The following is a 57,671-nucleotide window of genomic DNA, read 5'->3' as shown; positions in this document are numbered from 1 at the left end:
CGGCGGACGCTTGGCGCCCGGGCCGCGTCGGGTAGGAAGTGCCGGAAGAACGACCGGTGTTCGGCAGGAGGAGACCTCTGTGACGCGTACGACGACGACCCTCAGCACCGCCGCGAAGGCCGCGCGGGAGCGCGTGTTCGCCATGATGGACGCCGACGGCGACCGGGTCATCACGCGGCAGGACTACCTCTCCCGCATCGACCGGACCGTGCGTGCCACGGGACGTACGGAGGACGACCCGCTCGTCGTCGCCGCCCGCGCGGAGGGCGCCCGGGCGTGGGGCGCGATGGACGCCGACGGCGATGGACGGCTGACGTTCGAGGAGTACGCCGCGTGGGTGGACGCCGAGAAGTTCGACACCGTCTGCCGGTTCGCCCTCGGGGCGCTCTTCGACCTCGCCGACGCGGACGCGGACGGCGCTCTGGACGCGGGGGAGTTCACGGCCCTGCGCACCGCGCTGAACAACCGCTCCGAGAACGCCGCCGCCGCGTTCGAGGCGCTGGACACCGACCGCGACGGCCGCGTCTCCCGAGCGGCGTACCTGGCCGCGATCCGCGCCTACGTGGTCGGCGAGAGTTCCCCGATGGGCGAGGTTCTGTACTAGGAGCCGGGACGGTCCGACGGCCTACGGCCGGACGCCGCCGAACGCCCGCCGGTTGAAGTGGGTCAGGGCGTGCCGGTCGCGGAGCTCCGCGAGCCGCCGCAGGGCCGGGGCGCCGTAGAAGGCGTGGAGGAGGTCCGCGTCGAAGGCGTGGGCGCCGTAGAGGTACGGCCGCCCGCCCGCGCTCGCGCAGGTCTCCAGGAGCCGCCGCTGGACCCGTCGCGTCCCGGAGACCGCGCGGTCGTCGGACCGGGGCGCCGACGCGAAGACGCCGACCCCGTAGTGGACGGGCGTGTCCAGCACCGGGGCGAAGACGAACGGCGTGGCCGGCCGGGGGCGTTCGATCACCAGGAAGTAGAGGCTGATCAGGGTCTCGGTCAGCGGGTACGCGTCCAGCAGCTCTTCCAGCGCCGCCGCGAACACGTGGAGGCCCGCCTCGTCGAGGACGTAGTCCGCCCACAGGTTGGCGTGGACGTCGCCGTGGAGCAGCGGGGAGAGGTGCCGGCCGACCTCCCGGTGCAGCAGCACGGGGTAGTCGGGTACGGGCTGTTCCCCGGGCCGGGGGGCGGCGTCGGCCGCCCAGGACACCTGTGAGTACCAGTCGCTCCGGTCGTACATGCCGAAGTAGCCGGAGACGCCCGGCTCCCGGGCGATGTCCGGCATGAAGGCCACGAGGTCGGCGAGACCGCTGTGCGCGACCCGGGAGACACGGCTGGTGGCCCGGTACGGGACGGTGCGCAGCACCGCCTTCCGGAGGAAGCCCACCTGGCCCAGCCCGCCGAGCGCGTACCGGAACAGCTCGGCGTTCCCGCCGGCGGAGCAGCGCAGCGCGCGCCCGGTCCCGTCGACGAGCTCGATCTCCCGCACCTGGTCGATCTGCAGGCCGGAGCGGACCGACCCGAGGCCGAAACCGCCGATCGACAGCGTGCCCCCCACCGTGAGGTCGAGGAAGCTGGGCAGCACCGGGTTGGCGCGGCCGTGCCCGTTCAGCCAGGTCTCCAGCTCGTACCAGGTGATGCCGCTCGGGACCTCGACCAGATCCTCCGTGCCCGTGAACCGGGGGGCGGCGTCGCCGCCGAGGGTGTGCAGGACGGTTCCCCGGGTGAGCGTCTGCGTGTTGCACGACCGGCCCGCGCCGCGTACGGCCATGTCCCGGCCGGAGGCGGCGGCCCGCCGCAGGAGGTCCTCGGCGGTGCCGTCCGGACCCTCCCGGACGACCTCGGCGGGTGGAATGAAGTGGGAGCGCCCGAAGTCGCTGCCGAATTCCCGTGTCACAGCCACACCTTCCTTGTCGCATGGGGCCAGGCCGGATGGGCCACGGCGGATGGAGCCGTGCCGCATGAGGTCACGGCGGATGGGGTTACGCCGGATGGAGTCAGGCCGCATGGGGTCACGGCGTCGTACGGGGTCACGGCCGGAATCCGCCGAACGCCCGCCTGTTGAAGTGCGTCAGCGAGAGCCGCCCGCGCAACTCCTCCAGGCGCCGCAGCGCCGGGGCGCCGTAGAAGCGTTCCAGCAGTTCCGCGTCGAAGTCGTGGGTTCCGTAGAGGTACGGCCGGCCCCCGGCGTCCGCGCAGGCTTCGAGCAGCTCCCGCAGGACCCGCCGCGTTCCGGATATCGCGCGGGAATCCGACCGGTCGGCCGCCGTGAAGATGCCGATCAGATACTGGACGGGCGCGTCCACCACGGGCGCGAGGACGAAGCGGGTGGCCGCCGGGGGCCGCCGGATCACCAGGAAGTAGAGGGCGACCAGGGTGTCGGACAGCGGATACTCATGGGTCAGTTCCTCCACCCGCGCACAGAATCCGGGGAATCCCGACGGGGCGAGGATGTGGTCCACCCACAGGTTGGCGTAGGTGTCCTCCTCCAGCAGATGGTGGAGTTTCTTCGTGGTTTCGCCGTGGCTGTACAGCATGTAGTCGGGAACCGGCTGTGTTTCCGCCGGTCCGGCGGGATCGGGGATGTCGGCGTCATAGGACACGTACGAGTACCAGTCGGTCCTGTCGTACATGCCGAAGTAACTGGCCACCGCGGGATCCTGTGCGCCGTTCCGCATGAAGTCCACGAGATCGGCGAGGCCGGTGTGCGGAATCCGGGCCGCACGGGTGACGGGCCGGTACGGAACGGTCCGCAGCACCACCTCGCTGATGAAGCCGACCTGGCCCAGCCCGCCGAGGGCGAAGCGGAACAGTTCGCCGTTCTCCCGCTCGGAGCACCGCCGGGCGCGCCCGGTTCCGTCGATGAGCTCGATCTCCCGCACCTGGTCGCTCTGGATGCCGGAGCGGACGGACGCGAGGCCGAAGCCGCCGACCGACAGGTTGCCGCCCACCGTGATGTCGAGGTAGCTGGGGAGCACGGGGTTGGAACGGCCGTGCCGGTTCAGCCATTTCTCCAGTTCCAGCCAGGTGATGCCGCTCGGGACGGCGACGGAGTGGTCGTCCCCGGTGAACCGCGGCAGGGCGTCGGGGCGGTAGTTGTCGAGGACGGTCCCGGGGGAGAGCGTCTGGGTGTTGCACGAGCGGCCGGCCCCGCGGACGGCCGTCTCGCGGCCCGTCGCCCCCGCCTGCCGCATGAGGTGCCCGATCGTCCCGTCCTCGCCCTCCCTGACCACCCGCTCGGGAGGGACGGCGGAGGTCCGCCCGAAATCCCGGCTGAATTCACGCACTTCGGTCTCACCTTTCTCGCGGGGAAATCCTTCTCAAAAAATCGTGATGCGGCAGTGAAAGGGGTGGCGCGTCGTGCCGGTGGGGATACGGGTGTTGCCTGGAGGTGAGTTGACGGATGTGCCCGTCACCGTAGACCACGGACCGGATCGCGCGCAGCAGGGGGTGGAGCGGTGAACCGGCCACCTGATCCAAAAGTAGCGTGTATACACCAAGTAATTTGCCCGGGCGATTTCCGCCAGCCCGCCGGGGGTTTGCCGGCGGGTCCTGGCAATCTCCTGTCAGTTTCCGTTTCCTTTGTTGTGCCGCGGGGTCCCCCTGCCTAAGGTGGTCCGACATTCCCCGTGCCGCGGCCCGGCGGAGGTCTTCCGCGGCTGGTGCGGCACGGGTGACTTCCACGATTCCGACACCGGACCCACCCCTCTCGTGTGGCGAGCCGGGGCCGCCCGCATGCGTGCCCGCCGGCCAGGCCGTCGCCCCAAGGGTGGAAGAAGGGGGCAGACCGAATTGCGTACACACAACGGCGGGATACCGGGGATCAGGAAGGACTTCATCTCCGACTACGACGGGCTGGCCGGCCAGTGGTGGGACCCCCGGGGATCGCTCGCCCCGCTGGGCTGGATCGCCCGCGCCCGCGCCGGCTTCGTCCCCGACGCCCGGCGCGAGGGGGCCCGGCTGCTCGACATCGCCTGCGGCGGTGGCCTGTTCGGCCCGCACGCGGTCGCCAAGGGCTACCGCGCGGTCGGCGTCGACCTGTCCGAGCTGTCGCTCCGTGAGGCCCGCCGGCACGGCTACGCCGACGTCGTCCGGGCCGACGCCGCCGATCTGCCGTTCGACGACGGGCACTTCGACGTCGTCACCGCCGGCCAGTGCCTCGAACACGTCCCGGACCCCTTCGCGGTGGTGGCGGAGGCGTGCCGGGTGCTGCGCCCCGGCGGCACCCTCGTCGTCGACACCATCGCCGACACCCGGACGGCCCGCTTCGCCTCGATCACGCTCGCCGAGAACGTCCCGATCCCCGGCCACCCGCCGCGCGGCACCCACGACCACCGCCTCTTCGTCAACCGCCGGCGGCTGGTACGCGTCGCCCGGCTGCACGGTGTGGAGCTGACGCTGCACGGACTGCGCCCGCGCCTGCGCGACATGGCCCGCTACGCGGCCGGACGGCTCGACGCGGTGCGCATCGTGCGCACCCGGTCCACCTCGGTCCTCTACCTGGGCGCGGGAACCAAGAAGTGACTCTGCCACAGCACCTCCCGACCGGCGCCGTCCACAACTGGGTGATCGGCGCCCGGCTCAAGACCCTGCCCGTCAGCTACGCGCCGCTGGCGGTCGGCACCGCGATCGCCCACGCGTCCGGGCCCCTCGACCCGTCCCGCACCGCCCTGACGGTGGTCCTCGTGCTCGGCTTCGTCCTGGGCACCAACTTCTTCAACGACTACAGCGACGGCATCCGGGGCGTGGACGACCACCGGGCCGGACCCACCCGCGTCGTCGGCTCGGGCCGGGCCACGCCCCGGCAGGTCTTCCGGCACGGCGCGATCCTTTACGCCATCGGCGCCCTGGCCGGCCTGTACCTCGCCGTGACGGTCTCCTGGTGGCTGCTCGCCGTCACCGTGTTCATCGCCCTCGGCGGCTGGTTCTACACCGGCGGCCCCCGCCCGTACGGCTACCACGGCCTCGGCGAGATCAGCATCTTCGTTTACCACGGCGTCGTCTTCGTCTGCACTCCCGTCTACGTCCAGACCGGCGGCCTGCCCTGGGAGGCCCTGGCCGGTTCCGTACCCGTCGGCCTGCTCTCCTGCGCGCTGCTGACCACCAACAACCTGCGCGACATCCCGACCGACGCCGCCACCGGCAAGATCACCCTCGCGGTGCGGCTGGGCGCCGCGCGGACGCGTGCCTTCTACGTCGGCTGCGTCGCCGGCGCCTTCGCCACCGCCCTGGCGCCGGCCCTCGCCCACCCCTGGGCGCTGCTCGTCCTCGGCGCCGTCCCGTTCGCCGTCGTCCCGGTGCGCACGGTGCTGAGCGGGGCGGGCGGCCGGGCGCTGATCCCGGCGCTGGAACACACCTGCCTGCTGCTGCTGGCGTTCGGCACCCTGCAGGCGATCGGCCTGGCCCTGTGACACCGAGGAGCGGAGCGATGCACCCCGACCACGACACCCCCGACGACCGCACGGGCACGCCCCCCGACGACCGCACGGACACGACCCCCGACCACGAAGTCCTCGTCATCGGCGCCGGGTTCTCCGGCATAGGCACCGCCATCGGTCTCCGCAGGGCCGGCATCGACGACTTCCTGCTCCTGGAGGAGCGGGACGACGTCGGAGGCAGCTGGCACGCCAACAACTACCCCGGCATCTCCGTCGACATCTCGGCGTTCTCCTACTCCTTCGCCTCCGACCCCTACCCGTCGTGGTCCCGGGTGTTCCCGCCGGGGGAGGAGCTGAAGGCGTACGCCGACCACTGCGTCGACACCTACGGCCTCCGGCCGCGCATCCGCTGCCACTCCCGGGTCGTCCGCGCCGAGTACCATGAAACCGCGCACTTCTGGCGGGTGTTCCTGGCCGACGGCACCTCCCTGGCGGCGCGTTTCGTCGTCTGCGCCACCGGCTGGCTCACCAAGCCCAAGACGCCGGACCTCCCCGGCCTGGACCGCTTCAAGGGCGACGTGGTGCACACCGCCGAGTGGGATCCCGGCCTCGCGGTGGACGGCCGGCGCGTGGGCGTCATCGGCACCGGCGCGTCGGGTGTGCAGGTGGTGCCCGAGATCGCGCCCCGCGTGGAGCGGCTGCACGTCTACCAGCGCACGCCCATCTGGCTGCTGCCCAAGCCCGACGTCGCGATCCCCGAGGCCCTCCGCCGCACCTTCGCGAAGGTCCCCGCCACCCAGCGGGCGCTCCGGCTGCTCACGGACGCGGCGACGGAGGTCGGCTTCGTCATCGCCATGGTCCACTACCGCCGCTTCCCGTTCCTCGTCCGGGCCGGCGAGGCCGCCTGCCGCCTCTACCTGCGGCACCAGGTGAAGGGCGACCGCGAGCTGATGCGCAAGCTCACCCCGTCCTACCGGCTGGGCTGCAAACGCCCCTCCCTGGCCAAGGGCTACTGGCGCGCGTTCACCCGGGAGAACGTCGAGCTCGTCACCGAGCCCATAGCCGAGATCACCGAGACCGGGATCCGCACGGCGGACGGCCAGGAGCGGACGCTCGACCTCCTGGTCCTCGCCACGGGCTTCCACGTGCTCGACAACCTGCCGCCGTTCCCGCTGCACGGCCAGGGCGGCCGCGACCTCGGCGAGTTCTGGCGCACCGAGCGCTTCCAGTCGTACGAGGGGACGTCCGTCAAGGGGTACCCCAACCTGTGGTTCATCGTCGGCCCCTACTCCTTCACCGGCGGATCCTGGTTCGGAATGATCGACTACCAGGTGACCCACGCCCTCCGTGTCATCCGGGAGGCCCGCCGGCTGGGCGCCACCCAGGCGGTCGTCCGCGCCGACCGGCACGACCGCTCCTTCCGGAGGACGCTGCGCCGGCAGCGGAACACCGTGTTCCTCGACGCCAGCTGCCGGGGCACGCACACCTACTACCTCGACGAACGCGGGGACGCGCCGGCCGTCCGCCCGGCCTCCACCTACGAAGCGGCCTGGCGGGCCCGCCACTTCGACCTGGACGACTACCGGTACGAACGATGACCCCGCGGCCCGCCGACCGCTCCACCACCAGCGCCGGGAGGAACAAGGCGATGCGTTTGCGCGAGGTACAGGGGCGGGACCGCGCCCTGTGCGTGCTGTACGGGACGACGGCCCTCGTCGGCTGCTGCGTCATGGGCGCGATGGCCGTCGCCTTCGTCGTCGGCCACGCGGACTCCGGACCCACCGGGGTCGTCACCGACTTCCTGGGGGACGCCACCGCCAACCTGGCGTCCCGGTTCGTCTACGCCGACCTGGTCCTCACCTGGGCGGCCCTCGGCGCCTACATGATCGTCGAGGGGCGGCGGTTCGGCATCCGGCACATCTGGGCGTACATCGTCGGCGCCCCGCTCCTCGCCCTGATCGCCAGCTACGGCCTGTTCATGCTCGTACGCCAGCTGAGGATCGCGGACGCGGGCGGCGGGGACGACGGCGAGCGCCCCGGCCCCGTGCGGGAGACGGCGGAGAAGCGGTAGACCATGGCACACGCAGTCGTATCCGGCGGTGGCATCGGCGGTCTCGCGACCGCGGTCTCCCTGGCCCGCCGGGGCCACCGCGTGACCGTCCTGGAGCGTGCGGCGGCGTTCGCCGAGATCGGCGCCGGGATCCAGCTCGGCCCGAACGCGTTCCACGCCCTCGGGCTGCTGGGCGTGGGCGAAACCGTGCGCGAGCGCGCGGTGTTCGTCGACGCGCTCCGGCTGATGGACGGCGTCACGGGCGAGGCGCTCGCCGCCCTGCCCCTCACCGGCCGGTACCGGGCGCGGTTCGGGAACCCGTACGCCGTGGTCCAGCGTGTCGACCTCTACGAACCGCTGCTCTCCGCGTGCCGCGCGGCCGGCGGCGTCGAGCTGGTGGCCGGTGCCGAGGTCTGGACGTACACGCAGGACGCGGCGGGCGTCACGGTGACGACGGCGGACGGCCGGACGTTCACCGGGGACCTGCTCGTCGGCGCCGACGGCATCCGCTCGGCCGTCCGTGCCCGGCTGGTGGGCGACGGCCCGCCCCGGGTCTCCGGCCACACCATCTACCGCTCGGTCATCCCGGTCGAGCGGGTGCCGGACGACCTGCGGTGGAACGCCGTGACGCTGTGGGCCGGGCCGAAGTGGCACTTCGTCCACTACGTCATCGGCAACGGCCGCTTCCTCAACCTCGCCGCGACCCTGGACGACGGCGCCCGGGAGCCGGTCGCCGGCCGCCGCGCGCCCCGGGAGCTCGTCCTGCGCCGCTTCCGGGAGCTGGGGCACACCCCCCGGCGGCTCCTCGAACTCGGCGCGGACTGGCGCGAATGGGTCCTCTGCGACCGCGACCCGGTGGACGTCTGGACCGACGGCCGGGTGACGCTGATGGGCGACGCCGCCCACGCCATGCTCCAGTACGCCGCCCAGGGCGCGTGCCAGGCCCTGGAGGACGCGGTGGTCCTGGGCGAGGTGCTCGCGGACGCCGCCGACGACGTGCCGGGCCGCCTGGCCCGGTACAACGCCGAACGCCGCGAACGGACCGCGCGCATCCAGCTCCTGGCCCGGCGGATGGGCGAGGAGCTCTACCACCCGGCCGGCGAGGAGGCCCTGGCCCGCAACACGATGCTGCGGTCGCTCGGCGAGGACGACCTGTACGCGCGGGTGACCTGGCTGCACGGCGCCCGCGACTTCACCCTGCCGCGGGCCGGCTGAGCACGCCGGGCCTCAGCCTTCCCCGTCCCGGCCCTCGCCGTCACCGCCGCCGGCCAGGCGCAGGGCCAGGGCGCGGTCGCGGGCGTCGAGGGCGTCGACGAGGGCGGTCCGGCGGTCGAGGCGGGCGCGCAGGGACCCGGAGTCGGCGGCGGCGTCGGCGCGTTCGGCGAGCGGCAGCAGGCCCTCGTACAGCGAACGCAGCAGCGCGCCCGGGGCGAGCGCGGCGAGGCTGGAGCGCAGCCGCCGGTCGGCCTGGGCGAAGGCGGCCGGGTCGGCTGCGCCGGCCGCCTCGGCCAGCGGTGCCAGGAGGCGCCGCAGCCCGGCGACGTCGGCGGGGGAGGCGTGCCACAGGGCGTCCGAGACGAGCAGCGGGTCGAGGGCGTCGCGAACGCGCACGGCCTCGTCGGGCCGCTGCCCGTCCAGGGCCTCGGTCCAGGCGTCCCGCCGGGGCCCGGCCGGGGGCGGCTGGGCGGCGAAGAGCCCGCCGCCGGGCCCCGGCCGCACGGTGACCAGGCCGCGGGTCTGCAGCAGGCGCAGCGCCTCGTTGAAGGTGCCGACGGAGACCCCGCACTCGGCGCGCAGCTCCTCCTTGGTGCCCAGCCGGGCGCCCGGCCGGCTGCGGGCGACGCGGTCGGCGACGCGGTCGGCGGCCGTCTCGGCGCGGGAGGGGGCGGACGCGCGCTCCCAGTCGGCGCGGCACAGGGCCGGGAGGTCGGCGCCGTCCCGCGCGTGGCGCTCGGCGTGCCCGCCCTGCCCGTCCGTGCGGTGGTCGGTGGTTCCCACGTGTCTCCTCGGCGCCGGCTGAAATGATTATGGTGAATAGCCTCGCACCTCTTGACGCCTTTCGTAAACCGCATGCATGATCACCATAATCATCATGATGGTTTCGGGAGGGTTGATGGGAGAGCAGGACTTCCGTGACGCGATGGCCGGTGTCTGCGCGCCGGTGACGATCGTGACGGCCGCCGAGCACGGCACCCCCTACGGGGTCACGGTGAGCGCCTTCGCCTCCCTGTCCCTCCGTCCCGCGATGGTGTCGGTGGCGCTGAACCGGTCCTCCGACGTGCTCCGGCGCATCCTCGCGACCGGACGGTTCGGGGTGAACGTCCTGGGCAGCGACCAGGACGAACCGGCCAGGACCTTCGCCCGCCGGCTGCCCGACCGCTTCGCCGCGTCCGGCGCTCCCTGGACCTACGACCACGGCCTGCCGCGGCTCACCGACGCGCCCGGCTGGCTCGTCTGCGGGCTCCGCTCCGCGGTCGAGGGCGGCGACCACCTGCTGCTCCTCGGCGACGTCACCCACGTCCGCACGTCCCGGGCCGCGCCCCTCGTCTACGGCCACCGCACCTTCGGCACCCACTCCGCGTTCGCGCGCTGAACCCAGCCAGGAGACCCCTATGACCACCACGCCTTCCCGGTCCGTACCGCCCGCAGTCCCCGCCGCCTCCGTCACGCCGACCGGCGCCGAACTCGTCGAGCGGGCGGAGGCGCTGCGGCCCCTGCTGCGGGAGCACGCCCCCCGGATCGACGCGGACCGGCGGCTGACCGACGAAGTGGTCGACGAGCTCACCCGCGCCGGGCTGTTCCGGCTGACCGTGCCGCGGCGCTTCGGCGGACACGAGACCGACGTCCGCACCCTGCTCGACGTGACGGCCGCGCTGGCCGAGGGTGACGGCTCCACGGGCTGGGTGGTCGCCGTCGTCAACACCTGCAACTGGCTCGCCTCCCTCTTCCCCGAGCAGGCGCAGGAGGACGTCTTCGGCGCCGACCCCGACGCCCGGGTCACCGGCGTCTTCAGCCCCACCGCCACCAGCACCAGGGCCGAGGGCGGCTGGCGGGTCTCCGGCCGCTGGTACTACAACTCCGGCGCCCCGCACTCCACCTGGGCCGTCGTCGGCATCCCGCTCACCGACGCGGAGGGGACCGTCACCGACCAGGCGATGGCCCTGATACCGCGGCCCGAACTGCGCTTCGAGGACACCTGGTTCGTCGCCGGGATGCGCGGCACCGCCAGCAACTGCCTGATCGCCGAGGACGTGTTCGTCCCCGAGCACCGGGTGATGTCCGTACCGGGCGCCATCGAGGGCGACGTCCCCGCCGACCATGGGCCGACCGGCCTCTACCGCATCGCGTTCGCCCCCTTCCTGGCCATCGGCCTCGCCGGCCCCCAGCTCGGCCTCGCCCGGGCCGCGCTGAAGCTGGTCACCGAGAAGGCCGTGACCAAGCCGATCGCGTACACCTACTACGGGACCCAGGCCGAGTCGGTCGGCGTGCAGATGCAGGTCGCCGAGGCCGCCCTGCGGATCGACACCGCCGAGCTCCACGTCCACCGGGCCGTCGCCGACCTCGACACCGCCGCGGCCCGGGGCGTGACCCTCGACGACCTGACCAGGGCCCGGGTGCGCGCCGACGCCGGGCACGCCATCGAGAACCTGCTCTCCGCCGTCAACACGCTGCTCGACGTCCACGGCGCCGGCTCCTTCGCCGACGCCAACGCGATGCAGCGGATCTGGCGCGACCTGAGCGTGGCCGGCCGGCACGCGGCCTCCACCCCGGCGGTGGGCAGGGAGATCTACGGCAAGCTGCTGCTCGGCGTCGAGGAGCGGATCACCCCGTTCGTCTGATCCCGTCCCGGATCCCCGCCGGTGGCCGGAGCGCCGCGCGTACGCCACGCGGGTCAACGCGCCGTGCCCGCGCGCCGTTCCGGGGAAGCCGTGACGAGGTGAGAGCACTCGTCGTCAACTGCACCCTCAAGAAATCCCCCGAGCCGTCCAACACCGAGGCGCTGGCCCAGGTCGTCGCCGGCCGGCTCACCGAACTCGGTGTCCGGGTCGACCACGTCCGCGCGGTGGACCTCGACATCCGGCCGGGCGTCACCTCCGACATGGGCGACGGCGACGCCTGGCCCGCCGTCCGGGAGAAGATCCTCGCCGCCGAGATCCTCGTCATGGCCTCCCCGACCTGGCTCGGCCGGCCCTCGTCCGTCGCCCAGCGGGTCCTCGAACGCATGGACGCCATGCTGAGCGAGACCGACGACGAGGGCCGCCCGGTGGCGTACAACCGCGTCGCCGGTGTCGTCGTCACCGGCAACGAGGACGGCGCCCACCACGTCATCAGCGAGATCGCCGGCGCCCTCGGCGACATCGGGTACACCGTCCCGGGGCAGTCCTGGACGTACTGGCACCTGGGCCCCGGGCCGGGGCCGGACTACCTGGACGAGTCCCAGGGGCACGAGTGGTCGCACAAGACCGCGCGCGCCATGGCCGCCAACCTCCAGGGCGTCGCCGCGGCGCTGGCCGCCCGGCCGCTGGGCGCGCCGGGCTGAGCCGGGCCTCGCGCGGACACGCCCGTCAGCCCGTCACCCCTCCCTCGGCGAACAGCAGCGCCACGTCCGCCCCCGCCACCAGCACCGCCGCCGCGAACGGCGCGCCCGGGCGGCGGGCGGCGAGCGCGGACCCGGCGAGGGCGGTCACCGCCGCCCCGGCCAGGGCGGCCGCGCCCGTGAGCGAGGGCGGGCCCGGCGGGCCGAGGGCCAGGACGGCGGTGGCGGCCACGAGGACGGCCGGCAGGATCCGCCGCACGGCGGCCGCGCCCAGCCGGTGCGGCAGCCCGCGCACCCCGGTCGCCAGGTCGCCCTCGATGTCCGGGAGCGTGTCGGCCAGATGGGCGCCCGTCCCCAGCAGTGCCGCCGCCAGGACGGTCCACCAGGCGGGACACGGCCGCCCGGGCAGACCGAGGGCGACGAACGCGGGCAGGGAGGCGAAGCCCAGGGCGTACGGCAGCCAGGACCAGACCGTCGCCTTCCACCGGAGGTCGTACGCCCACGCCGCCGCCACCCCGGCCAGGTGCACGGCTCCGGCGAGCGGGCCGACGGCCAGCGACAGCGGCACGCACAGCGCGAGCGCGGTCCCCGCCGCCGTCCACACCGTGCGGGGGAGGACCGCGCCCGCCGCGACGGGCTTGCCGCGGCGGCCCATGGCGGCGTCCCGGGCGGCGTCGAACGCGTCGTTGCACCAGCCGACGGACAGCTGACCGGTCAGCACCGCGCCCGCCACCAGGGCGGATCCGCCCGGGGAGTACCCGGCGGCCACGGCCAGCGCCGTCATCAGCACCGTGACCGCCGCCGTCGGGCCCGGGTGGCAGGACGCCGCCAGGGCCGCCGCCTGACCGCTCCGGCGCGCCCGGTCCGGGTCCCACGCGTCCGTCGAGTCCACCCCGCGATCGTAGGGCGGGCCGCCCGGCCGGGCGGCGGTCCCGCACTCGTCCGGACGGGCGGTCCGCGCCGCCGGAAGCACACCGGAGGAGGCGCCGGGGAACACACGGGGAAGCGGACGAACGGGCGTTCCCGGGCGCCCGGCTCCCCTCCGCTCGCGACACCCGTGACACCCCCGAGACCCCCGTGACACCCCGAGACCCTTGTGACACCCCGAGACCCCCGTGACACCCCGCGGTACCCGCGACACCCCCGCCCCAGGAGACCCATGACGCCCCGGATCGCCGCCGTCCACGGCCTGCACGCCCCGCACCGCTACCCCCAGCAGGCCATCACCGACATGATCGCCGGAGCGTTCCACCGCAACGGCGGCGACCGGCGGCGGCTCGGGACCCTGCACCGCAGCACCCGTGTACGCACCCGCCACCTGGCGCTCCCCCTGGAGGAGTACGCGGATCTGACGAGCTTTCGGGCGGCCAACGACCTCTTCATCCGGCAGGCCACCGCCCTGGGGGCCCGGGCGGTCGACGGCGCCCTGCGCGCCGCCGGACTGCGGCCCGCCGACGTGGACCTGCTGATGTTCACCTCCGTCACCGGGCTCGCCACCCCCTCCGTCGACGCCCGCCTCGTCCAGCGGCTCGGCCTGCGCCCCGACGTCAAGCGCCTCCCCGTCTTCGGCCTGGGCTGCGTCGCCGGCGCCGCGGGCATCGCCCGCCTCCACGACTACCTGCGCGGCTGGCCCGACCACGTCGCCGTGCTGCTCTCCGTCGAACTCTGCTCGCTCACCTTCCAGGCCACCGACACCTCACCCGCCAACATGATCGCCAGCGGGCTGTTCGGCGACGGCGCCGCCGCCGTCGTCGCCTGCGGGGAACAGCGGGTTCCGGCGGCCGGGGGACAGGCCGCCGGCCCGGCGGTCGTCGCCACCCGCAGCCGGATGTACCCCGACACCGAGCACGCCATGGGCTGGGAGATCGGCGACTCCGGGCTCCGCGTGGTGCTCGACCCCTCCGTCCCCGACATCGTCCGCCACCACCTGGCCGACGACGTCCGTACCTTCCTCGGCGACCACGGGCTCAAGCCGGACGACGTGACGGCCTGGGTCTGCCACCCCGGCGGCCCCAAGATCCTGGACACGGTGACCGAGGTCCTCGGCCTCGCCCCCGACGCCCTCGACCTCACCTGGCGCCACCTCGCCGAGGCCGGCAACCTCTCCTCGTCCTCCGTCCTCCACGTGCTCCGCGACACCCTCGCCGAACGCCGCCCGCCACCCGGCTCGCCCGGCCTGCTGCTGGCCATGGGCCCCGGCTTCTGCTGCGAACTCGTCCTCCTGCGCTGGTAGGCCACCGTGACCGTGCCTTGGTACGCCCTCCTCCTCGCCGCCGTCGCCGCCGAACGCGGCGCCGAACTCGTCCTCGCCCGCCGCAACGCCCGGTGGAGCCGCGAGCGCGGCGGACTGCCCGTCGACGGCGGCCACTACCCGTGGATGGTCGCCCTGCACACCGCGCTGCTGCCGGCCTGCCTCCTCGAAGTGCTCGCCGCGGACCGGCCGTTCCGGCCCGCGCCCGGCTGGGCGATGCTCGGCGTCGTGCTCGCCGCGCAGGGGCTGCGCTGGTGGTGCGTCCGCACTCTGGGACGGCGGTGGAACACCCGTGTGATCGTCGTGCCCGGCCTCCCGGCGGTGACCGCCGGCCCCTACCGGCTGCTGCGCCACCCCAACTACGCGGCCGTCGCCGCCGAGGGCGCGGCGCTGCCGCTGGTGCACGGCGCGTGGGCCACGGCCGTCGGCTTCACGCTGCTGAACGCCTGGCTGCTCACCGTCCGCGTCCGGTGCGAGGAGGCGGCGCTCGCCCCGTCCCGCGCCCCCTCCACCGCGTGATCGACGTCCTGGTGGCGGGCGGCGGACCGGCCGGACTGGCGGCCGCCGTCCACGCGACGCTCGCCGGCCTGGAGACGGTGGTCGTCGAACCGCGCGCGACGCCCGTGGACAAGGCGTGCGGCGAAGGCGTCATGCCCAGCGGCGTGGCCGCGCTCCGGGCGCTCGGCGTCGAGGTGGCCGGACAACCGCTGCGCGGTATCCGGTACGTCGACGGGCCGCGCCGTGTCGAGGCGGACTTCCGCGGCGGCACCGGGCTGGGCGTCCGGCGGACCGTGCTGCACGCCGCCCTGCACCGGCGGGCGGCGGAAGCCGGGGTGCGGTTCGCGCCCGGCCGGGTGGGCGCGGTCGTCCAGGACGCGGACGGGGTGACGGCGGGGGAGTGGCGGGCGCGCTGGCTCGTCGCCGCGGACGGCCTGCACTCCCCGCTCCGCCGCGCCCTGGGTCTCGGCCTGCCCGCGCGTCCCGTCGTCCGCTACGGCCTCCGCCGCCACTTCCACGTCAGCCCGTGGAGCGAGCACGTCGAGGTGCACTGGTCCCGGCACGGCGAGGCGTATGTGACGCCCGTGGGCGAGGAGCTGGTGGGCGTCGCCGTGCTCAGCCGCGAACGGCGCGGCTACGACGCCCACCTGGCGGCGCATCCGGCGCTGGCGTTCCTGTCCCGCGCCGAGCCCGCGAGCGCCGTGCGCGGCGCGGGTCCGCTGCTCCAGCGCACCCGCGCCCGGACGGCCGGGCGCGTCCTGCTCGTCGGCGACGCGGCCGGGTACGTCGACGCCCTGACGGGCGAGGGCGTCGCCCTGGCCCTGGCGACGGCGGAGGCCGCGGTGCGCTGTCTGGCGGCCGGCCGGCCGTCGGCGTACGAGGCGGCCTGGCGCCGGCTGACGCGGCGGCACCGCGTCCTCACCCACGCCCTGCTCCGGGCCCGCCGGTTTCCGGGCGGCAGCGGTCTCGTCGTCCCCGCGGCCCGCGCCCTGCCGGGGGCGTTCGCGGGTGTGGTGCACGCGCTCCAGTAGGGCCTCCGGGGCATCACCGGGCCGGGCTTGGCGTTGTCGATCAAAAGAGGCATGATGATGGATGCCTCAGGCAATTATTGGCCTGGGAACCTACCTCGGAGGAGCAGAAATGTCGCACACCGCGCCGAAGTTACCGATGTACGTGGAGGACATCCTCGACGGCATGGGTGACGACCCCGGGCGCGAGGCGCTGGTCCACGAGGGACGGCGCGTCACCGTGGGGGAGTTCCGCGCACTCGTCCACCGGATGGCGCGGGCGCTGCACGCCGAGGGGCTCGGCCGCGGCCACACCGTCACCCTCCTCAGCGGGAACCTGCCCGAGATCGTCGCCGCCCGGTACGCGGCGAACCTGCTCGGCTGCCGGGTCAACCACCTCTACAACAAGCTCTCGGCCGAGGTGCAGGCCGGCATCGTCGCCGACGTCGAGACGCGCGCGCTCATCGTCGACCCGCGCCTGGCGGAGCGCGCCGAGGAGGTGACGCGGCTCGCCCCCGTCGCGCACGTCCTGGCGCTCGGCCCCGCGAAGACCGGCAAGGACCTGCTGGAACTCGCCGCCGCCCAGCCCGGCGAGCCGTTCCCGAGCCTGGCCGAACCCGAGGACATCGCCTCCATCCGGCACACCGGCGGCACCACGGGCCATCCCAAGGGCATCTGCACCACCTTCGCGCAGGCCGGCCGCGGCTACCGCGAGGACGTGGACCACACCCCCCGGCAACTGGTCTGCACGACCATCGCCCACGCCGCCGGACACCTCGCGGACGGCACCCTCCGCCGGGGCGGCGTCCTCGTCCTGCTGGAGGACTTCGACCCGGCCGCCGTCCTCGCCGCGATCGAACGCGAGCGCGTCACCGACGTGTTCCTCCTCCCGCCGCTGCTCTACGAGCTCCTGGACCACCCGGACCTCGCCCGCACCGACACCTCCGGCCTGCGGTGCGTGCTGTATGGCGGCTGCCCGGCGTCCCCCGTGCGGATCGCCGACGCGATACGCCGCCTCGGGCCCGTCCTCGTCCAGTTCTACGGGCAGAGCGAGGCCGGCGGCATCAGCTTCCTGGAGCCCGAGGACCACGACCCCGCGCGGCCCGAACGGCTGCGCAGCGTCGGCAAGGTGCTGCCCGGCGTCGAGGTCGCCGTCCGCGACCCCGCGACCGGCCGGGACCTGCCGCCCGGCGCGCACGGCGAGATATGCGTGCGCTCCGAACAGGTCATGCGCGGCTACTGGAAGCGGCCGGACCTGACGGCGGAGGTGCTGAAGGACGGCTGGCTGCACACCGGTGACATCGGGTTCCTGGACGACGAGAACTTCCTGACCGTCGTCGACCGCATCAAGGACATGATCATCGTGGTGGGCGGGCACGTCTACACGACCGAGCTGGAGGACGTGCTCAACGCACACCCCGGCGTACGGCAGAGCGCCGTGTTCGGCGTGCGGGACGCCGACGACATGGAGCGGGTGCACGCCGCCGTGGTGCCGGCCCCCGGCGCGGACATCCCGGCGGACACGCTGCGGGCGTTCGTCCGGGAGCGGTGCGGCGCGATGTACGAGCCGCACCGGATCGACTTCCTGACGGAGCTGCCGCTGACGGACGCCGGGAAGCCGGACAAGAAGGCCCTGCGGCGGGCGGCCGAACGGCAGGCCGGCTGACGGGAGCCGGTCCGTCGGCCGGACGTGGCCGTCATCGGACGGGGGAGTCCCCGTGCGGTGACGGCCATGTCGTGCTCGGTGCCGCGGCCGGGCGGAGCCGGGCCGGCCCGCGCGCGGTCGCCGGGAGGGCGTCGCTCTCCGCCCGTCGACCCGTCGGCTCCTCAGCCCGTCAGGGAAGCGACGTACTCCCGGATCACCCCGATGACCTCCGGCGCGCGGGAGTTGAGGTAGAAGTGGCCGCCGGGGAAGGTGCGGAGGGCGAACGCCGCGGACGTGAGACCGGCCCACGCCTCCGTCTCCTCGACCGTCGCCATCGGGTCGCCGTCCCCCAGCAGCGCCAGGACCGGGCAGGGCAGCGGCGGGCCGGGCCGGTGCCGGTAGGTCTCCACCGCCTCGTAGTCGGCGCGGATCACCGGCAGGAACAGCGCCCGCAGCTCGGGGTCGTGGAACATCCGCAGGTCGCTGCCGCCGAGCCGCTCCATCTCGGCCACGATGCCGTCGTCGTCCCGCAGGTGGACGTCCTCCCGCCGGACGGTCGTGGGGGCGCGGCGGCCCGAGACGACGACGGACAGCGGGGCCGCGCCCTTGTCCGTGAGCCGCCGTGCCACCTCGTAGGCGACCATCGCGCCCATGCTGTGGCCGAACAGCGTCACCGGGCGGTCGCACCACGGCAGCAGTTCCTCGGCGGCCCGGTCCGCCAGTTCCTCGACGGAGCGCAGGGGCGGCACCGCCCGGTGGTCCTGGCGGCCCGGGTACTGCACCGCCAGCACGTCGAGCGCGGGGGACAGGGCGGCGGAGACGCCGTGGAAGTAGCTGGCCGAGCCGCCCGCGTAGGGGAAGCACACCAGCCGGTTCGCGGCGTCCGGGGACGGGTGGAAGCGCTGGATCCACTTGCTTCTCTCCCGCACGCCGCCGACGGCCCCGCTCGACTCGCTCACGTCACTCGCTCCTCGCATGTCCGCCTCCGGCGCCCGCCGTGGCCGCCTCGGTCGGTCGGCCTCGGTCAGTCTCGCTCGGTCTGTTTCGGTCAGTCTCGGTCCGTCCCGCGCATGATCCCATCGTGCCCGAGCCGCGGCCAACCCCTAACCGCCCGGCCGCCGTTCGCGATAGGGGTCGCGTCCGACCCCTATCGCGCCCGCCGGGCGGGGAAAGCAAGGGGTCCCACCGCTCGGCAGAGCGGTGGGACCCGGGCCGGAGTACGACGGGGGATGGACTACCGGCCCCTCATGGTGGTTTGGTGCCCCGTCGCGGCCGTCACGCCGGCCGCGGCGGAGTCGTCAGGCGGCCGAAGTGGCCGCCTCCACTGGGCGGAACCGGGTGGCCCGCCAGGTGGGCAGGAGCGTCGCGGCGAAGGTGACGACCACGGCCCCGGCCACGACCGCCCAGTAGATCCACACCGGCACGGACGGCACGACGCGGTCCAGCTTGGCGACGCTGTACGGGAAGAGGGTGACCGCGGCGGCGACGGAGCCGAGGACGACCCCGGTCACCGCGGTCAGCACGCTCTCCGCCGCCATCATCGTCATGACCTGCCGCCGGGTGAAGCCGGTGAGCCGCTGGAGGCCGAACTCCCGGCGGCGCCGCCCGGTGGCGGAGACCAGGGTGTTGATCACCGAGATCACCGTGTAGCCGACGATCATGCCGACCACCAGGTAGTTGATGGTGGCGAGCTGCTGCTGTCCCGCGGTCCGGCCGGCGGTGAGCGCGTCGCTGCCGGCCACCTCGACGCCCGGCTGGTCCTTGACCGCCGCGCCCAGCGCCGCGGCCACCGCGCCCGGGTCGGCCCCGGCGGCCCGCCGCACCACGATCTGCGCGGGCGTCCCGTCCGTGGTGTGCGCCGCCAGCAGCCCGGCGGGCAGCAGCAGCGACGTCGTCAGGCCCTCCGGCCGGTAGGTGGCGACCACCTTCACCTTCACCGGGGCGCCGTCGCCGAGCCGCAGGGTGATCGTGTCACCGACCGCGCGCCCCAGCGACTTCGCGTGCTCCACCGGCAGGGCCACGCTGTCGCCGCGCAGCGCGGCGAGCGAGCCGGCGGCGGCGGTCACCGAGAGGTTCCCGTCGCCGGTGACGCCCTGGAGCGTCCACCCGTCGTCCGTCTGCTTGGAGTCCTTGGGCTCCTGGACGAAGCCGGTGCTCGTGACGTACTCCGAGGCGGCGGCGACGCCCGGGACGCGGCGGACCTTCTCCAGCGTGCCGGGGGCGAGGCCGCCGGTGCGCGAGGTCAGGACGTCGTCCGCCCGCAGGACGCCGGTGTGCGCGGCGCGGTTGGAGGCGTCCTCGATCTGCTGCATGTACAGCGTGCCGGTGGCGATGCCGGTCAGCAGGACGATGGGGGTGATGGTGGCGGCCATCCGCTGCGCGTGCGTCCGGGAGTTGAGGATCGCGAGCAGGCCCGACAGCCCCGACACCGCCCGCAGCGGCACCTTCAGGACCGCCACGACGCCCTTCGCGAAACCGGGGGCCAGCAGGGCCAGCCCGATCGCCCAGAAGATGCAGGCCGGAGCCGCGACGCCGGCCGTGGTGTCGTCCACCGGCATCGTCATCGTCGTCGCCGCCATCGCGACACCGCCGACGAGGAACACGATCGACCAGACGAGACGGGCGCGGGTCAGCCAGCGCCCCTCCATCGCGCTCTCGGCGAGCGCCTCGGTGGCCCGGGTCCTGGCGATCTTCCGGGCGGTGAGGTACGCGGCGCCCACGCCGGCCAGCAGCGAGGCGGCCACCGCCACCGCGGCCGGCAGCACGCCGAGCCGGAACTCGACGGCCCCGGAGACGATCCCGGCGGAGACGAGCTTGTCGAAGAGGAGCCGGCTGAACAGCGCGCCGGGCAGGCAGCCGAGCACGGACGCCACCAGGGAGACGGCCAGCGTCTCGCCCAGGATCATGCGGCGCAGCTGCGCCGGGGTGGTGCCGATCGCCTTCATCAGCGCCATCTCGCGGTGCCGCTGACGGATCGTCAGGCCCAGGGTGGACGACGCCCCGAACATGGCCACCAGGACCGCCCAGCCGCCGAAGATGGAGGCCAGCATCAGCAGGTTGCGCTGGCTCGCCGCGGCCTTGGGGAACTCCGCCAGGCCCCGCTGGTCGCCGGTCAGCGCGACGGCCTTGCCGCCCAGCTGCTTCTCGATCCGGTCGCCGAGCGCGGCCGCGTCGGTGCCGGGCTTGGGCAGGACGCCGATCGCGTCCACCGCCCCCGGGTGCCCGCTGAGCGTGCGGGCCTGCGCGTCGGTGAAGAACACGGCGGGCTGGAACGCGTCCCGGCCGCCGGCCTGCCGGACCACACCGGTGAGCCGGAACTCCCGCGGTGTGCCCTGGACCGTGACGAGGACCCGGTCGCCGAGGGCGGCGCCGGACTCCTCGGCCAGCCCGGCGTCCAGCACCACGTCACCGGCGGCGGCCGGCGCGGCCCCCTTGGCGAGGCGGTAGGGCGCCAGCCGGGAGGACTCCCAGCCGTGGCCCAGCGGACGGTGGTCGGGGCGGGTGACGTCGTCCGACAGGTCGGTCACCGGGCGGCCGTCGCGTACGACGGCGACGGGGAAGGACACGTCGGGCACCGCCTCGCGGACGCCCGGCACGCCGGCGACCTCGCGGACCGTCCCGGCGTCCAGCCGGACCCGCTCCGCCAGGCGCTTGGACTCGTACGCCTGGTCGCCGGTCACCACCACCGGCGCCGCGGCGAACCGCTGGGAGGGGAGGACGTCGCGGACGCCGCTCTCCATCAGGCCGCCGCAGGCCATGATGAGGGCCGCGCCGAAGAACATGGCCACGAACGTGGCGACGAAACCACCCTTGCGGTGGCGCAGGGTGCTCAGGGCGAGGGACAGCATCAGTACGCGCCCCCCGTCGCGGTGCGCGCCTGCGGGTCGTACGCGGACTCCTCGTCCGCCCAGGCACCCAGGCGCGTCATCCGCTCGGCGACCACCTCGGCGGTCGGGTTGTACAGGTCGCCCACGAACCGGCCGTCGGCCAGGAACACCACGCGGTCCGCGTACGAGGCCGCCACCGGGTCGTGCGTGACCATCACGATGGTCTGCCCGAGGGTCCGCACCGACTCGCGCATCAGCCGCAGCACCTCGCGGGCGGTACGGGTGTCCAGCGCGCCGGTCGGCTCGTCGGCGAACACCACGGCCGGACCCGTGACCAGGGCCCGCGCGATCGCCACCCGCTGCTGCTGCCCGCCGGAGAGCTCGGCGGGACGGTGGCCCGTCCGGGAGTCCAGACCCACCCGGTGCACGACCTCGTCGATCTGCGCCCGGTTGGCCTTCCGGCCGGCCAGCTTCAGCGGCAGCGTGATGTTCTGCATCACCGTCAGCGCGGGCAGCAGGTTGAAGGACTGGAAGACGAAGCCGATCCGCTCGCGCCGCATCTTCGTCAGCGCCGTCTCGTCGTACCCGCCGAGATCCTCGCCGTCCAGCAGGACCGTGCCCGAGGTGGGCCGGTCAAGTCCCGCCGCGCAGTGCAGGAAGGTGCTCTTGCCCGAACCCGACGGCCCCATCACGGCGGTGAAGCTGCCGCGCTGGAAGGACAGGCTCACGCCGTCGAGTGCGGTCACCGCGTTGGCGCCCTCGCCGTAGACCTTGCGAACCGCGTTCAGCCGGACTGCGTCGGCGACTGCGATGGTGTCCATTCAAAGCTCCCTGTACCTGTCGCGTGGGGGACGCGATCACACCGTCAACGCTACGGACGGGCCGCCGCGCGGCCGATGGGTCTACGACCACAAAGGGGGTGGAGAAAACTCCACCCCGCCCGAAGGCCCTCCTCCACTGCCCCGGGCCCGGCCGGCGGCGATGCTGGGAGACGCGGGCGGGCGGACCGGCCGACCGGACCGCCCGCGCGTACTGCATGATGAGGCCCGTGGGGCGGAGCGCCCCCGGGTCAGGGGAGGACGGAGCCAGGTGTGCGAGGCGTGGACCTCAAGGCCGGCGGGCGGGTTACGCGGTGCGGCGAGGACCGGGACGAACGGGACGAACGGGACGACCGGAGCGGTCCGGCGGCGGGCGGTGACGGCCCCGTGGTGACCGAAGCCCGACCGGTGCGGCAGGACGGCGGTGCCGGGCGGCTGCGCTGGTGCGCGCGCGGCCTGGTGGTCGCGGTGCTCTCCCAGATAGGCAGCGTCGCCCTGTTCACCGTCACCGTCCTGACCCTGTTCTCCCTGGTCGTCGGCGTGGGCGTGCTCTTCCTGCCGGTCGTCCTGGCCGCGGTCCGCGGGCTGGCCGGCTACCACCGGCGGACGGCCGGCGAATGGACCGGCACCCCCATCGACACCCCCTACCGCCACCCCGTGGAAGCGTCACCCCACGACGTGGCCGCCTCCTTCCGGCAGTGCCGGCGGCTGCTGGCCGACCCGGCCACCTGGCGCGACCTGCTGTGGCTGTTCCTCGACGGGCCCGTCGGCCTGGTCCTCGGCCTGCTGCCCGCGTCCCTCGTCGCCTACGGCCTCAACGGACTCTTCGTCACCCCCTTCCTCTGGGAACACATGGGCCCGCACTGGGGCTTCGGGGTCATCTGGCCCATCGCCGACCAGACCGACGCCTATCTCGCCATGCCCCAGGGAGCCCTGCTCGTGGCCCTCGGACTGCTGAGCGCCCGGCCGCTGGTCCGGGCCCACGGCGGCTTCAGCCGGCTGCTGCTCGCCCCCACCCGAGGCGCCCGCCTCGCCCTGCGCGTCGAGCGGCTGACCGAGACCCGCTCCGAGACCGTCGAGTCCCAGGCGGCCGAACTCCGCCGCATCGAACGGGACCTGCACGACGGCGCCCAGGCCCGCCTGGTCTCCCTCGGCATGAAACTCGGCCTCGCCGACACCATGTTGGACGAGGACCCCGAAATGGTGCGCCGGCTCCTCGCCGACGCCATGGAGTCCAGCAGCCAGGCCCTCACCGAGCTGCGCGACCTGGTCCGCGGCATCCACCCGCCCGTCCTCGCCGAACGCGGACTCGACGGCGCCGTACGGGCGTTGGCCGTCGGGCTGCCGCTCCCCGTGGAGCTGGCGATCGACCTGCCCTCCCGTCCGCAGCCGCCCGTCGAGTCGGCCGCCTACTTCGTGGTCGCCGAGACGCTCGCCAACGTCACCAAGCACAGCGGCGCCACCCGCGTCGACGTCCGCCTCTGGTACGCCGACGGCGCGCTCCGGGCCCGGGTCACCGACGACGGCCGCGGCGGCGCCGACCCCGAGGGCGGCAGCGGCCTGCGCGGGCTGCAACGCCGGCTCGCCGCCTTCGACGGAGTACTGGACGTCCACAGTCCGCAGGGCGGACCGACCGTGGTGACGATGGAGCTGCCGTGCGCGTTGTGATCGCCGAAGACCTGGCCCTGCTGCGGGAGGGCCTGGTACAACTGCTGACTGCACACAAGTTCGATGTGATCGAGGCGGTGGACAACGGGCCCGCCATGCTGCGCGCCCTGCTCACCCACCGCCCGGACGTGGCCATCGTCGACGTGCGCCTGCCCCCGACCTTCACCGACGAGGGCCTCCAGGCCGCGGTCGAGGCCCGCAGGCAGGTCCCGGGACTGCCCATTCTGGTGCTGTCCCAGCACGTGGAGCAGATGTACGCCCGCGAGCTGCTGTCCGATCAGAACGGTGGCGTCGGTTACCTGCTCAAGGACCGCGTCTTCGACGTCCGCCGCTTCGTCGACATGCTCCGGCAGGTCGCGGACGGCGGCACGGTCATGGACCCGAAGGTGGTGTCGGAACTCATGGTCAAACACGAGAAGGCGACCAGCCCCGTGCAGTCCCTCACCGAACGGGAACGCGAGGTGCTCGCCCTGATGGCCGAGGGCCGCTCCAACGCGGCCGTCGCCGCCAAGCTGTTCGTGTCCGAGAAGGCCGTCAGCAAACACACCAACAGCATCTTCACCAAACTGGGACTCGCGGCCTCCGGAGACGACAACCGGCGCGTCCTGGCAGTACTCGCCTACCTCAACGCGTAGGCGCCGACCAGCGGAGCGGGAGCGACGACGTCATGCACGACACCGGAGCGGCACCGATACGAACGTCGAGGGAGACCGGGAAGCCCGGGACACCGGGGAAGCCCGGGACATCAGGGAAGGCCGGGCGGAAGGAGTGGACCGGGCTGGCCGTCCTCATCCTCCCCGTCCTGCTGGTCTCCCTCGACATGCAGGTGCTCTCCTACGCCCTGCCCTTCATCAGCGCCGAGCTGGCGCCCAGCGGCTCCCAGCTCCTCTGGATCGTCGACATCTACCCCTTCGTCCTCGCCGGACTGCTGCTCACCATGGGGTCACTCGGCGACCGCATCGGCCGCCGGCGGCTGCTGATGCTCGGCGCCGTCGTCTTCGGGCTGGCCTCGGTGACCGCCTCCCTCGCCACCGACCCCGTCCTGCTCATCGGCACCCGCGCCCTCCTCGGCGTCGGCGGCGCCACCCTGATGCCGTCCACCCTCTCCCTCATCCGCACCATGTTCACCGACGACGGGCAGCGCCGCGCCGCCATCGCCGTGTGGACCGGCGCGTTCGCCGCCGGCGCCGTCCTCGGACCGCTGCTCGGCGGCATCCTGCTGGAACACTTCTGGTGGGGCTCCGTCTTCCTCGTCAACCTGCCCGTCATGGCGCTGCTGCTGCTCCTCGCCCCGGCGCTGCTCCCGGAGTCCCGGGCCTCCGGGCCCGGCCGGTTCGACCTGCTCAGCGCCGCGCTGTCGCTGGCCGCCGTGCTTCCCGCCGTCTACGGCATCCAGAAGACCGCCGAGGACGGCCTGCGTGTCGTACCGGCCGCCGCCTTCGCCGTCGGCCTGGCCGTCGGCTGGTACTTCCTGCGGCGCCAGCGCCGACTCGACGAACCCATGCTGGACGTCCGGCTGTTCGGCGACCGGGCGTTCAGCGCCTCCGTCGCCACCAGCGTGCTCGCCATCTTCTCCCTCGTCGGCTCCGGACTGTTCACCACCCAGTACCTGCAAATGGTGCTCGGCTACGGCCCGTTGCGGGCGGGCCTGTGGGCCCTGCCCGCGGCCGGCGCCGCCATGGCCAGCTCGGCGCTGGCCCCCCTCCTGGCGCGCGCCGTCCGGCCCGTGGCCGTGGTCGCCGGCGGCCTGGTCGTCGCGGCCGGCGGATACGGGGTGCTCACCCGCCTCGACGCGGACTCCGGCGTCGCGGTGATCGTCACCGGCACCGTCGTCATGGCGGCCGGCATCACCCTGGTCATGACCACCACCTCCGACCTGGTCATCGCCACCGCCCCCGCCGACCGGGCCGGCTCCGTCTCCGGACTCTCCCAGACGGCCACCGAGTTCGGCGGAGCCTTCGGCATCGCCGTCCTCGGCAGCATCGGCACCGCCGTCTACCGGCACGACATGGCCCGCCACCTCCCGGACGACCTCCCGTCCGGCGCGGCGACCGCGGCCCGGGACACCCTCGGCGGCGCCGTCGACACGGCCGGCCGCCTCCCGGCGGAAACCGGCGCCGACGTCCTGGCCGCCGCCCGCGACGCCTTCGCCCACGGCCTGCGGATCGCCTCGTGGACGACGGCGGGGCTGCTGCTGGCGATGGCGGTGCTCTCGGTGTTCCTGCTGCGGCACACGGTGCGGGGCGGGGACGCGGACGGGGGCGGGAGCGGGGGCGGGGCTCCGGGGGAGGGGACCGGAGACGGGACGGCCGAACGGGCGGCCGGGCGGCAGGCGTAGACGGGTGCCGGGGAGCGAGCGGGCCGGACGGCCGTGCGGGAGCGGGCGGTGAGGACGCGGCCGGGCCGGACACGGTTGCCCGGAACGTGCGGGCCGCGTCGGCGCGGGGCGGCCCAGACGGTCGCGGTGGCCTGCCGGCCGGTGGCGCCGCGGACCCGGCGCCAGGCGGCGCCGGCCGGCAGGCGCGGGCCGTTGGGGCCCACGATGACGGTGGAGCCCTCGTGGCCGGCGACGCCGAGCGGCAGGATCCGGGTGTGGCGCCGGGGCACGGCCGCGTCGCCGAGTGCCGGTTGCCTATGACTCCGCGGGACCCTTGCGGAACCGCTGTGGCCCGTTGCCGCCGATGCCGCCGGGTTTCTTGCCGGAACGGCATGATTTCTTGTCCGTCGTGAGGCGCCGGGCGAAGGTGCCGGTATGACGGAGAACGCAGAGAACCTCGAATACGTCGATGTGGTGGTCGTCGGCGGCGGAGCCGCCGGCCTGTCGGGCGCGGTGACGCTCGCCCGGTCCCGGCGGTCCGTGGTGGTCGTCGATTCCGGTGAACCCCGCAACGGCCCCGCCTCCGGTGTGCACGGCCTGCTGTCCCGGGACGGCATCGCCCCCGGCGAACTGCTGCGGGCGGGCCGGGAGGAGGTCGCCGCGTACGGCGGCCGGGTGATCGCCGACCGGGCGGTGTCCGCCGCACGGGACGGCGACGGATTCCTGGTGGCGACGGCGGGCCGGCGCCGCTTCCGGGCCCGGCGGCTGCTGGTGGCCACCGGGCTCGTCGACCGGCTCCCCGACCTCGACGGACTGCGCGAGCGGTGGGGGCGGGACGTGCTGCACTGCCCGTACTGCCACGGGTGGGAGGTGCGGGACCGGCCGGTCGGGGTGCTGGCCACCGGCCCGGTCGCCGTCCACCAGGCGTTGCTCTTCCGGCAGTTGACCGGCCGGGTCACCCTGTTCCGGCACACGGCCGGCGACCTGGGCGAGGAGGAGTGGGAGCGGCTGGCGGCCCGCGGGATCTCCGTGGTGGACGGGGAAGTCGCCGGACTGGAGATCGAGGACGACCGCCTGGTGGGCGTACGGCTGGTGTCGGGAGTGCGGGTTCCGCTCGCCGCGCTGGCCGTGGTTCCCCGGCCGGCGGCCCGGGACGCGGTGCTCGCGGGGCTCGGACTGACGGCGGCGGAGCACCCGTCGGGCCTCGGGGATCAGGTCGGCGCGGACGTCACCGGGCGGACCGCCGTGCCCGGGGTGTGGGTCGCGGGCAATGTGGCGGACGTGACGGACGGGGTGGTGGGGGCAGCCGCCGCGGGCGTACGGGCCGCGGCGGCCATCAACGCCGACCTGGTGGCCGCCGACACCGACGCCGCCCTTGCCCGCCGCCGCGCCGGACACCCCGCGCCGGTCTTCACCCCGGAGGCGGAGGCGGCCCTCTGCGGGCGGGTGATGGGCGGGCGCCGCCATGGCCTCGACGGTCTGCTGCCGTCCCGCGCACCCGGGTGGGGCTGACGCACGCGGGTGCCAGGCCCCTCGGCGCGCGTCAGGTGCCACGCCCCTCGGCACGTCGTCAGGTCGTGCGGGCCCGGAGGTGGGCGCGCTCGCCCTGGCTGCCGAACAGCACCAGCAGTTCGACCGGCCGGTCGTCGGCCGGGCCCATCCAGTGCGGTACGTGGGTGTCGAACTCGGCGGCCTCGCCCGGGGCGAGGACGAGGTCCCGGTCGCCGAGGATCAGACGCAGCCGGCCCTCCAGGACGTACAGCCACTCGTAGCCCTCGTGCGTCCGCGTCTCCGGCTCGGTACCGCGCGGCCGTGGCGGGATGACCAGCTTGTGGGCCTGCATGCCGCCGGCCCGCCGGGTCAGCGGAACGTACGTCAGGCCCGGGCGGTGGACCGGCCGCAGGTGGATGCGGGGGTCACCGGTCTGCGGGGCACCCACCAGTTCGTCGAGCGGGACGCCGTACGCGCGGGCCAGCGGGAGGACCAGTTCGAGCGTCGGCTTGCGCTCACCGCCCTCCAGGCGCGACAGCGTGCTCTCCGAGATCCCCGTCGTCCGCGACAGCGCCGCCAGAGTGACCCCGCGCCGCCGTCGCAGCTCCCGCAGCCGGGGGCCGACGGCGGCGAGGGTCTCCTTCAGCTCGTCCTGTTCCTCCATGCGCACCACCTTGCCGAAACGGCACGACCTCTTGCAACCGGCCGCCCGGCTGTCCGCCGGGCTTCGACAAGACACCAGGGAGCGACCCCATGACAGACAGGATGACCGACACCGACCCGGCCCCCGAAGAAGCCGCACGCTTCTGGGAGCGCGTCCACGCCGACCGGGACGAGCCCGTCTGGTCGGGCCGCCCCAACCCACTGCTCGCCGAGACCGTGCGGGCCACGCCCCCCGGAACCGCCCTCGACCTGGGCGCCGGAGAGGGCGGGGACGCGGTCTGGCTGGCCTCCCGGGGCTGGACGGTCACCGCCGTCGACATCGCGCCGACCGCCCTGGCCCGTACCACCGCCAGGGCCGTCGCCGCCGGCACCGCCGTCGCACAGCGGCTGACCACCGAACGGCACGACCTCGCCCGCACCTTCCCCGCCGGCGCCTACGACCTGATCAACGCCCAGTATCTGGAGACCCCCTTCGCCCTGCCACGGGCCCGCGTCTTCCGGCGGGCCGCGCGGGCGCTGACCGCCGGCGGGCTCCTGCTCATCGTCGACCACGGTTCCTTCCGGCCCTGGGCCTGGGACCCCGACCCCGACACCCGCTTCCCCGCGCCGGAAGAGATCTACGACGCCCTGGGCCTGGACCCGGACGTCTGGCGGCCCGAACGCCTCGACCGCCCCGAGCGCGAGGCCACCGGGCCGGACGGGCGGACCGCCACCGTCACGGACACGGTCGTCGCGATCCGCCGCCTGACGGTCTGACCGTCCTCGTCCTCCGCTGAGCGGCCGACCGCTCCGGGAAGGGATCCCGTCCCGGCCCGGCAGTCATCTGACGAGCGGCCCAGGGGAGTGCTGCCTGACCGGGGCGTCGTGGTAACCGTGATGGGCCGTGTCAACGCGGGGCTCCCGGCGGGCAGACGGCGGCGAGGACAGCGCTCCCGGGCCGTGACGTCATGCCGGTGCCACGCGGCACACGACCGTCGGGAGGCCGCCGAAACGGCGCGGGCCGGCCACCGCATTCCGGCGGTGGCCGGCCCGCGCCGGTGCCGGGGCCGCCTTGGACGGGCGGCCCCGGCGGGTGTCAGCTCGCGTCCAACTCGCCGTCCAGGATGTCGAACAGCTCGTCGGCGGTGGCCGACTCCAGCGCCGCCCGGTCGTCCTCCGGCGTCTGCTCGCCGGCCGGGTCGAGCGCCGCGCCCCAGCGGGCCGCCAGCGAGCGCAGCCGTGCCGCGATCCGGGCGTGCTCGTCCGGGCCCGGCGCGGCACCGGCCATGGCGGCCTCCAGCGCGGCCAGTTCCGCCTCCAGGGACGGACCCGCCGGGACCGCCGCACCGATCAGCTCGGCGCGCAGGTGGCGGGCGGCGGCCAGCGGGGTCGGGTGGTCGTAGATCAGCGTGGACGGCAGCCGGACCCCGGTGGCGCCGCCGAGCCGGTTGCGCAGTTCGAGGGCCGTCAGGGAGTCGAAACCCGACTCGACGAAGCCGCGCAGCGGATCGACGTCCTGGGCCCGCGCGTAGCCGAGCACCTCGGCGGTGTGGCTACGGACGAGGTGCAGCAGGGTACGTTCCCGCTCCTCCTCCGACAGGGTCGCCAGCCGCTCGGCGAGGGCCGCGCCCGGAGCCTCGGACCCGGCGCCCGACGCCGCCGCCGGCCGCCGGGCCGGGGTGCGGACCAGCGAACGCAGCATCGCCGGCACCTCGTCGGCACCGCTCCCGGACCGGACGCGGGCGGTGTCCAGCGCCATCGGCAGCACGGCCGCCCGACCGGCCGACAACGCGGCGTCGAACAGGGCCAGGCCCTCGTCGGGCGACAGCGCCCGCACGCCCGACCGCGCCATGCGCCGCAGGTCGGCGTCGGAGAGCCGGTCGCCCATGCCCGACCCCGCCTCCCACAGCCCCCACGCCAGCGACAGCCCGGGGAGCCCCCGGGCCCGGCGGTGCTGGGCGAGCGCGTCCAGGAAGGCGTTCGCCGCCGCGTAGTTGCCCTGCCCCGCCGCACCCAGCGTGCCCGCGGCGGACGAGAACAGGACGAACGCCGACAGCCCGGCGTCCGCCGTCAGCCGGTGCAGGGTGAGCGCCGCGTCCACCTTCGGGCGCAGCACGCTCTCGAACCGCTCGGGCGTCAGGGACGCCAGTGTCGCGTCGTCCAGGACACCGGCGGCGTGGACGACACCGGACAGCGGACGGTCCGCCGGAATCCGCGCGAGGACGGCCGCCAGCTCGTCCGGGTCCGCCGCGTCACAGGCCACGACCTCGGCGGTCGCGCCCGACTCGGCGAGCTCGGCGAGCAGTTCGCCGACTCCCTCGGCCGCCGGGCCCCGGCGGCTGAGCAGCAGCAGGTGGCGCACCCCGTGGGACGCCGCCAGGTGCCGGGCGAGCACACGGCCCAGCCCGCCCGTGCCACCGGTCACCAGCACCGTGCCGGTGCCGTCGCCGAACGGACCGCTCGGCGCGTCGGCTTCCGTGTCGTCGTCGTTCGGGGACAACCGGACGAGCCGGGGGACGAGGACCGTCCCGCCGCGCACGGCGGCCTCGGGCTCACCGCCCGCCAGGACGGCCGGGAGCGCGTCCTCCGACTCCGGGGTGCCGTCCACGTCCACCAGCCCCACCCGGCCCGGATGTTCCTCGCGCACCGCGCGCACCAGGCCCCAGACGGCCGAACCCGTCAGATCCCGCACATCCCCGGCCGCCTCGCCGGGCCGGCCGGCCGCGACGGCACCCCGGGTGACCAGCGTGATCCGGGACCCGGCGAACCGCTCGTCCGCCAGCCAGCGCCGCAGCAGCGCCACGACCCGCCCGGTGCCGGCCCGCACGGCGGCGGACAGCTCGTCCGGGGCATCGGCGGACGGGGCGTCGGCGGACGGGGCGTCGGCGGACGGGGTGTCCACGGACGCGGCGGGGTCCGCGTCGCAGCGGACGACCACATGGCCCGGGAGCACGTCCGGCAACAGCGCCTCGGCGCGGTCCGCCCACGCGTCCGCACCGGGCGCGCCGCCACCGGGACGGACCGTCAGTACGTCCGCCGGGCCGCTTCCGGACTCGATCCGGTCGGCGGGCGTCCACGCGACGGCGAACAGCGGCCGCTGCCCGGCCGCCGCCCGCAACCGCTCACCGCTGAGCGCCCGGAGGACGAGGGACCGGACGGTGACCACCGGCGCGCCCTGCCCGTCGGCCGCGACGACGGACACCGTGTGCGCCGCCGTCCGCGTGATCCGCACACGCAGGCGCGTCGCGCCGGTGGCGTGCAGCGTCACCCCCTGCCAGGCGAAGGGCAGGAGGGTGCCGGAACCGTCCTGAGACGCTTCTCCGTCCCGGCCCGCGTCGATGGCGTGCAGGGCCGCGTCGAGGAGGGCGGGGTGGATGCCGAACGCGCCGACGTCACCGTGGGCCTCCTCAGGGAGCGCGACCTCGGCGTAGACGTCGTCCCCGTGCCGCCAGGCGGCTTCGAGCCCCTGGAAGACGGGACCGTAGTGGTAGCCCTGGGACGCGAGTTCCGCGTAGGCGCCGTCCAGGGGGATCAGCTGGGCCCCGGCGGGCGGCCACGTCTCAGGACTCGGCTCAGCGGGGGTCTCGTTCGCGGGAAGGTGCCCGACGAGCATGCCCTGGGCGTGCTGGGTCCACGGCTCGTCCGTGAGGGCGTCGGCGGCGTGGGGGCGCGAGTGGACGGTGAGGGGCCGGGCACCGGAACCGTCGGGCGCTCCCACCGCCACCTGGAGGTCCAGGGACTGCTCGGGGAGCAGCACCAGCGGCTCCTGGAGGGTCAGTTCCTCGACGTGCGGTGTGCCGGCGTGCTCGCCCGCGCGCAGGGCCAGCTCGGTGAGCGCCGTGCCGGGTATGAGCACGGTGTCGCCGATGGCGTGATCGGCCAGCCACGGGTGCGTCCGCAGGGAGACGCGCCCGGTGAGGATCGTCTCGTCGGAACCCGCGCGCCGCAGAACGGCGCCCAGCAGCGGATGACCCGCCGCGGCCTGGCCCACGGTCGCCACGTCGCCTGTCTCGGGCGCGGGGTCGATCCAGTAGCGGCGGCGTTGGAAGGGGTAGGTGGGGAGGTCGACCGGGCGGGTGGGGGTTGTGGGGTGGAGGGCCTGCCAGTCGACGGGCTGGCCTTGGACCCACAGGCGGGCGAGGGTGGTGAGGGCCTCGGCGGCTTCCGGGCGGTTGCGGCGTTGGAGGGGGAGGCAGGTGGCGGTGGTGTGGTCGGCCGCCATGGCGGTGAGGACGGCGTCGGGGCCGATCTCCAGGAGGGTGGTGATGCCGTCGGTGGTCAGGGTCGAGACCGCGTCGGCGAAGCGGACCGGGCGGCGGACGTGCTCCACCCAGTAGTCGGCGCTCGTCAACTCCTCGGCCGCTGCCGCCAGTCCGGTGACGGTGGAGACGATCGGGATGCGCGGCTCGGTGAAGGTCAGGCCCGCCACGACCGTGCGGAAGTCCTCCAGGATCGGGTCCATGAGGGGGGAGTGGAAGGCGTGGGAAACCTTGAGTATCGAGGTCTTGCGGCCCTGCTCGCGCAGCTTCTCCACGATCCCGGTGACCGTTGCCTCCACACCGGAAACCACAACCGCGCGGGGGCCGTTGACGGCGGCGACGGAAGCGTCCTGAGCGTCTCCAAGCAGGTCGAGAGCTTCCTCTTCGGTGGCTTGGAGAGCGGCCATGACCCCGCCCTCGGGCAGGGCCTGCATCAGCCGGCCGCGCGCGGCCACCAGCGTGCACGCATCCGCCAGCGACAGCACCCCGGCGACATGCGCCGCCGCGATCTCGCCGATGGAGTGCCCGGCCAGCGCCTCCGGTCGTACGCCCCAGGACTCCACCAGCCGGAACAGCGCCGTCTCGATGGCGAACAGCGCCGGCTGCGCGTACTCCGTACGGTTCAGCAGCTCGCCGTCCTCGCCGAAGAGGACGTCCTTGAACGGGAGTTCGAGGTGTGCGCACACCTCGTCCAGCGCCCGCGCGAACACCGGGAACGTCTCGTACAGCTCCCGGCCCATCCCCGCCCGCTGTGCGCCCTGCCCCGTGAAGAGGAAGGCGGTCTTGCCGGTGGTGCGGGCCGTGCCCTGGGCGAGCCCGGGGGCAGAGATGCCGTCGGCGAGGGCGGTCAGGGCCGTGACGAGGTCCGCGCGGGTGTGTCCGGTGACGACGGCGCGGTGGTCGAAGTGGGCGCGGGTGGTGGCCAGGGCGAGGCCAATCGACGCGAGGTCGCCGTCGTCCGGGAGCGCGTCCCGCAGGCGGCGGGCCTGGGCGCGCAGGGCCTGCGGGGTGGTGGCGGAGAGCGGCCAGAGCACCGGGCCCGTGGACGTCTCCGGGGCGGAAGCGGAGGCCTCCTGCGGTGCTTCCTCCAGGATCACGTGCGCGTTCGTCCCGCTGATCCCGAAGGACGAGACTCCCGCCCGCAGGGGAGCGGCCTCGTCGGCCCACGGGGTCGCCTCGGTGAGCAGCCGTACGTGTCCGGCCGTCCAGTCGACGTGCGGTGTCGGTTCGTCGACGTTCAGGGTCTTGGGCAGGACGCCGTTGCGCATCGCCATCACCATCTTGATGACGCCGGCGACACCCGCCGCAGCCTGCGTGTGCCCGAGGTTGGACTTCACCGAGCCGAGCCACAGCGGCCGTTCCGCCGGGCGGTCCTTGCCGTAGGTCGCCAGCAGCGCCTGCGCCTCGATCGGGTCGCCCAGCTTCGTTCCCGTGCCGTGGGCTTCGACGGCCTGGACGTCGGTGGGGGCGAGGCCGGCGTTGTCGAGGGCCTGGCGGATCACCCGTTGCTGGGAGGGGCCGTTGGGGGCGGTGAGGCCGTTGCTGGCGCCGTCCTGGTTGACCGCCGAGCCCCGGACGACCGCGAGCACCTTGTGCCCGTTGCGGCGCGCGTCCGACAGGCGTTCCACCAGCAGCATGCCCACGCCCTCGGACAGGCTGGTGCCATTCGCCGCTCCGGCGAACGCCTTCGTCCGGCCGTCCGGGGCGAGGTTGCGCTGCCTGCTGAAGTCGATGAACGTCTCGGGGGTGAACATCACCGACACACCGCCCGCGAGAGCGAGGGAGCACTCGCCGTTGCGGAGCGCCTGTACCGCCAGGTGGAGGGCGACGAGGGAGGAGGAGCAGGCGGTGTCGATGCTGACGGCGGGGCCTTCGAGGCCGAGGGTGTAGGAGATGCGGCCGCTGGCGACGCTGCCGAGGCTGCCGTTGCCGAGGTAGGTGTCGACGCCTTCGGGGAGGGGTGTGTGGGTGAGGCGTGAGGCGTAGTCGTGGTACATGATGCCGGTGAAGACGCCGGTGGTGGTGCCGCGGAGGGTGTGGGGGTTGATGCCGGCGCGTTCGAGGGCTTCCCAGGAGGCTTCGAGGAGCAGCCGCTGTTGGGGGTCGGTGCCCAGGGCCTCGCGCGGAGAAATGCCGAAGAACTCGGCGTCGAACTCCGCCACGTCGTAAAGGAAACCGCCCGTGTCGGCGTGGCTGGTGTTCGGCCGCAGACCGCTGGTGTCGCAGAGGGTCTCCAGGTCCCAGCCGCGGTCCTCGGGGAACGGGGTGATGCCGTCGCGGCCCTCCGCCAGCAGCCGCCACAGCTCCTCGGGCGTGGTGACGCCGCCGGGGAAGCGGCAGCTCATGCCGACGATGGCGATCGGCTCGTCCGCTGCTGCCCGCGATCCGGCGGCAGGCCGTGCGTCCCGCGGTTCCGCCTCCCCGCCGGTCAGTTCGGTCCCGAGGTAGGCCGCCAGCGCGGCCGGTGTGGGGTGGTCGAAGACCAGCGTGACCGGCAGGCGGACTCCGGCCGCCGCGCCGAGCCGGTTGCGCAGGGCCACGGATGTAAGGGAGTCGAAGCCCAGGTCCTTGAAGGCGCGGTCCGGTTCGACGGCGTCACCGCTCTCGTGCCCCAGGATGCCCGCGACCTGGGTACGGACCAGGTCCAGGAGGAGGCGCTCGCGCTCGGGCGCCGTCATCCGCAGCACCTGGTGGGCCAGCGTGCCGCCGTCACCGGTGGCGGCGGACGCGGTGGCGCGCCGGGCCGTCGGCCGCACCAGGCGGCTGAGCAGCGGCGGAAGGCCGCCGGGCCGGTCGCGCAGCGCGGCCGGGTCCAGCCGGACCGGCAGCAGGACGGGCGTTCCGTCGGCCACGGCCGTGTCGAACAGCGCGAGCCCTTCCGCCGCCGACAGCCCCCGCACGCCCGAACGCGCCATCTGGTCGACGTCCGCCGAGGACAGGTGGGAGGTCATCCCGGTGTCCTGGGTCCACAGCCCCCATGCCAGTGACTGGGCGGGGAGTTGGTGGGTGTGGCGGTGGTGGGCGAGGGCGTCGAGGAAGGCGTTGGCGGCGGCGTAGTTGGCTTGTCCGGCGCCGTCGAGGGTGGCGGCCGCGGAGGAGTAGAGGATGAAGTGGGTGAGGGGGAGGTTGAGGTGCTGGGTGGTGTGGTGGAGGTGCCAGGCGGCGTCGGCTTTGGGGGTGAGGGTGGTGTGGAGGTGGTGGGGGGTCTGGTTGGTGAGGGTTGCGTCGTTGAGGACGCCTGCGGTGTGGATGATGGCCTTGAGGTGCGGGATGCCGGTGAGAAGACCAGTGACTTGAGTGGGGTCGCTGACGTCGCACGCGGTGAGGGTGATGTTCCCGCCGAGCTCGGTGAGACGGTCCACCAGCTCCGTCGCGCGGGGGTGATCGGGTCCCTGGCGGCTGGCGAGCGTGATGTGGGTGATGCGGTGGTGGGTGATGAGGTGTTCGGCGAGGAGGGTGGCGAGGCCGCCCGTGCCGCCGGTGATCAGGACGCTGTCCTGAGGCTCCCAGTCCTCGAAACCGGTCGGCAGCGGCTCCCCGGAAGCCGATCCGGGCGTCGCGCGGACGAGGCGGGGGACGTGCATCTCGCCGCCCCGCAGCGCCAGTTCCGGCTCGCCGCTCGTCAGGGCCGCCGCCGCGAGCCGCCGCGCCGACTCCGGCGTGCCGTCCGTGTCGACCAGGACGAAGCAGTCGGGCGTCTCGGCCTGCGCCGCGCGCACCAGACCCCACACCGCCGCCCCGATCGGGTCGACCGGCGCCCCCGCCGGCCCGGCCGCGCCCTGAGTGACCACGGCCAGCCGGGAGGAGGCCGGACGGCCCTCCGCCGACCAGCGCTGGAGCGCCTCCAGCACCGTGCCAAGGACCTCACGCAGCCGCCGCGGCACAGCGTCGGCGTCGCCGGCGTCCGCGGTGACGTCACTCGGCGGGCACGGGAGAAGCAGCAGATCCGGCTCCGGCCCGTCCGCCGCTCCGCCGGACGGCAGCAGACCCGCGTACGCGCCGGGGTCGGCGCCCCCGTCCAGCAGCGCCCACGGCACCGGCCGTCCCGCCGCTTCCGCCCCGGCGGCGGCCTGCCACTCGACGCGGAACAGCGCGTCCCGGCGCGGTGCCGCCGCGGCCGACAGCGCGCCCGCCGCGACAGGGCGCAGCAGCAGCGCGTCCACGGACGCGACCGGCGCCCCCACCGCGTCGGCGAGCCGCAGCGCCACCGCGTCGTCCCCGGCGGGCGAGACCCGCACCCGCAGCGCCTGCGCGCCGACGGCCCGCAGGCTCACGCCCGTCCAGCTGAACGGCAGGCGGACGCCGCCGTCCGGCGCGTCGGACGCGGCGGTGTCGAACGGGCCGAGCCCGGCGGCGTGCAGGGCCGCGTCCAGCAGCGCCGGGTGCAGGCCGAACCGCGCCGCGTCGGCGCGGGCGTCCTCGGGCAGGGCGACCTCGGCGAACACCTCGTCACCGCGCCGCCAGGCGGCCCGCAGCCCCTGGAAGGCCGGGCCGTAGCCGTACCCCTGGCCGGCGAGCCGCTCATACACGTCCGACACGTCCAGCGCCGTGGCCCCCGCGGGCGGCCACACGTCCGGTGCGTCCGACGCCCAGGAGGCCGCTGCCTCCGGCTCCGGGGCGGGCTCGGCGACGAGGAAGCCCTCCGCGTGGGCGGTCCACTCCGGGTCGGTGCCGTCCGCCGCGGATCCGGCCAGGGGACGCGCGTGCACGCTCACCGGCCGCCGGCCGTCCCCGCCGGGCACGCCGACGCGGACCTGGAGCTGGGCGCCGCCCTTCTCGGGCAGCAACAGCGGCTCGGTCAGGGTGAGTTCGTCGATCCGGCCGCAGCCGACCTGGTCGCCCGCGCGTACGGCGAGCTCCACCAGCGCCGTACCCGGCAGCAGCACCGCGCCGCCGGCCGCGTGGTCCGCCAGCCACGGGTGGGTGTCCAGGCCGATCCGGCCGGTCAGCAGCGCCCCGTCCGCGCCGGCCAGGCCCACCACGGCGCCCAGCAGCGGATGGTCGGCGGAGTCCAGCCCGGCCGACACGACGTCCGCGCCGGCCGCGTCCGGCCGCGGCCAGTAGGACCGGCGCTGGAACGGGTACGTGGGCAGCTCCACCCACGACGGTGCGTACGGGGTGAGCGGCACCGACCAGTCGACGGCGACGCCCTGTGCCCAGACCTCGCCCAGCGACAGCAGGAAGCGGCGCGTCCCGCCGTCCTGGCGGCGCAGCGAGCCCACCGCCGCCACCGTCCGGCCCGCCGCGTCGGCGGTCTCCTGGACGCCCATCGACAGCACGGGGTGCGGGCTGGACTCGACGAAGACGCCGTGGCCGTCGGCCAGCAGGGCCCGGGTGGTCTCCTCGAAGCGCACGGTCTGCCGCAGGTTGCGGTACCAGTACGCCGCGTCGAGGCCGCTCGTGTCGATCCGCGACGCGGTCACCGTCGAGTAGAACGGGATCCGCGACGCCCGCGGCCTGATGTCCGCCAGCGCCTCCAGCAACTCGGCCTCGATGGACTCCACATGGGCGGAGTGCGAGGCGTAGTCGACCGGGATCCGGCGCGCCCAGACGTCCTCGGCCCGCAGCTCGGTGAGGAGTTCGTCCAGCGCGTCGGAGTCGCCGGACACCGCCACCGACCCCGGCCCGTTGACCGCGGCCACGGACAGCCGGCCGTCCCAGCGGAGCAGCCGCTCCGCGACCCGGTCGGCGGGGGACGACACCGACATCATGCCGCCGGGGCCCGCCAGCCGGCGGGCGATGGCCTGGCTGCGCAGCGTCACCACGCGGGCCGCGTCCTCCAGGGACAGCGCCCCCGCCACACAGGCCGCCGCGATCTCGCCCTGGGAGTGGCCCACCACCGCGGCGGGCTTCACCCCGTGCGCCCGCCACAGCTCGGCCAGCGAGACGAGCACGGCGAACAGCGCCGGCTGGACGACGTCCACCCGCTCCAGGTCCGGCGCGCCCGGCTCGCCGCGCAGGACGGCGAGCAGGTCCCAGTCGACGAACCGGCCGACGACCTCCGCGCACTCCCGGATCCGCTCGGCGAACGCGGGGGAGGAGTCGAGGAGTTCACGGGCCATGCCGGCCCACTGGGAGCCCTGCCCGGGGAAGACGAAGGCGACCTTGGACCGGCCGCCGGCGGCAGTGCCGCGCACCAGGTCGTCCGGAGCCTCCCCGGCGGCCGCCGCCCGCAGCCCGGCCAGCAGTCCTTCCGTGCCGTCGGCGACCAGCACGGCCCGGTGCTCCAGCGCGGCGCGCGTCGTCAGCAGCGAGTGCGCGACGTCGGCGGGGCGCAGGGCGGGGTCGGCCGCGAGGCGGTCGGCCAGCCGGGCGGCCTGGGCGCGCAGCGCCGCGTCGCCGCGGGCGGAGAGGAGGAAGGGGAGTGGGGCGGTGGTTTCCCCGGCGTCGGCTTCTCCCGTCGGTGCCGGTTCCGCCGCCGGTGCCTCCTCCAGGATCACATGGGCGTTGGTGCCGCTGAGGCCGAACGACGACACGCCCGCGCGGCGGGGGCCGTCGCCCTTCCACGGCACCGGCTCGGTGAGCAGCGCCACCGTCCCGTCCTCCCAGTCCACCTTGGACGACGGCGCGTCCACGTGCAGCGTCCTGGGCAGCACACCGTGCCGCATCGCCATCACGGCCTTGATCACCCCGGCCACCCCCGCGGCGGCCTGGGTGTGCCCGATGTTCGACTTCACCGAACCCAGCCACAGCGGCCGCCCCGCCGGCCGCTCCTTCCCGTACGTGGCCATCAGCGCCTGGGCCTCGATGGGGTCACCGAGGACGGTGCCCGTGCCGTGGGCCTCCACGACGTCCACGTCCGCCGGGCCCAACTGCGCGTCGGCCAGCGCCTGGCGGATGACGCGCTGCTGGGACGGGCCGTTGGGGGCGGTGAGGCCGTTGCTGGCGCCGTCCTGGTTCAGCGCGGAACCCCGCACCACCGCCAGGATCCGGCGGCCGTTCCGGCGCGCGTCCGACAGCCGCTCCAGGACGAGCATCCCGGCGCCCTCGCCCCAGCCCGTACCCGCGGCGGCGTCGGCGAAGGCGCGGCAGCGGCCGTCCAGGGCCAGCCCGCGCTGCCGGCTGAACTCCACGAACGTACGCGGCGTGGACATCACCGTGACACCGCCGGCCAGAGCCAGCGAGCACTCGCCCTTGCGGAGCGCCTGCACCGCCAGGTGCAGGGCGACGAGGGAGGAGGAGCAGGCGGTGTCGATGCTGACGGCGGGGCCTTCGAGGCCGAGGGTGTACGAGATCCGGCCGGACACGATGCTGCCGTCCGTGCCGGTGACCATGAAGCCCTCGGCGCCGTCGGGGACCGTGCCCACCCGCACGGGGTAGTCGGTGGCCATCACCCCCGCGTACACACCGGTCCGGCTGCCGGCCAGGCTCTGCGGATCGATGCCGGACCGCTCGAACGCCTCCCAGGCGACCTCCAGCAGCAGCCGCTGCTGCGGATCGGTCGCCGTCGCCTCGTGCGGGCTCATTCCGAAGAACGCCGCGTCGAACTCCGGCGCCCGGTGCAGGAACCCGCCCTGACCGGTGTAACTGGTGTGCGGACGCTGCCCCTCCGGGTCGTACACCGCGTCCAGGTCCCAGTTGCGGCCGCCGGGGAACGCGGTGATCGCGTCGGTGCCCGCGTCGACGAGCGACCACAGCTCCTCAGGGGACTCCACGTCCCCGGGGAAACGGCAGCTCATGCCCACGATCGCCACGGGCTCCGCGGCGGCGGCGGTCGCCGCCGCGGCCTCGTCGTATCGCCGGCGCAGCCGCTCGTTCTCCAGCAGCGACGCGCGCAGGGCCTCGGCGATCTTCTGGACAGGTGTATCCACGGTCGTCACTCGCATTCCTCGGTCACTCATGTCACTGGGCTCGCTCCGCCCGGCCGGGTGCCGGTCCGCGCCGCGCGGGACCGGCACCCGGCCGGAACGGTCACTCGGGCTGCTGCTCGGAGTCGCTGCGCTCGAACGCCTCGCGGACGAGGGCGTCGATGTCCATCGCCAGGATCGCGTCGCTCTGGTCCGCGGCGCTCGCCTCGGCCTGGGCCTCGGCGGGGGCGAGGGTGGACGCGGGGGACGCGGCCGGGGCCAGCGCCAACAGGGCGTCCAGCAGGCCGGCTTCCCTGATCCGGGCGAGCGGTACGGACTCCAGCAGCCTGCGCACCTCGTCGTCGTCCGCCTCGGGGACGAGCAGTCGCGACGCGCACTCCTCGACCTCCGGCAGCAGCTCCTCCAGCAGGTGCTTGGCCATGGTCTGCGGGGTCGGGTAGTCGAAGACCAGGGTGGCCGACAGCCGCTGGCCGGTCGCCGTCTTCAGCCTGTTGCGCAGCTCCACCGCCGTGAGCGAGTCGAAACCGGCGTCCTGGAACGAGCGGGCCGGGTCGAGCGCCGAGCCGTCCGCGTGTCCGAGGACCCTGGCCACCTCGGCGCAGATCACGTCCTCCAGGAGCCGGAGCCGCTCCTCGGTGTCGAGCGGCGCGAGCCGCTCGGCGAGGGGCGTGTCGTCCTGGACAGCGGCGGTGGCGGTCGTGGTGGTGCTGTGCGCGGTGGGACGGGTGGGCGTGGGCGGGCGGAGGGCGTGGAGCAGCGGGTGGACGGGTGTGTGGCTCGGGTTGGGGTGGATGGGGAGGAGGGCGGGGTCGGGGGTGGTGAGGGCGGCGTCGAAGAGGGCGAGGTTCTGGTGGGTGGTGAGGGGGAGGAGGGGCCCGTTGCTCATGCGCTGGAGGTCGGCGGTGCTGAGCTGCCCGGCCATGCCCTGCTCGGTGTCCCACAGTCCCCAGGCGAGGGATTGTGCGGGGAGTTGGTGGGTGTGGCGGTGGTGGGCGAGGGCGTCGAGGAAGGCGTTGGCGGCGGCGTAGTTGGCTTGTCCGGCGCCGTCGAGGGTGGCGGCCGCGGAGGAGTAGAGGATGAAGTGGGTGAGGGGGAGGTTGAGGTGCTGGGTGGTGTGGTGGAGGTGCCAGGCGGCGTCGGCTTTGGGGGTGAGGGTGGTGTGGAGGTGGTGGGGGGTCTGGTTGGTGAGGGTGGCGTCGTTGAGGACGCCTGCGGTGTGGATGATGGCCTTGAGGTGGGGGATGCCGGTGAGGAGGTCGGTGACCTGAGCGGGGTCGCTGACGTCGCAGGCGGTGAGGGTGATCTTCCCGCCGAGTTCGGTGAGGTGCTTGGTCAGCTCGGTGGCGCGAGGGTGGTCGGGTCCCTGGCGGCTGGCGAGGGTGATGTGAGTGATGCGGTGGTGGGTGATGAGGTGTTCGGCGAGGAGGGTGGCGAGGCCGCCCGTGCCGCCGGTGATCAGGACACTGTCCTGGGGGTCCCAGTCCTCGAATCCCGTCAACTGCGGCGCAGAGGATGCCTTTTCGACGCGACCGAGCCGGGCCACGTGCACCCCGTCCGCCCGGACCCACACCTGCGGCTCGGCGGAGGCGAGCGCCGCCGGGAAGAACCGCACCGAGGACTCGTCCCCGTCCCAGCGCGCCAGGACGAAGCTCTCCGGGTGCTCGGCCTGGGCCGAGCGGACCAGGCCCTCCACGGCGGCGTTGACCAGCCCGCCGGGCCCGTCCGTGTCCCGGGTGACGACCACCAGCCGGGAGGACGCCGGCCGTTCGTCCGCCACCCACTGCCGCAGCGTGCCGAGCACCTCGCCCAGCACCTCGCGCAGCCGCCCGGGCAGAACGGTGGCGTCGTCGCCGTCCGTCAACTCCGGTACGCGGCAGGGCAGCAGCACCACGGTGGGCGCGGCCTCCTCCAACGAGGCGAGGTCGGGGTACGCCGACACTCCCGTCCACGCCCAGTCCGCGGGCCGCTCGCCGAGCACCGCCCAGCCCTCGGGGCCGGCCGGGACCCGCGTCGGCGCGGCGTCGCCGTCCGGGAGCGGGATCCATTCGACCCGGTGGAGCGGAAGCGCGCCGTCACCCGCTTTCGCGATCTGGTCGGCCGACACCGGCCGGGCGACCAGTGAACGTACCGAGGCCACCGGTGCACCGGCCGCGTCGGCCAGTTCCAGCGACGTCGCGTCCGCGACGCCCTCGACCGCCGCGACCCTGACCCGCAGCGAGGTCGCACCCGAGGCGTGCAGGGACACGTCGCTCCACGCGAACGGAAGCGCGGCGCCCTGCCCGGGCCGCCGGGCACCGTCCCCGAGCAACTCGGTGGCGTGCAGGGCGGCGTCGAAGAGGGCGGGGTGAAGACCGTAGGAGCCGGCGTCGCCGTGGGCCTCCTCGGGAAGGGTCACCTCGGCGAAGACCTCGCCGTCCCGGCGCCACGCGGCACGCAGACCCCGGAAGACCGGGCCGTACTCCAGACCGTCCGCGGCCAGGGCCGGGTAGAGCACGTCCACGTCCACGGGCTCGGCGCCCTCCGGCGGCCAGACGCTCAGACCGGCCTCCGGACGCACCTCGGACGTGCCCCGCACCAGGAAGCCGCCCGCGTGGCGGACCCACGGCTCGTCCGCCGGGGCGTCCTGCGCCCGCGAGTACACGCCGACCGGCCGGCGGCCGGACCCGTCCGGCTCACCCACGGACACCCGCAGATCCCTGGCGCCACGCGACGGCAGGACCAGCGGCACCTCCAGCGTCAGCTCCTCCAGCACCCCGCATCCCACCTGGTCGCCCGCCCGCAGGGCGAGTTCGACGCACGCGGTACCGGGCAGCAGAGTGCTCCCCATGACCGTGTGATCGACCAGCCAGGCGTGGGACCGCAGACCGATGCGGCCCGTCAGCACCACCGTGCTCGACTCCGGAACGGTGAGGGCGGCACCGAGCAGCGGATGCCGCGCGGGGTCCAGACCGGCGGAAGCCACGTCCGCCTGCTCGGCCACCGCGTCGATCCAGTAGCGGCGGCGTTGGAAGGGGTAGGTGGGGAGGTCGATGGTGGTGGTGTGGTGTGTGGGGTGGAGGGTGTGCCAGGTGATGGGGTGGCCGTGGGTCCAGAGGGTGGCGAGGGCGGTGAGAACCTCCGGCGCCTCGGGGCGGTTGCGGCGTTGGAGGGGGAGGCAGGTGGCGGTGGTGTGGTCGGCTGCCATGGCGGTGAGGACGGCGTCGGGGCCGATCTCCAGGAGGGTGGTGATGCCGTCGGCGGTCAGGGTGGCGACGGCGTCGGCGAAGCGGACCGGGCGGCGGACGTGCTCGACCCAGTAGTCGACGCTCGTCAACTCCTCGGCCGAGGCCGCGAGTCCGGTGACAGTCGACACGATCGGGATGCGGGGTTCGGTGAACGACAAACCCGCCACGACCGTGCGGAAGTCCTCCAGCATCGGCTCCATGAGGGGTGAGTGGAAGGCGTGCGAGACCTTGAGCATCGAGGTCTTGCGGCCCTGCTCCCGCAGCTGCTCCACGATCGCGGTGACCGTTGCTTCGGCACCCGAGACAACAACCGCGCGCGGGCCGTTGACCGCGGCGATGGAAGCGTCCTCAGCATCACCGAGCAGACCGAGAGCTTCCTCTTCGGTGCACTGGAGGGCGGCCATGACCCCGCCTTCGGGCAGGGCCTGCATCAGCCGGCCGCGTGCGGCCACCAGCGTGCACGCGTCCGCCAGGGAGAGCACCCCGGCGACGTGGGCTGCCGTGATCTCGCCGATCGAGTGCCCGGCCAGCACCTCCGGTCGTACGCCCCAGGACTCCACCAGGCGGAACAGTGCCGTCTCGATGGCGAACAGGGCGGGCTGTGCGTACTCCGTACGGTTCAGCAGTTCGCCGTCCTCGCCGAAGAGGACGTCCTTGAGCGGGAGTTCGAAGTGGGCGCACACCTCATCCAGCGCCTTGCCGAACACCGGGAACGCTTCGTACAGTTCCCGGCCCATGCCTACCCGCTGTGCCCCCTGCCCGGTGAACAGGAACGCCAGCCGGCCCTCGCTGACCGTTCCCCGCACCAGGCCCGCCGCGTCCTGCCCGGCCGCCAGCGCGGCGAGCCCGGCGGTGAGGTCCGCGCGGTTGGTGCCGGTGAGCACGGCACGGTGTTCCAGCTGTGCCCGCGTCGTCGCCAGGGCCACCGCCACCTCCCGCAGCTCCGGAGCGTCCTCGCGCTCCAGCACGCTCAACAGCTGTGCCGCCTGGGCCTTCAGCGCGTCGGCGGAACGGGCGCTGAGCAGCCACGGCAGCACCGGCCCGGCAGCCTCCACCTCTTCCTGCGCCGCTTCCTCCACGGGCGGGGCTTCTTCGAGGATGACGTGGGCGTTGGTGCCGCTGATGCCGAACGAGGAGACACCCGCCCTGCGCGGCCGGTCGCTCTCCCACGCCCGGGCGTTGGTGAGGAGTTCCACTGCGCCCGCCGACCAGTCCACCTTCGACGACGGCGCGTCCACGTGCAGCGTCTTCGGCAGCACGCCGTTGCGCATCGCGAGAACCATCTTGATGATGCCCGCGACGCCCGCCGCCGCCTGCGTGTGCCCCAGGTTGGACTTGATGGAGCCGAGCCAGAGGGGCTGGTCGGCCGGGCGGTGTTGGCCGTAGGTCGCCAGCAGCGCCTGCGCCTCGATCGGGTCGCCCAGCGTCGTCCCGGTACCGTGCGCCTCCACCGCGTCCACCTCGGACGGCCGGAGGCCGGCGTTGTCGAGGGCCTGGCGGATCACGCGCTGCTGCGAGGGGCCGTTCGGCGCCGTCAGTCCGTTGCTGGCGCCGTCCTGGTTGACCGCCGAGCCCCGGACGACCGCGAGCACCTTGTGCCCGTTGCGGCGTGCGTCCGACAGGCGTTCCACCAGCAGCATGCCCACCCCCTCGCCCCAGCCGGTGCCGTCGGCGGAGTCGGCGAACGACCTGATGCGGCCGTCCTTGGCGAGACCCCCTTGCCTGCTGAAGTCGATGAACGTGTCCGGCGTCGACATCACCGTCGCACCACCGGCCAGGGCCAGGGCGCATTCGCCGTTGCGGAGAGCCTGGATGGCGAGGTGGAGGGCGACGAGGGAGGAGGAGCAGGCGGTGTCGATGCTGACGGCGGGGCCTTCGAGGCCGAGGGTGTAGGAGATGCGGCCGCTGGCGACGCTGCCGAGGCTGCCGTTGCCGAGGTAGGTGTCGACGCCTTCGGGGAGGGGTGTGTGGGTGAGGCGTGAGGCGTAGTCGTGGTACATGATGCCGGTGAAGACGCCGGTGGTGGTGCCGCGGAGGGTGTGGGGGTTGATGCCGGCGCGTTCGAGGGCTTCCCAGGAGGCTTCGAGGAGCAGGCGCTGTTGGGGGTCGGTGCCCAGGGCCTCGCGCGGAGAAATGCCGAAGAACTCGGCGTCGAACTCCGCCGCGTCGTGCAGGAATCCGCCCTCGCGCGAGTTCGTCTTGCCCGGCGCGCCCGGCTCGGGGTCGTAGATGTCCTCGACGTTCCAGCCGCGGTCCTCGGGGAACAGGGTGACGCCGTCGCGCCCTTCGGCGAGGAGCTCCCACAGCTCCTCGGGCGTGGTGACGCCGCCGGGGAAGCGGCAGCTCATGCCGACGATGGCGATTGGCTCGTCCGGTGCCGCGTCCGAAGCGGCGGCCGGGGCGGCGGGGGCGGCGGCCGCCGGTCCGGCGTCGAACAGTTTCTCGCCCAGGTGCTCCGCCAGCGCCGCCGGGGTCGGGTAGTCGAAGACCAGGGTGGCGGGCAGCCGCAGGGCGGTCGCCTTGTTCAGCCGGTTGCGCAGTTCCACGGCGGAGAGCGAGTCGAAACCGATCTCGGTAAACGCCCGCCGGCCGTCGATGGCGCTCGCGCTCTCGTGGTGCAGCACCTCCGCGACATGGGTCCGCACCAGGTCCATCAGCGCCCGCTCACGCTCCACCGCGTCCAGCTTGCCCAGCCGGGCCACGGCCTCCGGGTGGCCGCTCACGGCTGCCGCGATGGCGGTGTGAGCGGTGTGCGCGGTGGGGCGGGTGGACGTGGGCGGGTGAAGGGTGTGCAGGAGCGGCGGAGCCGGAGTGTGGTGGGGGTTGAGGCGGATGGGGAGGAGAGCGGGACGGGCGGTGGTGAGGGCGGCGTCGAAGAGGGCGAGGTTCTGCTCGGTGGTGAGGGAGAGCAGGGGCCCGCTGTTCATGCGCTGGAGGTCGGCGGTGCTGAGCTGCCCGGCCATGCCCTGCTCGGTGTCCCACAGTCCCCAGGCGAGGGATTGTGCGGGGAGTTGGTGGGTGTGGCGGTGGTGGGCGAGGGCGTCGAGGAAGGCGTTGGCGGCGGCGTAGTTGGCTTGTCCGGCGCCGTCGAGGGTGGCGGCCGCGGAGGAGTAGAGGATGAAGTGGGTGAGGGGGAGGTTGAGGTGCTGGGTGGTGTGGTGGAGGTGCCAGGCGGCGTCGGCTTTGGGGGTGAGGGTGGTGTGGAGGTGGTGGGGGGTCTGGTTGGTGAGGGTTGCGTCGTTGAGGACGCCTGCGGTGTGGATGATGGCCTTGAGGTGCGGGATGCCGGTGAGAAGACCAGTGACTTGAGTGGGGTCGCTGACGTCGCACGCGGTGAGGGTGATGTTCCCGCCGAGCTCGGTGAGACGGTCCACCAGCTCCGTCGCGCGGGGGTGATCGGGTCCCTGGCGGCTGGCGAGCGTGATGTGGGTGATGCGGTGGTGGGTGATGAGGTGTTCGGCGAGGAGGGTGGCGAGGCCGCCCGTGCCGCCGGTGATCAGGACGCTGTCCTGAGGCTCCCAGCCCTCGAAACCACTCAGTCGGCCGTCCGCCGCAGGCTGCTGACCCGCCACCCGGGCCAGCCGGGGCACGGTGAACTCGCCGCCGCGCACCGCCAGTTCCGGCTCACCGCTCGCCAGCGCGGCCGTCAGCCGGGGGAGCGGGACCGGTGTCCCGTCCCAGTCCAGCAGGGTGAAGCGGTCCGGGTGCTCGGCCTGGGCGGCGCGCACCAGGCCCCACACCGCCGCGCCCGCCAGGTCCGCCTCGTCGTTCCGCTCACCGCGCGGCCCGACCGCCCCACGCGTCACGACCACCAGACGCGACTCGGCGTACCGCTCGTCGTCCAGCCAGTCCTGGAGCGTGCCGAGCGCGGAGCGGGTGGCTTCACGCACCCGCTGCGGCATGTCCACGCCGTCACCGCCATCACCGTCGCCGCCGTCCCGGCCCTCCGGGCAGGTGAGGACGACGACGTCGGGCAGGTCGCCGACCAGGTCCTCCACGTCCGTGTACGCCGTGGCGCCGGTCCACTCCCACTGCTCGGCCCGCGGCCCGAGCGCCGCCCACGTCGTAAGGGCGGTGCCGCTGTCCGCCGCCTGCTCGGCGACCGACAGAGTGGTCCACTCCACGACGTGCAGGGAGGTGTCGGCGCCGTCGCGGGCCGCCGCCATCTGGTCGGCCGTCACCGGCCGCATGGCCAGCTCGCCCACCGTGGCGACCGGCCGGCCCGCCGGGTCGGCGAGCCGCAGCCGCAGCCCATCGTTGGCGGTGCTGGTGACGGCGACGCGCAGCGAGGTCGCCCCCGTCGCGTGCACGCTGACGCCGGTCCAGGCGAACGGGAGGGCGGTCTGCCCCCCGCGCTCCCCGCCGCTGTCGCTGCCGTCGTCCCGGCCGAGGTCGGTGGCGTGCAGCGCCGCGTCGAGGAGGGCCGGGTGCACGAGGTAGCCGGCGGCGTCCTGGTGGGCGTCCTCCGGCAGGGCGACCTCGGCGAACACCTCGTCGCCGCGCCGCCAGGCGGCCCGCAGGCCCTGGAACGCGGGCCCGTAGAGGTAGCCGTCGGCCGCCAGTCGTTCGTATACGCCCTCCAGAGGGATCGGCCGGGCGCCGGGCGGCGGCCATGTGCCGAGATCCGTGTCAGGGGCAGGCGCCTCCGGTGTGAGCGTCGCGGTGGCGTGCAGGGTCCACGGCACGGTGTGCGCGGCGCCGTGCGGACGGCTGTGGACGGTCAGGGCGCGGCCGCCCGTGGCGTCCGGGGCGTTGACCTCCACCCGCAGATCGGTGTGCGCGTCCGGCGAGAGGGCCAGCGGAGCCTGGAGGGTCAGTTCCTCGACGTGCGGGGTGCCGGTGTGGTCGCCGGCGTGCAGGGCGAGTTCGAGGAGGGCGGTGCCGGGGAGGAGGGTGGTGCCGAGCACCACGTGGTCGGCCAGCCAGGCATGCGTACGGGGGCCGATGCGGCCGGTGAGCACGGTGGCGTCGCTGCCGGGGACGGCGACGGCCGCGCCGAGCAGCGGGTGGCCCGCGGGGGCCTGGCCGAGCGTCGTGACGTCGCCGGTGTCGGGGGCGGCCTCCAGCCAGAACCGGCGGCGCTGGAACGGGTACGTGGGGAGGTCGACGCGGCGGGCGGGCGCGCCGGTGTGGAGCGCGGTCCAGTCGACGGCGTGCCCCCGGGTCCACAGGCGGGCGAGCGCGGCGCGGGTCTCGGGCCGCTCGGGGCGGTCGCGGCGCAGCAGCGGCACGCAGACGGCGGAGGTGTCGTCGGGCAGCGCGGTGCCGGCCATGGCGGTGAGGACGGCGTCCGGGCCGATCTCCAGGAAGGCCGTCACCCCGTCGTCGGCGAGGGCGCGGACGCCGTCGGCGAAGCGCACCGCCTCGCGGACGTGGGTCACCCAGTACTCGGGCGCGGTGAGTTCGCCCGGGCCGGCGGTGCGGCCGGTGACGGTGGAGACGAGCGGGATGCGCGGCTCGGCGTAGTCGAGGATCTCGGCTAGTTGCCGGAACCCGTCCAGCATCGGCTCCATCAGCGGGGAGTGGAAGGCGTGCGAGACCTTCAGCATCGAGGTCTTGCGGCCCTGCTCCCGCAGCTTCTCCACGATCGGGGCGACCGTGGCCCGCGCGCCGGAGACGACGACCGCGCGCGGGCCGTTGACGGCGGCGACGGCCGCGTCCGCGGCGCCGTCGAGCAGGGCGAGGGCCTCCTCCTCGGTGCACTGGAGGGCGGCCATCACCCCGCCCTCCGGCAGCTCCTGCATCAGCCGGCCGCGCGCCGCGACCAGCGCGCAGGCGTCCTCCAAGGTGAACACCCCGGCGGCGTGCGCCGCCGCGATCTCCCCGATCGAGTGCCCGGCCAGCACGTCCGGGCGCACGCCCCAGGACTCCACCAGCCGGAACAGCGCCGTCTCGACGGCGAACAGGGCGGGCTGCGCGTACTCCGTGCGGTCCAGCAGCGCGGCCGCCTCCGAGCCCTCCGGGGCGAACAGCACGTCCAGCAGCGGGCGTTCGAGCTGGAGGTCCAGGTATCCGCAGGCGTCGTCCAGCGCCCGAGCGAACACCGGGAACGCGTCGTACAGCTCCCGGCCCATGCAGGCCCGTTGCGCGCCCTGCCCGGTGAACAGGAACGCCAGCCGCCCGCCGGCGACCGTGTCGAGGACGACGCCGGCCGCCTCGGCGGCGCCCTCGGCGAGGGCGCGCAGTCCGGCGGTCCCGCCGTCCGTGATCACGGCCCGGTGCTCCAGCTCCGCACGCGTGGTGGCCAGGGCGTACGCGACATCGGACGGCTCCGGGGCGTCCTCGCCGGCCAGCAGCGCGAGCACCCCGGCGGCCTGGGCGCCGAGCGCCTCCGGCGATCGGGCGCTGAGCAGCAGCGGGATCCCCGGCTGCCCGGTGACGTCGGCGGCCGGTCCCTCCGCGCCGTCGGCCGGATCGTCGGCCGGCGGCTCCTCGATGATCACGTGCGCGTTGGTGCCGCTGATCCCGAACGCCGAGATCCCGGCGCGCCGCGGCCGGCCGTCCGGGGTGTCCCACGGCAGCGCCTCGGTGAGCAGCTCCACGTCGCCGGCCGTCCAGTCGACGTGCGAGGACGGCGCGTCCACGTGCAGCGTCCTCGGCAGGACACCGTGCCGCATCGCCAGCACCATCTTGATGACGCTCGCGGCACCGCCGGCGGCCTGCGTGTGCCCGAGGTTGGACTTGGCCGAACCCAGGCGCAGCGGCCGGCCCTCCGGGCGCTCCTGGCCGTACGTGGCGAGGATCGCCTGCGCCTCGATGGGGTCGCCGAGCTTGGTGCCGGTGCCGTGCGCGTCCACGGCGTCGACGTCGGCCGGGCGCAGCCCCGCGTTGGCCAGGGCCTGGAGGATGAGCCGCTGCTGGGAAGGGCCGTTGGGGGCGGTGAGGCCGTTGCTGGCGCCGTCCTGGTTGATCGCGGAGCCCCGGACGACCGCCAGGACGCGGTGCCCGTTGCGGCGCGCGTCGGACAGCCGCTCGACGACGAACACGCCGACGCCCTCGGAGAACCCGGTGCCGTCGGCGGCCTCGGCGAACGCCTTGCAGCGGCCGTCGGGCGCCAGGCCGCGCTGCCGGCTGAAGGCGGTGAACATGCCGGGGCTGCCCATCACGGCGACGCCGCCGACGAGCGCCAGCGAGCACTCGCCGTCCCGCAGCGACTGCGCGGCCAGGTGCAGGGAGACCAGCGAGCCGGAGCAGGCGGTGTCCACGGTGACGGCCGGGCCCTCCAGGCCCAGCGTGTAGGAGACGCGCCCGGAGGCGACGCTGGGCGCGTTGCCGGTCATCAGGTAGCCGTCGAGGCCCAGCGGCGCCTGGTGGACGCGGGTGCCGTACTCGTGCACCTCGGCACCGAAGAAGACACCGGTGCGACTGCCGCGCAGCGAGGCCGGGTTGACGCCGGAGCGCTCCAGCGCCTCCCAGGAGGTCTCCAGGATCAGCCGCTGCTGCGGGTCCATGGCCAGCGCCTCACGCGGGCTGATCTTGAAGAAGTCGGCGTCGAACTCGGCGGCCCGGTCCAGGAAGCCGCCCTTGTCGACATAGGACTTGCCGGGCCGGTCGGGGTCCGGGTCGAACATGCCGGGGACGTCCCAGCCGCGGTCGGTCGGGAAGTCCGACAGCACCTCGCGGCCCTCGGCCAGCAGCGTCCAGAACGCCTCGGGGGAGTCCACCCCGCCGGGGTAGTGGCAGGCCATGCCGATGATGGCCACCGGATCGTCGTCGTCGCCCGCGGCCTCCCGGACCGGCACCGCGACCGGCTCGGGCGCCAGGCCCAGCGCCCGGGTGCGGACGAGGCGGCCGAGCGCCGCCGGCGTGGGGTGGTCGTAGACCGCGGTGACGGGCAGCTCCAGGCCGGTGGCCGCGGTCAGCCGGGCGTGCAGGTCCACGGCGGACAGCGAGTCGAACCCCAGCTCCAGAAAGGGCCGTTCGGTGTCCACCGGGCCCTTGGTGTCCGGGCGGGCGCGGCGCAGCGCGGCGACGGTGTGCTCGTGCACCAGCTCCAGCACCACGCGCTCCTGCTCGGCGGCGGTCCGTCCGGTGAGCCGCTCCACCAGGAGGGCCCGCGCCCGCGGCCCGGTCTCCGGGGCGCCCCCGGGCTCGCCCGCGGTCCCGGCCGACGCGGCACCGGACGGGGTGGGAACGTTCTCGGACTCAGTCATTCGGTGCTCTCCAAAAGAATTCCGCGGGCGGAACGGGGCGGGCGGGGTGGTTCGGGGCGGGCGGGGGCGGGACGTGCCGGGCATCGGCGGCCGGTCAGGGCAGCGGCCGGCCGTCCGCGGGCGGGCCGGCGGGTTCGGCCGCCAGGGGCAGGGGCTCGTCCGGCCAGAACGGCTCGTCGTAGCTGCGCTGCACGTACGACAGCGCCTCCAGCAGGTCGGACGAGGTGACGGGACGCGACCGGCGGCCGTCCACCAGGTCCGCGATGGGCAGCGAGCCGGTGTCGGCCCAGCGCAGCCAGCCGCGGTCGTCGATGTAGCTGCGGCTGCGCCCGGCGTTGTCCGGGTGCACGCAGTACGGGATGTCCAGGTAGCCGCGCTTGAAGGCGAGCAGCAGCGCGTGCCCGATGTCCGGGTGGCTGTTGAGGACGGCGTCGACGAGCGTGCGCGCCTCGGCGTACGTCTGGGTGTCCCCGGGGCCGGGGTCTCCGGCCGGCGGTCCGGGGGCCGTCCGCGCCACCCGGGCGGCGTACTCCAGGGCCGCGACGTTCTCCGCCACGGTGGGGATCCGCCGGGACTCGGCGACGGTCTTGACGATCAGGCGCTCCGAGCCCGTGCCGACCGCGAGTTCGGCGGCCTCCCCGAGCAGCCGGTAGCAGCCCTCGGGGGTGTACGGGTACACCCCCATGTAGGCGTAGATCACCACGTGCCAGTCGGCGTCCGGGAGCAGCTCCGCGCAGAGCCTGCGCAGCGCGGCGACCGCCTCGCGGTCCTGGTCGCGGTTGGTCTGCTGGGCGTAGCTGACGGACAGGTCGCGGATGCCCAGCCGGTGGAAGAACACCGCCTCCAGGACACTGACCGCCACCAGCATGCTCGGCGGGCACAGCTGCCCCAGCAGACAGCCGCCGAACGTCTCGATGTGCGGGCTGGCCCCCCACTCGCGGAGCTGCGCGAACAGCGTGCTGCCGCGCTCCCAGTTGCGCATCGACTCGTCGAGCGGAGTACGGCCGTAGGGCAGGCAGTACGAGACCGGGCCGCCCTCGGTGGCGCTCAGCCCGGCCCGCGTCAGCGCGACGAAGATGTCGAACGGGGCCGCCGAGCCGTGCCGGACCTGCACCGGGAAGTCGTCGCCGTGCAGCCCGCGCAGGACCGCCCGGGTCGTCTCCACCGGGTAGCTGACGATGGGGAAGCCGTTGAGGGCCGACCCCTCGCGCAGTGCCGCCTCGATCGCGGCGAGGTCCCCGACCCGGGTGTAGCTGTCCAGGGTGAGGGTGCCGACGGTGGTGGCGTCGGCGTGCCGGGTGGCGTGCAGCCCCGCGCGCATGGCGGCCGGGTCGCCGAAGCCCATGCGCGGCTGCACCACCAGGCGTCCGGCCCGGTGCGCCCGGCGGACGAACGCGCCGAAGTCGCCGGCGGGGCGCCGCGCGGGCGCGTCGTCCGGGACGGGGGCGGGGACGGCCTCCGATACGGGAGCGGCGTCCGGTACGGGAGCGACGTCCGGCGGCGGGACGGCGTCCGGCCGCGCGGGTCCTCCCGGGACGGGTACGGGGACGGGGACGCCTTCCGGCCGCCGGTGCGGGCCGCTCTCCAGTGCCTCGCCGAAGCGTCCGTTCACGACAGCGCGGCCCGTCGCGGTATGCCGCCGATGAAGCGCCGGAACGAGGCGATCTCCTGCGCGCCGTCCTCGAAGACGCTGTCGAAACCCGCCTCCATCAGCTCCGTCACATGGTCGGTGCCCTCGCCGCCGGTGATGCCGAGCTTGCCGCCGATGACCGCGGGCAGCTCCGCCAGTCCCGGCTCGGCACGCAGCTTCCTGATGACCCGTACGCCGTCCTGGTGGCCGTGGCCGTTGACGCTGCTCACCACGAGCAGCGCGGGGGTGCGCTCCCGGCACTCGCGCACCAGGAGTTCGTCCGGGACGCACGGGCCCAGGTTCACCACGTCGTACCCCAGCTCCTCGATCAGCAACTGGAGGAACACCAGGTTCCAGGTGTGCGAGTCGGAGGCGAGACCGCTGACCAGGACCGTCTGCCGGTGCCCGGCCGGGGCGCGGCCGGTGGCCACCGGCACGATGCCCGCCGGGGCCGGTACCGCCGGCGCCCCCCTCGTCACGGACGCCGCCGGCCCGGCCGGGTCGCGCGGCGGCGGGGTCATGCCGCCCCTCCGCCGCCCGGTACCGCGTCCGCGGCGCCCTCCGGGAGCGGCGCCAGCGGGGCGCGGCGGTGCTCCAGCCGGGACGCCGAGACGACCTCGCCGCCGCGCACCAGCACCTCGGCGGGGGCCGGCCGGCCCAGGAACATCAGCAGGCTGGCCGTCGGGCCGTACGCCCCGGCGTTGGGGATCGCCAGCACGTCCCCGACCCTCACCCGCGGCAGCTCGACCCGGCGGCCGAGGACGTCGCCCGGCGTGCACAGCGGCCCGACCAGGCTGGCGCTCAGCCCCTCGCCGTCCGCAATCTCCGCGGCCTGCCCGGAGTCCGCCGGCTGCACGGCCACCGGCAGCAGCCGGCCCAGGCCCGACATCCCGCCGAAGGTGTTGATGCCGGCGTCCAGGATGACGAACGTCCGGCCCCGGCTCTCCTTGATGTTGACCACCCGGGTCAGCAGGACGCCGCTGTCGCCCACCAGATAGCGGCCCGACTCGCAGGCGAGGTGCGGGGTGCCCTGCCGCCAGTCCGGGAACAGCTCGTCCAGGGTGTCCTCCAGCCGCTCGCGCAGCTTCTCGTACACCGGACGCTCGCCGGGCACCGCGTAGGGGGCGGCGAAACCGCCGCCGATGTCCAGGAACCGCAGCGGCAGCCCGTGTTCGCGCCCCAGCTCCGCGGCCAGGGCGAGGGTGTGCCGGAACTCCCCGACGAGGCTGTCCTCGTCCTTCGCGTTGCTCAGCGGGAAGAAGTGCGCCCCCACCACCTCTGTGCCGGGCACGGCGCGCAGCTTCGGCAGGACGTCGCCGAGCGTCTCCGCGTCGACGCCGAACTGCGAGGGCGTCCCCGTCATCCGGATGCTGGTGGTGGCGCTCGCCGAGGCGCTGTTGACGCGCACCAGGCAGTCGGCCACCACACCGTGCGCCCGGGCGGCCGCGCCCACGTGCTCCAGGTCCGTCAGCGACTCGACGGAGAACAGCCGCACCCCGGCGGCCAGCGCCGCGGCCAGCTCGACGTCGGTCTTCCCCGGCCCGGTGTACAGGCACTCCGCCGGGTCGAAGCCCGCCTCCAGGGCGGCGGCCAGCTCGCCCGTCGAGCTGATCTCGGCCCGGCACACCCGGTCGCCGCCGGTCGCCAGGGCCCGCAGCACCTCCGGGTGCGGGTTCGCCTTGACCGCGCTGAACAGGCTGAACGGCTCGGGGAGCGCGTCCAGCAGATCCGCGCGCGCGGTCTCCACCCGGTCCAGGTCGTAGACGTACAGCGGTGTGCCGTACCGCTCGGCCAGTTCGTCGTACCGGCTCACTGGTCGCTCCCGTCGAGCAGCTCCGCGAGCCGCCGCTTCTCGTTCTTGCCGTGCAGGGTCAGGGGCCACTCGGCGAGCACCCGGCAGACCGCCGGGACCTTCTGCTGCTCCAGCCGGCCCGCGAGCTCGCGCAGGACCACGTGCGGGGCCAGGTCGGACTCCACGAACAGCGCCAGGTCGTGCCGGTCCGACGGGGGCAGCACCGCCGCCGCCCGCACCCCTGGGACGTCCATCGCCGCCGCCTCGATCTCCAGCGTGCTCATCCGGATGCCCTTGCGCTTGAACATGTCGTCCCGGCGCCCCTGGAAGTACAGGTAGCCGTCCGCGTCCAGCGAGCCGTAGTCCCCGGTGTGCAGCCGGAGTTCACCGGTCGGGGCGTGCCGGCGGAAGGTCCGCGCGGTCACCTCCGGGTTCCGCCAGTAGCCGGGCATCACATGCGGGCCGACGGCCACGATCTCGCCCGTCTCGCCGACGGGCACGGACGCGCCGTCCTCGTCCACGACCAGGACGCGCGTGCCGGGCAGCGGCCGGCCCACCGAGTCAGGCCGCTCCCGGTCCTCCTCCGGCGGCATGATGGAGACCCGCTTGCACTCCGTCTGCCCGAACTGCCGCACCACCCGGGCCCCCGGGAACGCCGCGCGCAGCGTCTCGATCACCGGCTGCGGCAGCGCCGCGCCCGTGTTGGTGAACATCCGCACCCGCGGCGCCGGGTTCTCCTCCCGGCGCGCCAGCGTCGCGATCATCGCGGCCAGCGACGGGACGATCGGCACCACCGTCGCCCCGCTCTCCCGGACCGCCGTCAGCAGCCGCAGGTCCGACTCGCCGTCCGCCAGCACGATCCCGCTCCGGCCCGCGGCGCACATCAGGACCTTGTACAGGCCGTAGTCCCACGACATCGGGAACCGGCAGAACACCACGTCGTCCGGGCGGTAGCCGAGCACCTGCACCATCGACCGGGTGGCGAACACCATCTGCGCGTGCGGGCAGACCACCGCCTTGGGGGCGGCCGTGCTGCCCGAGGTGTAGACGAGGACGGCCGGGTCCTCCGGCGCGACGTCCACCGCCGCCTCCGGGCGCGGGCCGCGGTCGGCGGTCTTCTCGGTCTCGCTCCACACCCCGCCGAACTCGTGCACGGGCGCCCCGGTGACCGCCTCGAACGTCGCCCGGTCGCCCTCCGCGCAGACCACCAGCGCCGGTTCGGCGTTCTCCAGGACCGACCGCAGGTGGTACGGCTTCATGTGCGGGTTCAGCGGCACGAAGACCGCGCCGCGCCGCGACGCCCCGTAGAACAGGGCGGTCAGCTCCCTGGTGGTGGGCAGCTGGACGACCAGCCGGTCACCCGGGCCGACGCCCCGCGCCGCCAGCCAGTCGGTGAAGGCGCGGCTGTACGCGTCGAGGCGGGCGTAGTCCCACCGCCCCTCGGCGTCGGCGACCGCCGCGGCCGAGGGCGAGAACGCCACGGCCTCGTCCAGCAGGGTGTGGACCAGGCTGTCGGGACGGTGGTCGCGCAGGGGGACCCCCCGCGCCGCACCCGTGGTGCCGTCCAAGCCGGGAGTGCTGTCCAACGCTGTTCTCCTGTCAGGTCGTCGGCGTGCTGGTGGTACGGGGGCCGGTCGTACGGAGGTCGGGGGTTTCGTTCAGGAGCTCGCGCGCGCGGGCCCGCAGCGCGCCGCGGTCGGTCTTGCGGTTGGAGTTGAGCGGGAACTCCTCCAGCCGCCAGAAGTGACGGGGCGTCATGCCTTGGGGCAGCACCGGGCGCAGTCGCCGGGCGAACACCGAGAGCGGCACGGCGGAACCGGTGTAGAAGACGGCCAGCTCGGTGCCCGCCTCCGTGGCCACGTCGACCGTGACGGCCTCGGTGACGCCCTCGCAGCCGCGCAGCGCGTGGTCCACCTCGGGCAGCTCCACCCGCCAGCCGGCGACCTGCACCTGGGCGTCCAGCCGTCCGAGGTAGGCGAGTTCGCTGTTGGCGGTGTCCCCGCCGATGCGGCGCACCCGGTCGCCCGTGCGGTACCAGACGCGGCCGTCGTGGTCGAGGAAGCGGCCCGCGTCGTCGCCCGGGTCCAGATAGCCGGCCGTCCGCTGCGGACCGGACACGCACAGCTCGCCCTCCCGCTCGGCGGGCTTCCCGTCCTCGTCGAGGAGCAGGTGCGCGTGGCCGCCGTTGACCCGGCCGATCGGCACCACCCCGTTCACCGCGATCCGCTCCGAACGCTCCGGATCCCAGCGGTGCGCCGCGATGGTGATCGTCAGCTCGGTCGGGCCGTAGAGGTTCTCCAGCGCCGAACCGGGCGCCGCCGCCTGCCAGTCCGCCGCGTCCCGGCACGTCAGTGCCTCACCGGCGAAGAAGCTCCAGCGCAGCCCGGGCAGCGCCCCCGGCACCAGCCCGCCGAGCCGGCGGACCAGCCCGATCGCGCTCGGCGTCGAGAACCACACCGTCATCCGGTGCTCCGCCAGGAACGCCGGCAGCTCCCGGTACGCACCCGGCGGCACCCACAGCGCCGTCGCCCCGGATCCCCAGGCGCAGAACAGGTCGAACATCGCGCAGTCGAAGTTCAGGTCGAACGTCTGCGAGAAGACGTCGTCCGGCGTGAAGTCGTAACGGGCGTCCTGGAGGCCGAAGTAGTGCGTGGCGCTGCCGTGGCTGATCGGCACGCCCTTGGGGCGGCCCGTCGA

Annotated in this window: 33 protein-coding genes (1 of these 33 cut by a window edge); 18 read left to right on the top strand and 15 right to left on the bottom strand. The window is 74.5% G+C overall.

Annotated features, from left to right (window positions below; genetic code table 11):
• Positions 1 to 79 precede the first annotated feature (79 nt).
• The gene (locus K7I03_RS00560) at positions 80 to 604 is read left to right on the top strand and encodes an EF-hand domain-containing protein (RefSeq protein ID WP_313772179.1); all 525 of its coding nucleotides are present in this window, start codon (positions 80 to 82) and stop codon (positions 602 to 604) included.
• 21 nt (positions 605 to 625) lie between these two features.
• Here the strand turns inward: K7I03_RS00560 and K7I03_RS00555 are convergent, their stop codons facing one another.
• Both K7I03_RS00555 and K7I03_RS00550 read right to left on the bottom strand, forming a co-directional pair.
• Positions 626 to 1,876: an FAD-binding protein gene (locus tag K7I03_RS00555; protein WP_185946085.1), complete on the bottom strand. Its 1,251-nt coding sequence runs from the start codon at positions 1,874 to 1,876 to the stop codon at positions 626 to 628.
• A gap of 133 nt (positions 1,877 to 2,009) precedes the next feature.
• On the bottom strand, positions 2,010 to 3,266 hold the full coding sequence (locus K7I03_RS00550) for an FAD-binding oxidoreductase (RefSeq protein WP_185946086.1): 1,257 nt from the start codon (positions 3,264 to 3,266) through the stop codon (positions 2,010 to 2,012).
• Positions 3,267 to 3,771: 505 nt separating this feature from the next.
• Here K7I03_RS00550 and K7I03_RS00545 point away from each other — a divergent pair.
• The 5 genes from K7I03_RS00545 to K7I03_RS00525 are packed head-to-tail and all read left to right on the top strand — an operon-like array spanning position 3,772 to position 8,622.
• A complete protein-coding gene (locus tag K7I03_RS00545; RefSeq protein WP_224346793.1) occupies positions 3,772 to 4,503 on the top strand; it encodes a methyltransferase domain-containing protein in 732 nt (243 codons plus the stop codon).
• A complete protein-coding gene (locus tag K7I03_RS00540; protein ID WP_224346792.1) occupies positions 4,500 to 5,390 on the top strand; it encodes a 1,4-dihydroxy-2-naphthoate polyprenyltransferase in 891 nt (296 codons plus the stop codon). Before K7I03_RS00545 ends, K7I03_RS00540 begins: the two co-directional genes overlap by 4 nt.
• A 17-nt stretch (positions 5,391 to 5,407) precedes the next feature.
• A complete protein-coding gene (locus K7I03_RS00535; protein ID WP_185946088.1) occupies positions 5,408 to 6,955 on the top strand; it encodes a flavin-containing monooxygenase in 1,548 nt (515 codons plus the stop codon).
• Positions 6,956 to 7,005: 50 nt separating this feature from the next.
• A complete protein-coding gene (locus K7I03_RS00530) occupies positions 7,006 to 7,428 on the top strand; it encodes a DUF2834 domain-containing protein (protein WP_224346791.1) in 423 nt (140 codons plus the stop codon).
• 3 nt (positions 7,429 to 7,431) lie between these two features.
• The gene (locus K7I03_RS00525) at positions 7,432 to 8,622 is read left to right on the top strand and encodes a 3-hydroxybenzoate 6-monooxygenase (RefSeq protein WP_185946090.1); all 1,191 of its coding nucleotides are present in this window, start codon (positions 7,432 to 7,434) and stop codon (positions 8,620 to 8,622) included.
• A gap of 12 nt (positions 8,623 to 8,634) precedes the next feature.
• Here K7I03_RS00525 and K7I03_RS00520 read toward each other — a convergent pair whose 3' ends face one another.
• Positions 8,635 to 9,405, bottom strand: coding sequence for an FCD domain-containing protein (locus tag K7I03_RS00520; RefSeq protein WP_185946091.1), 771 nt, complete (start codon positions 9,403 to 9,405; stop codon positions 8,635 to 8,637).
• 76 nt (positions 9,406 to 9,481) lie between these two features.
• Here K7I03_RS00520 and K7I03_RS00515 point away from each other — a divergent pair, with 76 nt between their 5' ends.
• The 3 genes from K7I03_RS00515 to K7I03_RS00505 all read left to right on the top strand — a co-directional run bounded on the left by K7I03_RS00515 (position 9,482) and on the right by K7I03_RS00505 (position 11,947).
• Positions 9,482 to 10,000, top strand: coding sequence for a flavin reductase family protein (locus K7I03_RS00515; protein ID WP_224346790.1), 519 nt, complete (start codon positions 9,482 to 9,484; stop codon positions 9,998 to 10,000).
• Between the two features lie 19 nt (positions 10,001 to 10,019).
• Complete coding sequence (locus K7I03_RS00510) at positions 10,020 to 11,246, top strand: acyl-CoA dehydrogenase family protein (RefSeq protein ID WP_185946092.1); 1,227 nt, start codon at positions 10,020 to 10,022, stop codon at positions 11,244 to 11,246.
• A 98-nt stretch (positions 11,247 to 11,344) separates the two neighbouring features.
• Positions 11,345 to 11,947 (top strand): flavodoxin family protein, encoded by a 603-nt coding sequence (locus tag K7I03_RS00505; protein WP_185946093.1) that lies wholly within the window; start codon positions 11,345 to 11,347, stop codon positions 11,945 to 11,947.
• 25 nt (positions 11,948 to 11,972) lie between these two features.
• On the opposite strand, the gene K7I03_RS00500 is transcribed toward K7I03_RS00505, so the two are convergent.
• A complete protein-coding gene (locus K7I03_RS00500; protein ID WP_224346789.1) occupies positions 11,973 to 12,836 on the bottom strand; it encodes a UbiA family prenyltransferase in 864 nt (287 codons plus the stop codon).
• Between the two features lie 267 nt (positions 12,837 to 13,103).
• Between K7I03_RS00500 and K7I03_RS00495 the strand changes: the two genes are divergently transcribed.
• The 4 genes from K7I03_RS00495 to K7I03_RS00480 all read left to right on the top strand — a co-directional run bounded on the left by K7I03_RS00495 (position 13,104) and on the right by K7I03_RS00480 (position 17,366).
• The gene (locus K7I03_RS00495; RefSeq protein ID WP_185946095.1) at positions 13,104 to 14,177 is read left to right on the top strand and encodes a type III polyketide synthase; all 1,074 of its coding nucleotides are present in this window, start codon (positions 13,104 to 13,106) and stop codon (positions 14,175 to 14,177) included.
• Between the two features lie 12 nt (positions 14,178 to 14,189).
• The gene (locus tag K7I03_RS00490) at positions 14,190 to 14,714 is read left to right on the top strand and encodes an isoprenylcysteine carboxyl methyltransferase family protein (RefSeq protein ID WP_185946109.1); all 525 of its coding nucleotides are present in this window, start codon (positions 14,190 to 14,192) and stop codon (positions 14,712 to 14,714) included.
• Positions 14,711 to 15,724, top strand: a complete 1,014-nt coding sequence (locus tag K7I03_RS00485) for an NAD(P)/FAD-dependent oxidoreductase (protein ID WP_185946096.1) — start codon at positions 14,711 to 14,713, stop codon at positions 15,722 to 15,724. The genes K7I03_RS00490 and K7I03_RS00485 overlap by 4 nt, the downstream gene beginning before the upstream one ends.
• 109 nt (positions 15,725 to 15,833) lie before the next feature.
• On the top strand, positions 15,834 to 17,366 hold the full coding sequence (locus K7I03_RS00480; protein ID WP_185946097.1) for an AMP-binding protein: 1,533 nt from the start codon (positions 15,834 to 15,836) through the stop codon (positions 17,364 to 17,366).
• 161 nt (positions 17,367 to 17,527) lie between these two features.
• Here K7I03_RS00480 and K7I03_RS00475 read toward each other — a convergent pair whose 3' ends face one another.
• The 3 genes from K7I03_RS00475 to K7I03_RS00465 all read right to left on the bottom strand — a co-directional run bounded on the left by K7I03_RS00475 (position 17,528) and on the right by K7I03_RS00465 (position 21,993).
• Positions 17,528 to 18,304, bottom strand: a complete 777-nt coding sequence (locus tag K7I03_RS00475) for a thioesterase II family protein (RefSeq protein WP_185946098.1) — start codon at positions 18,302 to 18,304, stop codon at positions 17,528 to 17,530.
• 339 nt (positions 18,305 to 18,643) lie between these two features.
• Complete coding sequence (locus K7I03_RS00470; protein ID WP_185946099.1) at positions 18,644 to 21,193, bottom strand: ABC transporter permease; 2,550 nt, start codon at positions 21,191 to 21,193, stop codon at positions 18,644 to 18,646.
• Positions 21,193 to 21,993 carry an ABC transporter ATP-binding protein gene (locus K7I03_RS00465; RefSeq protein WP_185946100.1) on the bottom strand — a complete coding sequence of 267 codons (801 nt, stop codon included), beginning with the start codon at positions 21,991 to 21,993 and terminating at the stop codon, positions 21,193 to 21,195. The genes K7I03_RS00470 and K7I03_RS00465 overlap by 1 nt, the downstream gene beginning before the upstream one ends.
• 279 nt (positions 21,994 to 22,272) lie before the next feature.
• On the opposite strand from K7I03_RS00465, the gene K7I03_RS00460 reads away from it, so the two are divergent.
• The 4 genes from K7I03_RS00460 (at position 22,273) to K7I03_RS00445 (ending at position 27,487) form a co-directional block, all read left to right on the top strand.
• Positions 22,273 to 23,658 carry a sensor histidine kinase gene (locus K7I03_RS00460; protein ID WP_185946110.1) on the top strand — a complete coding sequence of 462 codons (1,386 nt, stop codon included), beginning with the start codon at positions 22,273 to 22,275 and terminating at the stop codon, positions 23,656 to 23,658.
• The gene (locus tag K7I03_RS00455; protein ID WP_185946101.1) at positions 23,646 to 24,293 is read left to right on the top strand and encodes a response regulator; all 648 of its coding nucleotides are present in this window, start codon (positions 23,646 to 23,648) and stop codon (positions 24,291 to 24,293) included. Before K7I03_RS00460 ends, K7I03_RS00455 begins: the two co-directional genes overlap by 13 nt.
• 32 nt (positions 24,294 to 24,325) lie before the next feature.
• A complete protein-coding gene (locus tag K7I03_RS00450) occupies positions 24,326 to 25,996 on the top strand; it encodes an MFS transporter (RefSeq protein WP_185946102.1) in 1,671 nt (556 codons plus the stop codon).
• Between the two features lie 414 nt (positions 25,997 to 26,410).
• The gene (locus K7I03_RS00445; protein WP_185946103.1) at positions 26,411 to 27,487 is read left to right on the top strand and encodes an NAD(P)/FAD-dependent oxidoreductase; all 1,077 of its coding nucleotides are present in this window, start codon (positions 26,411 to 26,413) and stop codon (positions 27,485 to 27,487) included.
• A gap of 58 nt (positions 27,488 to 27,545) precedes the next feature.
• Here K7I03_RS00445 and K7I03_RS00440 read toward each other — a convergent pair whose 3' ends face one another.
• Complete coding sequence (locus tag K7I03_RS00440) at positions 27,546 to 28,130, bottom strand: helix-turn-helix domain-containing protein (protein WP_185946104.1); 585 nt, start codon at positions 28,128 to 28,130, stop codon at positions 27,546 to 27,548.
• 89 nt (positions 28,131 to 28,219) lie between these two features.
• On the opposite strand from K7I03_RS00440, the gene K7I03_RS00435 reads away from it, so the two are divergent.
• On the top strand, positions 28,220 to 28,885 hold the full coding sequence (locus K7I03_RS00435) for a class I SAM-dependent methyltransferase (RefSeq protein WP_185946105.1): 666 nt from the start codon (positions 28,220 to 28,222) through the stop codon (positions 28,883 to 28,885).
• Positions 28,886 to 29,204: 319 nt separating this feature from the next.
• Here the strand turns inward: K7I03_RS00435 and K7I03_RS00430 are convergent, their stop codons facing one another.
• The 7 genes from K7I03_RS00430 to K7I03_RS00390 all read right to left on the bottom strand — a co-directional run.
• Positions 29,205 to 40,178 carry a type I polyketide synthase gene (locus tag K7I03_RS00430; protein WP_398858442.1) on the bottom strand — a complete coding sequence of 3,658 codons (10,974 nt, stop codon included), beginning with the start codon at positions 40,176 to 40,178 and terminating at the stop codon, positions 29,205 to 29,207.
• A gap of 100 nt (positions 40,179 to 40,278) precedes the next feature.
• A complete protein-coding gene (locus K7I03_RS00415) occupies positions 40,279 to 51,552 on the bottom strand; it encodes a type I polyketide synthase (RefSeq protein WP_263457554.1) in 11,274 nt (3,757 codons plus the stop codon).
• A 94-nt stretch (positions 51,553 to 51,646) separates the two neighbouring features.
• The gene (locus tag K7I03_RS00410; RefSeq protein WP_185946162.1) at positions 51,647 to 53,164 is read right to left on the bottom strand and encodes a methylaspartate mutase; all 1,518 of its coding nucleotides are present in this window, start codon (positions 53,162 to 53,164) and stop codon (positions 51,647 to 51,649) included.
• Positions 53,161 to 53,703 carry a cobalamin B12-binding domain-containing protein gene (locus K7I03_RS00405; protein WP_221903719.1) on the bottom strand — a complete coding sequence of 181 codons (543 nt, stop codon included), beginning with the start codon at positions 53,701 to 53,703 and terminating at the stop codon, positions 53,161 to 53,163. Before K7I03_RS00405 ends, K7I03_RS00410 begins: the two co-directional genes overlap by 4 nt.
• A complete protein-coding gene (locus K7I03_RS00400) occupies positions 53,700 to 54,995 on the bottom strand; it encodes a type III PLP-dependent enzyme domain-containing protein (RefSeq protein ID WP_185946163.1) in 1,296 nt (431 codons plus the stop codon). The genes K7I03_RS00405 and K7I03_RS00400 overlap by 4 nt, the downstream gene beginning before the upstream one ends.
• On the bottom strand, positions 54,992 to 56,506 hold the full coding sequence (locus K7I03_RS00395; protein WP_185946171.1) for an AMP-binding protein: 1,515 nt from the start codon (positions 56,504 to 56,506) through the stop codon (positions 54,992 to 54,994). Before K7I03_RS00395 ends, K7I03_RS00400 begins: the two co-directional genes overlap by 4 nt.
• A 67-nt stretch (positions 56,507 to 56,573) precedes the next feature.
• Positions 56,574 to 57,671: the 3' portion of an AMP-binding protein gene (locus tag K7I03_RS00390; RefSeq protein WP_185946164.1), read on the bottom strand. It continues 570 nt past the right edge of the window; the window shows 1,098 of its 1,668 coding nt (coding positions 571-1,668); its start codon lies beyond the right edge, outside the window — the gene reads right to left on this strand; its stop codon occupies positions 56,574 to 56,576.

The sequence above is a fragment of the Streptomyces mobaraensis genome, from assembly GCF_020099395.1.
In the GTDB taxonomy this organism is placed as follows: Bacteria; Actinomycetota; Actinomycetes; order Streptomycetales; family Streptomycetaceae; genus Streptomyces.
Note: the sequence above shows the minus strand (reverse complement) of the source record. Positions and strands in the feature narration are given on the sequence as shown.

Excerpts from the sequence above, each read along its gene's own strand:
- K7I03_RS00535 (WP_185946088.1), top strand. The coding sequence starts at position 5,408 with ATGCACCCCGACCACGACACCCCCGACGACCGCACGGGCACGCCCCCC.
- K7I03_RS00530 (WP_224346791.1), top strand. The coding sequence starts at position 7,006 with ATGCGTTTGCGCGAGGTACAGGGGCGGGACCGCGCCCTGTGCGTGCTG.
- K7I03_RS00525 (WP_185946090.1), top strand. The coding sequence starts at position 7,432 with ATGGCACACGCAGTCGTATCCGGCGGTGGCATCGGCGGTCTCGCGACC.
- K7I03_RS00515 (WP_224346790.1), top strand. The coding sequence starts at position 9,482 with ATGATCACCATAATCATCATGATGGTTTCGGGAGGGTTGATGGGAGAG.
- K7I03_RS00510 (WP_185946092.1), top strand. The coding sequence starts at position 10,020 with ATGACCACCACGCCTTCCCGGTCCGTACCGCCCGCAGTCCCCGCCGCC.
- K7I03_RS00495 (WP_185946095.1), top strand. The coding sequence starts at position 13,104 with ATGACGCCCCGGATCGCCGCCGTCCACGGCCTGCACGCCCCGCACCGC.
- K7I03_RS00480 (WP_185946097.1), top strand. The coding sequence starts at position 15,834 with ATGTCGCACACCGCGCCGAAGTTACCGATGTACGTGGAGGACATCCTC.
- K7I03_RS00470 (WP_185946099.1), bottom strand. The coding sequence starts at position 21,193 with ATGCTGTCCCTCGCCCTGAGCACCCTGCGCCACCGCAAGGGTGGTTTC.
- K7I03_RS00465 (WP_185946100.1), bottom strand. The coding sequence starts at position 21,993 with ATGGACACCATCGCAGTCGCCGACGCAGTCCGGCTGAACGCGGTTCGC.
- K7I03_RS00450 (WP_185946102.1), top strand. The coding sequence starts at position 24,326 with ATGCACGACACCGGAGCGGCACCGATACGAACGTCGAGGGAGACCGGG.
- K7I03_RS00445 (WP_185946103.1), top strand. The coding sequence starts at position 26,411 with ATGACGGAGAACGCAGAGAACCTCGAATACGTCGATGTGGTGGTCGTC.
- K7I03_RS00440 (WP_185946104.1), bottom strand. The coding sequence starts at position 28,130 with ATGGAGGAACAGGACGAGCTGAAGGAGACCCTCGCCGCCGTCGGCCCC.
- K7I03_RS00435 (WP_185946105.1), top strand. The coding sequence starts at position 28,220 with ATGACAGACAGGATGACCGACACCGACCCGGCCCCCGAAGAAGCCGCA.
- K7I03_RS00415 (WP_263457554.1), bottom strand. The coding sequence starts at position 51,552 with ATGACTGAGTCCGAGAACGTTCCCACCCCGTCCGGTGCCGCGTCGGCC.
- K7I03_RS00405 (WP_221903719.1), bottom strand. The coding sequence starts at position 53,703 with ATGACCCCGCCGCCGCGCGACCCGGCCGGGCCGGCGGCGTCCGTGACG.